Consider the following 57,671-nt stretch of genomic DNA (forward strand, 5'->3'; position numbering starts at 1 on the left):
TGAAAGCAAATTGGTTATTGTTTTTCAGGTTTTAAAATCTATTGAAGATTTTGAGACTCAAATCAATGAAAACCTTCCGGAAATGGCTGTTAATTATTATAAAAACATGGTTCAGCCTCATGGAGAAGAATACATTAAAAACTGGATGGCCAAGCAGGTTTACATTTCATTGGGAATTCTTCTTTCAGCCTGCGCAGAAATGGGAATCGACTGTACGCCGATGGAAGGTATTAAATCTGCTGAATATGATGAAATTCTGCAAAATGAAAAATACCAAAGTCTTTTTGCTGTAGCTATTGGCGAAAAATCTGAAGCAGATACCAATCAGCCGCATCAAACACCAAAACGAAGGCTGGAAATGAGTAAGATTATTCTGGAAAAATAATTGAAAAACTACTTATATTAAAGAAATATTTTTAACAATTGATTTTATGGAAAATTTAATAAAAAACCTGAGAATAATCGCAATTATAGCACTCTGCTTATTTCTACTATTCAAATTTTTTGCAACAAATTCAAATTTAGAAAATATCTTAGGAATAGTTGCTTTGAGCTGTTTTACAACATTGCTGATTGCTTTTACCTCAAAACTGATCAGAAAATATTACCTAAATAATTTAAGATTTGAATGATTATAAAACTTTCAGCTCAAGATCGATGGTTTTGCCAAAGAATTTTTTAGATATTTTTTCGAAATTTTTGGTAAGATCCGAAAGGTAAAAGTGATAATTCGGTTTTGAATTGTTGTTGTTCAGCAAATGATATTTGTCTAAAATAATCTTCAGATGACTTGCAACAATATTCGGCGAATCTATTACTCTTACGCGGTTTCCGTAATACTGTTTGATCTCGTCAATCAAAAGCGGATAATGTGTACAGCCTAAAATCAGTGTCTCGATATTTTTCAGCTTCGCATTACTGAGATAATTATAAATAATAGAGTGTGTAATCGGATGGTTTTTAAAACCCTCTTCAATCGCCGGAACCAGAAGCGGTGTTGCCAACTCATCAACCTTGATCCATTTGTTGTGTTTCCTGATGCTTTTTCTGTAGAGTCCTGAATTTACGGTTGCTTTGGTAGCAATTACACCGACGTTGGTATGAATTTCATACGAAACTTTTTCTGCCACGGGATTAATCACATCAATTACAGGCACATGATCAGCAACCAGATCAAGAACTTCTTTCAGCGCATTTGCCGTTGCCGAATTACATGCAATGACAATGGCTTTACAGTTTTTCTCAAGCAGAAAATTCGTTATTTTTTCGCAGTAGCCTACAATAGCTTCTTTAGATTTTTCCCCGTACGGAAGGTGTTTGGTATCACCGTAATAAATGAGATCTTCGTTGGGAAGAAGACGTTTGATTTCTTTGGCAACCGTCAAGCCGCCAACTCCACTGTCAAAAATGCCGATGGGCTGCTTCGCGGAAAGATGAGAATAATCGTGTTTTTTAGTTTTCAAAACTGATTAAATTTAGTACAAAAATAAGGAAATTGTTGGATGATGGAAGCTGGATGCGGGAAGTTTTTTACAAACACAATCTTCCATCATCTGACATCCGACATCCGACCTAAATGATAAACAAATCTGAAGCAATTCCATCGGCCATAAACCAATGTTTTTCAGGAATTTTAAGGTGATTGTTTTCGATGAGTAAAATTCCTTCTTCTAATTTCAATTTTGATTCATGTTGAAAATGCTCCAGAATTTCATCATTGAATTTTTCATTTAAAACGGATAGGTCTACACCCCAAGCCGTTCTTAAACCAATCATAATCATTTCATTGAACTGATCTTTTTGAGAAAGAATTTCTTGCTCTTTAGCTAAAGTATTGAAGCTTAATTTTTTAATATATTGTTGATTATTGGCAACATTCCAGCTTCTGATTTCATTTCCGTTGTAGGAATGCGCAGACGGTCCGATGCCAAGATATTCACAGGATTTCCAGTAGGCAGAATTGTGCTTTGAATGAAAATTGGGTTTACCGAAATTTGAAATTTCATAATGATCAAAACCGTGATCTTTCAGAAAATCTTTCATATAGAAAAACTCGCGGTTTTGCTCTGCTTCTTTCGGGGATTTTACTTTTCCATTGGCAATCCAGTTTTCTAAAGCTGTCTTGGGCTCGACCGTTAGAGCATAAGAAGAGATGTGCGGAACTTCGAGAGCAATGGTTTTGTTTAAATTTTCCTTCCAGATTTCCATACTGGAAGTTGGCGAACCGTAAATTAAATCGATACTGATATTTTCAAAACCAAAATCCTGAGCTCTTTTGATCGAACTTTCAGCTTCTGAAGCAGAGTGTGCGCGGTTCATTAATTTTAAATCTTCCTCAAAAAAACTCTGAGTTCCGATGGACAATCTGTTAATCGGCGAATCTGAAATTCCTTTCAAAAAGTTTTTATCTAAATCATCAGGATTGGCTTCAAGCGTAATTTCAATATCAGAATTAAAACTGAAATATTTTAAAACCTCATCAATTAAAGCTTTGATTTCGTCTGAAGAAAGTATTGAAGGTGTTCCGCCACCGAAATAAAGTGAATTTAAATTCTTATTCTGAAGCTCGTCTTTGCGGAGAAAAATTTCCATTTTCATTGCAGAAAGCATTTCATCTTTAAAGTTTAATGAAGTTGAAAAATGAAAATTGCAGTAACTGCACTTCTGTTTGCAAAAAGGAATGTGAATGTAGATCATAAAAAAAGCTCTGAAAAATTTCAGAGCTCAAATTTATTTAAATTAAATCATATTAGTATCTAAATCCTCTATGATTAATAAAGTTATCAAAGTTATAACCAAGACCAATCATAAAGCTGTTTCCACCGTACTCCTGAATATCAGAAAGTCCAAGGTTGTAAGTAGCTCCGATCATCAGTTTGTTTAATCTTACTTTTACTACTGGTGCAATCTGAAGAGTCTGATTGTCAAATCTGTTCTGTACAGTTCTGTAGCTCGCTCCTACTGAGAATGCATTCACTTCATTTGAGAATGTTGCCATTAAGTTCACATCCATCATTCTTGTAGAGTTGGTATTTAAATTTACCAAAACTGATGGCGTTAATGCGATGTTATCTGCAAGATTCCAGTCATATCCTAAGTTTAAGAAGAATTTAATTGGAGAAGGCTCGTAGTTGTTTACGATAGATTCGTCATTACTCAAAGCGATATCGTTTACTGAAATTCCTCCGAATAAACCTCTGTAGGTTGCAGCCATACCAAAGTTAGCATATACCATAAAGATATTACTCTCGTTACCTTGTAGCAAAGGATCGTAACCGTCTTCAGTATTAATTTTGGTATAATCAAAATTCATGTTATAAAAATTAACACTGGTACCGAATGAAAACTGATCTTTTCTCTCTCCTTCACTGCTTAGAGGGATAAAATAAGATGCACCAGCTGTAATACCTCCTGCGGAGATGGGTCCGTTACTGTCTCTGAATACAGAAATACCAGCTCCCACTCTATCAAAGATATTCGCGTTGATCCCTACTGACTGTACATTTGGGGATTCGCTGAACTTTGAAAATTGTTGCTGATAGTTAAGGTTAAGCTGTACATAGTCCGTTTTACCGTATTGAGCAGGGTTGAACAGGAACTCACCATCCAAAAGATATTGTTGATAGTATGGTAGTGATTCTTGTGCTTTGTATGCATTCGACAAAAGAGCTAAACATACGATAGCATATAGTTTTCTCATAACAAATCTTGATTTCAATTCAACAAATATAAAAAAATTCTCAATATATTTTTAGTTTTCTGAATAATTTCTCCATTTTTTTACAGCATCCGTCATATCTTGAGGCATTGGACTCTCAAAATACAATTCCTTTTTGCTAGTGGGATGTATAAACCCAAGGGTGTGGGCGTGAAGAGCATGTCTTGGCAAAACTTCAAAGACATTTTTTATAAACTGCTTATACTTAGGCAGATTCACTCCACGGAGAGGTGTATGACCTTCATATCTTTCGTCATTAAACAAGGTGTGGCCTATATGTTTGAAGTGTGCTCTGATCTGATGGGTTCTTCCGGTTTCCAGTTTGCATTCTACCCACGTCATATATTTAAATCTTTCTAAAACTTTATAATGGGTAACGGCATGCTTCCCCTGACTGCCATCTACATAGGTGTGCATCTGCATTCTATTCTTGGGATGCCTTCCTATATGACCGCTAATCGTGCCCTCATCATCCTTTACATTGCCCCATACAAAAGCCCAGTACAGCCTTTTTGTTTTCCGTTCAAAAAACTGCTTGGCAAGAAAACTCAGGGCATATTCATTTTTAGCAATGACCAAAAGTCCTGAAGTATCTTTATCGATACGGTGAACGAGACCTACCCTGTCGAGGTCAGATTTGGCTCCGTTTTTTTCAAAATGGAAAGCGAGGGCATTGATCAGGGTTTTATCCCAGTTTCCATGACCGGGATGCACTACCATTCCAGGATCTTTATCCACTACTATAACATCTTCATCTTCATAAATGATTTTTATGGGAATATCCTGAGGAATAATTACATTCTGTCTCGGCGGATGAGCCAAAAGTACTGAGATCTGATCGCCAGGCTTTACTCTGTAATTCTGCTTTACAGGAACACCATTTACTACAACATTTCCTGCACGGCAAGTCTGTGAAATTTTATTTCTTGAAGAATTCTGACGGTAGTTTAAAAGAAATTTATCAATTCTTAAAGGTTCCTGCTTCGGGTCTGCAGTAATATTTACGTGCTCATAAAGTCCTTTATTTTCGTCGTCAAGTTCAAGATTCTGCTCATCGGAACTTTCCAGTTCATCATCTAAAAAATCTTCGTTGTCTTCTGTCATTTTTTAAATATATAAAAGGCTCCAACGCAAAAATACCGTTGAAGCCTGATTATTTGTATAATTTTAATTTAAAGAATTACCTGTTTTGCTTTTGGCTTATCTGCAGGCTTGGTTGTAGCAGTTGATTTAGGCTTATCTCCGGATGACTTTGCCGGTGTTCCATTTTGTTTCGGCGGATCATTTTTCGGAATCTCCCTCTTTGGCGGAACTACCGGAGTTGTCTCTATTGGTGGTACATCCTGAAAATTCGGAACTTCTTCATATCTTACAGGAGGCAGCGTGGTATCAATCTTCATTCTGTACATGGAGTTCAGCTCGTTGATTTTATTCATCAGCTCGGCAGGTGTTTTTTTACTTGCCCAAAGGTCAATCTGCATTCCCTGATCCCGCACATCACCGGATGCAGGATCCTGATAATAAACGATATCATTTTCATCACTTCCACCATCTTCATAATCTACAATTCCTACTTCAAAAAGATTTCTTGCAATCAATGCTTTCGCCTCTTTTACCGTAAGACCAACCACATTCGGAATACCAATATTTCTCATCGGTCCACTGCCGATTACCACATCAATAATTGAGAATCTTGGAATTTTAGTTCCAGGTTTAATGCTGTTACCTTTGAATAGAATTCTTAGAATAGCATCTTTCTGAATACTCGGTTCGTAAATAGTATCACCAACCTTTAAACCTACCTGATCTAAACGCTGGAATCCTAGTCCAGAATATTTATTGATAACATCAGGAACAGAAACCGGAGCCCAGTTTCTTGGATTAACTTTTAAAGTAACTGATCTTCCGTTTTTCACACGCGATCCCGGTGCAGGATAAATCTGCAACACCTGAAAAGGTCTGTATTTAGGGTCATATTTAAAGCTGTCTACTTCATATTCCAATCCGGAATCATCCAGAATTTTCACGGCATCGTGTACAGATTTGTTGACTACATTGGGAACCTGTATCTCATCACCATGATGGGTATGAATCTCCAGCCAGCGGAATGTAAGGTAAATTAAACCTACAAAAACTCCGGCTGCAAGAATTAAATTCAGGAGAACTCTCCAGTTGAATAGCGATTTGAGCATATTGATAAACTCTTTATTTGTAAGGGCAAATATAATTAATAATTTTAGAATAGAATTTATTTAAGAATTTTTGGCTGTCGTTTAAATTTTACAAAAATCAGCTCCGGCAATATCTAAAATCATTAAATTTGCCTTACTTGAAAGATACATTTAGCTATGAACAAAACAAATGTAGCCGTAGTAATGGGCGGCTATTCCGATGAATATAAGGTTTCTCTGAAAAGCGGACAACTGATTTTCGATTCTTTAGACAGAGATATTTACGACGTATATAAAATCGTAATTCTGAAAGACGAATGGTATTTTTTGGATGAAAACGAAAATAAATACGAAATTAACAAAGGAGATTTTTCAGTAAAGTTATCTGATGAAAAAACTCTGAAATTCGACGTTTGCTTCAATATAATCCACGGAACGCCTGGCGAAAACGGAATTCTGCAGGCTTACTGGGATGCTATCGGACAAAAATATACAGGTTGTGATTTTTATCAGAGTGCTTTAACTTTCAATAAAAAAGATACTTTGGCGGTACTTTCAAAATACGGTATTCCTTCTGCGAAAAGTGTTTATTTAAGAAAAGGAGAAGATATTAATGTAGATGAAATTGTTGAAGATTTAAAACTTCCGGTATTTGTAAAACCCAATCAATCCGGATCTTCCCTTGGAATTTCCAAAGTAAAAGAAAAGTCTGAACTTTTAGCTGCTACTGAAATTGCATTTAAAGAGGATGATGAAATTTTAATTGAAAGTTTCCTTGATGGAATGGAAGTTTCTGTCGGAGTAATTGATTACAAAGGAGAAACCATTGTTTTAGGCATTACAGAAATCGTTCCTCAAAACGAGTTTTTCGATTATGAAGCCAAATATGAAGGTGCTTCCGAAGAAATTACACCCGCAAGAATTGATGATGAGACAAGAATCAGAGTTGAAGAAATTTCAAAAAGAGCCTACAATTCATTAGGAATGAGCGGTTTTTCAAGAAGTGAATTTATTCTGATGAATGGGACACCATATATGCTGGAAATGAATACCAATCCAGGTTTTTCTCCGGCGAGTATTCTTCCACAACAGGCAAAAATCTATGGAATTTCCATTAAAGATCTGTGCGGAAATGAAGTGGAGAAGGCTTTGAAAAAGTAGGAAGATGGATGTTGGAAGACGGAAATTTGTACTTTGCTTTCAACATTTATTTTTACTAAAAATAAAATATAGTTTAGTAGGTAAAGTTTAACATAATAAAGCCTTAAACTCAAACCTGAAACCCAAAACTGTTTACGCATGAAAATTGCTGTTTTTCCGGGCTCTTTTGACCCGATTACTTTAGGACATTATGATATTATTGAAAGAGCAGCGGCACTTTTCGACAAGGTGATTATTGCGATCGGACAAAATTCTTCAAAAAAATATATGTTTCCGCTTGAAAAAAGAATGGAATTCATCCAAAACTCCGTTGCGGAATTTCCCAACGTGGAAGTTGATCATTTTGAAGGCTTAACCGTCGATTACTGTTTCGAAAAAAACGCTCAGTTCATTCTCAGAGGACTCAGAAATCCTGCTGATTTTGAATTTGAAAAAGCAATTGCCCATACCAACAGAACACTTGCTCACAAAAAACTGGAAACGGTTTTCCTTTTAACCTCATCAGGAAAATCCTTTATCAGCAGCAGTATCGTGAGAGAAATCATCAACCACGGCGGGGAGTATGAATTGTTGGTTCCGGAAGCAGTCAGAGTAGAAAAATAAATGATTAGTGATGATTGATCAGTGATGTTCAAGACAAATATTTTATCAATCATCATTTATCAAACATCAATCATAAAACATGCACGAGCAGCTAAATTTCATTATAGAAATTCTCGGAACGATCTCTTTTTCGATGTCGGGGAGTTTTGCTGCGATGCAGAAAAGGCTGGATCCGTTTGGAGTTCTTATTATTGCCTTTGTAACATCTGTTGGTGGCGGAACGGTGAGAGATTTATTGCTTGACACTCCCGTTTTCTGGATGCACGATCTTTTGATGTGTGGACTGATTCTGGCGACGAGTATTTTCTCTATGGTTTTTAAATCAATCGAGAAAAACTTCAAGGTTACTCTTTTTATATTTGACAGTTTTGGGTTGGGATTATTTACCATTATCGGTGTTCAGAAAGGTTTAAATTTAGACATTCATCCTTTAATTTGTATCGGTTTAGGAACGATCACCGGCTGTTTTGGGGGAATTATCCGCGATATTTTACTGAACAGAATTCCACTAATTTTCAGAAAAGAAATCTATGCAAGCGCCTGTATCGTTGGAGGTTCTACTTTTTTGCTGCTGACTCATTTTACAACACTTTCTTATACTTTTATCCAGATTTTTACGATTTTAATGATCGTTGCCGTTAGAACTTTAGCCGTAAAATACCATTGGCAGATCCCGAAATTTTATGGGTATGAAAGTAATTCTGAAATGTAAATTAAATGAATCAGATTGAAATTAATATAACCTCTTTTTCAGAATCTACCAGCTTTTTAATTAAAGAACTAAATGATTCATTTAATATCAAAATAAAAGTTCTGGACGAAGTAATTGACAGTGATTCTTTTGCCAATGAACAACACGAGATATTTGAAATAATGTATCAAAAAATTCAAAATAATGAGAGCAGTCAATTAGGCAAACTTGTTGAAAAATTAAATCAACTCAGTGAAAAACATTTTAGATATAAAACATTTTCATTGGAATTTAAAAAAAATGACAATCCAAACTACAATTCACTGTTTCAATCTATTGCTACATATCAAACTGAAAGTTCTGACGAGCAGGAAAAAGAGAGAACTAGAGCTATTTTAGACGGATATTCTGTAATCTTAAAAACTGAATTAGATTCTTTCAAAATACACTCACCCGACGAAAACTCAAATCCTATTTTAATCAGCTTCATCAGATTAACCTCAAATTTACTATCAACAAAATATCCAGCAGATTTTCAAAATATAAAAATCATCAATATTTAATAAAAAAATGCACTTGATTTCTCAGGTGCATTTCTATTTTATTTAAATTTAGTTTCTTAAAACTTCCCTCTCTGTCTCATGTGAGGATTGTGAACGTGTTTTTGCATCGTTGGCATTTTCAGCTGAGCCTTCATTGTTTTAATGTGCTCGGTCATCATTCCTGCCGTGTCTAATCTTTTAGCTTCTTCCAAAAGTTTCTGTCCTTCCTGCTTTCTTCCTTTTGAAAGTGCTGCTGCAGCCAGATTCAAGGTTGCCATTGCACGGTCGTGTTTCATATTCAAACCATAATCCAAAGCTTTTTTCATGTAAGGCTCAATTTTCATCGGATTGTCCTGAGCTAATGTCAGCCCCTGTAAATAATGAAAATATCCGTATTGGTTTTTATCTAACTGAGAAGTGTAGTTGGTAATTTTTGTAAGCCAAACTCCTGCTTTCTCCATGTTTTGTTTTCTCAACTGCCAGAAAGCCAAAAGTATATATTCGTTTTTAAAGTAAAGGAAAACCGGTACTGCCGCAAGAATCACCAAAACGATTCCCCAGCCGATGTTTCTGTTCATCATCAGATAAACTGCAGCTGCGATGATCAGTGCAGAGATAACAAATTTTATGTATTTGTTCATGTTTAAATTTTAGAAATGCAAAGGTAATAATTTAAGGTTTAAGGTTCAATGTTTAAAGTTTAAAGTTTCGACACATCAACATTCTTATGTATAAACCCTCAAACGTTAAACTCAAAACATTAAACTCTTTCATAGGTTCGAAAGCTGAAATCATATTCATTTTTCTCATCTTTTTCGTGATGAATTTCTTCTGAAAGTTTCCAGATTTTGGTATCGATTTTTGGGAAAAATGTATCTGCTTCCAATTGAGCTTTTACTAAGGTTACTTCAAGTTTATCAGCAAGTTCCATTGTTTGTTCATAAATATTTCCACCTCCGATGATGAATACATTTTCGTCTATTTTTTTTGCGAATTTTAGAGCTTCTTTAATGCTTCCTACAATCAAAATCCCTTCCTGAAACCAGTTCTTTTTTCTTGAAACAACAATATTGGTGCGGTTCGGAAGCGGTTTACCAATACTTTCGTAGGTTTTTCTGCCCATAATAATCGGATGTCCAGAAGTAAGATCTTTGAAGTGTTTTAAATCTTTCGGAAGATGCCACAGGAGTTTGTTGTCTGCCCCGATTTCGTTCTTCTCGCCCATCGCCACCACAATTGTTGTCATTCTTAATATTTTTTACAAAAATAGCACATAATTTGTATATTTGGAAAACGCAAAAATTAAAAAAAACATACAGACTATGAAAAACAAAGGCTGCCTTAGCGCAGGAACTATCGGAATTGCTCTTCTTGTAATCGTTGCAATCGCCTTCTTTTGGGGGAAAAACGGCTACAATAACTTCGTTGCCAAAGAAGCAATCGTAGACAACAAATGGTCGAACGTGGAAACGGTGTATCAAAAAAGAGCCAACCTGATCCCAAATCTTGAAAGAACTGTAAAAGCTTATTCTAAATTTGAGCAGGAAACTTTAACGAAAGTAATCGAAGCAAGATCTAAAGCGACGTCTATCAACATTGATCCAACCAATATGACCGAGCAGGATCTGGCTAAATTTCAGGCTGCACAGGGAGAATTATCCGGTGCTTTAAGCCGATTGATGGCGGTTGTGGAATCTTATCCTAACTTAAAGGCAGATCAGCAGTACATTAATTTCCAGAGCGAATATATTGCGATTGAAAACAGCATCAGATCAGAAACCGTGTATTACAACGAGGCAGTGAGAGATTACAACACTTCAATCAAGCAATTTCCTTCAAATATCATTGCCAACTTTACCAACTTTAAAGAAAAACCTTCTTTCAAAGCAGCTGCAGGAGCAGAAAAAGCACCGGATGTATTTTCTGAATAATTAAAAAATAAACGTGAGCAATTTCCTTACAGATCAACAGATCGCATTGCTTGTAGATGCGATACAGTCCGCGGAAGATCATTCTACGGGCGAGATCAGGGTGCACATCGACTCCAATACAGAAAACAAAAATGCCGACAGAGCTTATGATGTTTTCAAAGAACTTTGCATGAACAAGACCGCAGAATTGAATGCGGTTCTTTTTCATGTCAATTTTGAACAAAAATATCTGACTATCATTGGCGACAGAGGGATACACGAAAGAGTACATCAGTCTTACTGGGATGCTTTGCATGATGAAATCACTGACGGTTTTGCTCAGAGAAAATTTTTCGAATCGCTGCGGGATGCTATTTTAAAAACAGGTTTTGAACTCAAAAAACATTTTCCGGTGACGGGAGAAAACACCAACGAACTTTCCAATGAAATTACATTTTCATAAAACCGTATTTTCATTCCTTTTTCTATGCTTTTACGCTTTCGTATCGGCACAATACAGCATTCCCGAAAAACCGAAATTGCTTTATCCTGTTTATGACGAAGCCAAACTGTTATCGAAACAGGAAACCGATGAATTAAACAAAAAGCTGATTGCATTTTCAGATTCTACATCTACAGAAATTGAAGTTGTAATTATCCCTTCCACAAAAGGTGAAGACATCAATTTTGTTGCTACGATGATCGGTGAAAAATGGGGAATCGGACAAAAAGGAATCGATAACGGTGTTGTTTTTCTGATTGCGACTGAAGACCGGAAACTGGCCATTCAACAAGGGAGAGCAGTTGAACAGTACCTTACAGCTTCTACCTCAAAACAGATCATCGATTACATCGTGACTCCACATTTCCGTGAAGGAAACTGGTATGAAGGCATTAATCGTGGAACATCTGCGATTATGGAAGCCGTTCAGGGAAAATTCAAACCTATTGAACGAAAGAAAGAGAACGATTTTGATCTTGGTCAGCTACTTTTGGTTGCCTTTGTCATTATCATTATCCTCATCATTATTTTTAAAAACCGTGGTGGCGGAAACGACGATGACGACGATGTGATCATCACGCGACGCGGCAGAAGAAATTATCCTGGAGGATTTTTCCCGTTCCCTTTTCCTGGCAGTTTTGGTGGCGGTGGCCTCGGTGGCGGCGGTTCATCAAGTGGCGGCGGAGGTTTTGGTGGCTTTGGAGGTGGCGGAAGTTTTGGAGGCGGTGGTGCTTCGGGAGGATGGTAATACATTTGAAAAAATGAAATTTTCAATTATATCGATTTTTTTCAACCTGATAACTTTAGTTCTTTGTTTTAAAGTTAATTTTGATATTGTAAATGATTATTTATCTGCAGATGCAAAAACACAAGCTCTGTTTGGTCTTAAAGAAATAAAATATTCGTACAAATATTATTTTTTAATCATCTCGCTGATTTCATTATTATTTCTAATTCTCTCTTTTAAAAATAAAGAATTTAATTCATTTAAATATTCTGCAGTTTTTATTTCAGTACTTGGTATAAGTTCAATTTTTCTTAGCTTTTGGAAATGGTTTATTTAAATGCATAAAATGAAAGTAGTTTTAAACGTAGTGTTGACTTTATTTTCTGTTATTTCTTGTACAGAATCTGAGACGATGCACATTTTTAGTGAAAATACTAATACTAATTATGCAAAATCAGAATTAGAAAGTGCTCTGACAGAAAACAAAATTCTTCCCGATAAAGTAATTTCAGATTCTGAAACTGCCGTTGAAGTTGCTGAAATTATTCTATTTAAAATTTACAGAAAAGAAAATATTATAAAGCAGAGACCTTACGATGTCAATTATATTGATAATTATTACATAATTAATGGAACACTCCCCAATGATAAAATGGGCGGAACTTTTTTAATTGTCATCAATTCCAAAGATGGAAAAGTAATTAAACTAACACATGGAAAATAGATCTTAGCATTTAATTTCCCAGGATTAAAATTTCCTTAAAGCTTCTGAATTTTTTCATTTTTTCACTCATTTTTCATTATATTTACTGAAAACGGGTTTATGAAGAAAACACTGGTGGTTTTTGCCCATCCCTACCTCGAGCATTCTACCTCAAACGTGGAACTGATTAATTTCTACGTTCGTCATCAGCATTTTACACTTCGTGATTTGTACGAAGAATATCCCGATTTTCACATTGCCGCTTTCAGAGAAAGAAAAAGACTGCAGCAGTACGACCGTTTTATTTTTCAGTTTCCGATTATCTGGTTTGGAATTCCGCCTCTACTTAAGTTGTGGATTGACGAAGTTTTCGACAGAAACTGGGTCAAGGAAGGTGAAAATAATCCCCTGAAAGACAAAGAAGTTTACATCGTGGTGACAACGGGTGGCAAAGAAAGATCTTTCACAAAAGAAGGCACTTATAAATACACCATCGATGAAATCATCAGTACGCTGATTGTTTCTCTCAACGTTTTTGGCGCCAATATTAAAGACATAACGATTGTTTACGAAGCGAATAAACTGTCTAAAAAAGAAATCATTTTACATAAAAAGAAATTTGTCGAAATCCTAAATCAATAATATGGAATCCAGTATAGCAATGAACACCTTGATTTTTTTGGGCGTTGCCATTATTATGGTTCCGCTGGCAAGAAAATTGGGTCTGAGCTCAGTAATCGGCTATATTCTGGGTGGAATTATCATCGGACCGTATCTCCTGAAACTTACAGGAAACGACGTCAATGATATTATGCATGCCAGTGAATTTGGAGTAATCATGCTTTTGTTTTTGGTAGGACTGGAACTTGAACCGAGAAAATTCTGGGAGATGCGGAAGAAAATCGTCGGGCTCGGGCTCACCCAGATGGCTCTGACAATTTTAATTTTATTCAGCATTTTCATGGTTGCAGGTTGGAGTACCAACAAAGCCATCGCCGTCGCCATGTGTTTTGCTTTATCTTCAACAGCAATCGTTCTCCAGACTTTACAGGAAAAAAACAACCTGAAAACTCTGGCAGGAGAAGCATCTTTTTCCACACTTTTGTTTCAGGATATTGCAGTAATTCCGATTTTGGCAATCTTACCGGTTTTGGCTCATACCAAAGCTAAAAACAGTGAAAATGAAGTTCAGGTCTTAATTCAGAAACTTCCAGACTGGCTTCAGGCCGGAACTGTGATTTTTGGCGTTGTCGCCTTGATTTTACTGGGAAGATATGTTTTTGTCCCATTCTTAAGATACGTTTCCAAAGCGGGAATGACCGAATTACTCACAGCCACTTCCCTCTTTCTGGTGATTGGCGTTTCAGAACTGATGGTTGCCATAGGATTATCTCCGGCTTTAGGAGCGTTTTTAGCGGGTGTAATGTTAGCAAACAGTGAATTCCGTCATGAACTGGAAGCACACATAGATCCGTTCAAAGGACTCTTGCTCGCCGTCTTTTTCGTCAGCGTGGGTTCAACAATGAATTTCAATGTTATTGCTGCAGATCCAACATTTATCTTCAGTACTGTATTTGTGGTTTTGGCCGTAAAGTTCGCTGTTCTTTTTGCCATCGGAAAATTCTTCAAAATAGATTCTCCGCAAAGTCTGTTTTACGCTTTTGCGCTTTCTCAGGTGGGTGAATTTGCCTTCGTATTAATCAATTACGCATCAGACTTATCACTTTTCAGTGCAGAAATGAATGCTCAGATGATGGCAGTTACTGCGATTACAATGTGCATTACGCCGATTCTTTTAATTATCAATGATAAAATAATCACTCCGAAATTCATCAGAGAAGTTCCCGAAACAAAATCGGATTTTAATATTCTCGAAAGCGATATTTCGCAGAAAAAAATCATCATCGTTGGTTTCGGTCATTTTGGAAGTACCGTCGGAAGGCTTCTGAAAGCCAATAAAATCACTGCAACCGTTCTCGACAGAGATTCTGACCGTGTGAAATTGTTGAGAAGTTACGGCTTTAAAGTCTATTACGGAGATGCCACAAGAATTCCCGTTCTACGAGCTGCCGGAATTGGAGATGCTGAAATTTTAGTTCTCTGTCTTGATGATCCGGATGACAACCGGTTTGTTGCTGAACTGGTTCGTGAGCAATATCCCGACGTGAAGATATTTGTCCGTGCAAAAAACAGAATTGATGCCTATGCTTATCTCGACAATGGAATTGACAATATTTACCGTGAAACTTTGGGAACTGCCGTTGATATGGCTGTAGATGTTCTGCAGGAAACAGGGATGAGAAAATATGCTGCCAGACGTTTAGGACAAAGATTTATGGCGATTGATAAAGCCTCCATCCGCAAGCTGGCAAAATCAAAAGATGATGAAGATATCCGCCTTTTCACCACAAAAGAAATCCTCCAGCGTGAGGAGGATTTACTGGCTTATGATAATTTAAATCTTGAAAATAAAGACTGGGAAACTTCATCTACAGAAGGTGAAGAGGAAGGCGATAAATAGTTACTGCAAACTTACGCTTCCGCCACTGCTTTCTTCTTTTGAAACGGTTGTCACATTTCCTTTTTTGAATCCATTGATTGATCCGCCTGAGGATGCATGAGCTTCAAATTTAGAAGAAACACCAATTTCAACGTTTGAACCGCTTGAAGATTCTGCTTTTACGTTTTCTGCAACCACTTCTTTTGCTGAAATCGTACTGCCTGAAGAGGCATTTAAATCGGCACCTTTAGTTTTTCCTGAAATATTCACTTCTCCAGCTGAAGAAGCTTCTACATTAAGATTTACAGCCCAGATTTGTCCTTTAAAAGTTCCGCTGCTGCCTGCATCAATATCCATTTCATTGGCTTCGAGTTTGCCCGAAATATGACCTGAACTGGAAACTTCTACATCGGTTTTATCCTGCGTAAACTGATCTCTTACCACGATAATTCCCGCAGAATTGGCTTCCAGTTTTTTGAAATCTTTCGCATAAATTTTAGCCTTCACATTATTTGTATTCATTACGCGGAAACCGTTTTTGTAATGAATATGCAATTCGCCGCCGCTGTTATCCACCAAAACCTCATCAATAATATTTGCCGGAGCAGAAATCACCACTCTTTCAACATCAGATTTAATTATTTCAGCTTCGATGGCTTGCGAAACTTCGATTTCGTCAAAATCTCCACTGAATTCCTTCTGTTTTAATGGCCCGTGATCTTTGTTGGTAACGTCCGGAAGCCATTTTGACTTTCCGTTTCTGCTCTCGCTTTCTTTGCAGGAAGCGAGCGTAACCAATCCTGATAAAAGTAAAATTGATGTGTATTTCATATATAAATTTTTATTTGATTAATAATGATGTCTTTTAATTCCGTCTGAATTTAAGAGCCTGTTTAAATTTCATCAAAATTAATTTCCCCCGACCCTAAAGGGAGTTAATTCTGATGAAATTTTCAAGGCATTTTTCCACCCTTTAGGGTTGGGGAAAAGAAAATGACTTGAAAATCTATTTTTAATCATTTTGAAACAGGCTCTAAATCTTAAAATCATGGCGGTTTGATTTTTTGATGTTTAAAAGTTTAGTTTTTAATATCTTTATATTTTAATAACAACTAAATTATGAAATCTCTTACAATTGACAATAAAAACCAATTTTAAAATCAAAAAAGAGACTTTATAATCTTTAAAACAATAAGTTTACATGAAAAATATTTCATCCGTATTGTTAGTTTCTGCTTTGGCATTTAACCATTCTTGTACCACCACAATGAAAACAACCGATGTAAAACAGGAAGTTCCTGTGCCCGATGCTTCGCTTTCGTCAAATCCTTTTATGAAGAAAAGCAAACTTCAGTACGAAGCTCCGGAATTTGATAAAATTAAAGATGAGCATTTCAAACCCGCTTTTGAATTTGGTCTGAAACAGCACGACGCTGAAATCCTGAAAATTGCCAATAATTCTGAAGCGGCAACTTTTGAAAACACCCTTGTAGCCTTGGAAAAAAGCGGCGAAGTTCTGAAAAGAGCAATGATTACATTTTCAAATCTGACGAGTGCCAATACCAACCCCACGCTTCAGGCTTTGGACGAAGAATTTGCTCCTGTTTTTGCAGCGCATTCCGATAAAATGTATCTGAATGAAAATCTTTATAAAAGAATTAAATCTATTTCAGACAGCGGTTTAGATTCTGAAAGAAAAAGACTTCTTCAGTTTTACAAACAGAATTTTGAAATCGCCGGAGCCAATCTTTCTGCGGCTGATAAAGAGAAATTGAAACAGGTCAATCAGGAAATGGCTTCTCTTTCCACTCAGTATTCAAATAAATTATTGGAAGCAAGAAAAGAAGGCGGAATCATCATTGACAATGTGAAAGAACTGGACGGACTTTCTCCTGACGAAATTGCTGCGGCTGCTGCCGATGCAAAAACTGCAGGGAAAGAAGGAAAATATCTTTTAGCCCTTCAAAACACAACGCAACAGCCCGTTTTACAAAACCTTACCAACCGTGCTACCCGTGAAAAAGTGTTCAAAGCTTCATGGATGAGAGCCGAAAAAGGCGGGAACAGCGACACGAGAGAAACCATTGAAAAACTGGCAAAATTAAGACTGAAAAAAGCCCAGATCTTAGGCAAAAAAAGCTTTTCAGAATGGAAACTGCAGGATCAGATGGCGAAAAATCCTGATGCTGCGGTAAAATTGATGAATCAATTGGTAACTCCCGCTGTGGAAACCGCAAGACGTGAAGCAAAAGATATTCAGGATTTGATTGACCAGCAGAAAGGTGGTTTCAAACTGGAACCTTGGGATTGGAATTTCTACGCTGAGCAGGTGAGAAAAGCGAAATTTGATTTAGATGAAAACCAAATCAAACCTTATTTTGAAATCACAACCGTTCTTGAGAGAGGCGTTTTCTTTGCCGCTGAAAAGTTCTATGGACTGACATTTAAAAAGAGAACCGATCTTCCGGTGTATCATCCAGATGTAGTAACGTATGAAGTTTTCGACCACGACGGAAAATCTTTGGCCATTTATTATTTAGATTTCTACACCAGAGATTCTAAAAATGGCGGAGCTTGGATGAGCAATTTTGTTGAGCAGTCTTATTTGTTAGGGACAAAACCTGTGATTGTAAATTGCTATAATTATCAGAAACCAGCAGCAGGAAAGCCTTCGCTAATCAGTTATGATGATGTGACAACGATTTTCCATGAGTTCGGACACTCTATACACGGGATGTTTGCGAGTCAGAAATATCCTTCACTTTCAGGAACCAATGTACCGAGAGATTTTGTAGAATTTCCTTCGCAGATTAATGAACATTGGGCATTAGATCCTGTCGTTTTAAAAAATTATGCACTTCATTACGAAACAAAGCAGCCGATTCCGCAGGCTTTAGTTGATAAAATTAAAAAAGCAGCCACTTTTAATCAAGGTTACATGACGACCGAACTGGTTTCTGCCGCTGCTCTGGATATGGATTGGCATTCTGTAACCAACGAAAGTCAGTTGCTTCCGGTTTTGGACTTTGAAAAACAATCTTTAAATAATCACGGATTTAATTTATCCACGGTTCCGCCAAGATATCACACACCTTATTTTGCACATATTTGGGGCGGTGGATATTCAGCAGGATATTATGCTTATTTATGGTCTGAAACTTTAGACAGCGACGCATGGGAATGGATTGAAAAAAATGGTGGACTGACCCGAGAAAACGGCGACCGTTTCAGAAAATTCATTCTATCTGTCGGAAATTCTGTTGATTTGAATCAGGCATTCAGAAACTTTACAGGACACGATCCGGATATTAAGCCGTTGTTGAGAAACAGAGGTTTTATTAAATAAAATTTGAAAGCATTCATTGATTTGGATGCTTTTTTTTATTGACACGAATGGCTCGAATTTCATACGAATAGTCCCAAATTTAGCTCTCGCAGATTTTGCTGATTGAGCTGATTTTTTGAGCATAAAATCTGTGTACATCTGTGACATCTGTGCGCTATTTGATTCTCACAGATTTACATAGTTGCGTGCTTAATATTCTTCGTTTAATTTAGAAAGAAGGGATAAGTTTCGGCTAAAGCCAATCGGATCAATTTAAATTACAGACGGGCTAAAGCCCGTCCCTATTGAACAATGCTTTGTGTAATTAGTGAAAAAATATTCGTGTACATTTGTGTTTTAAAAAGAAAATCAAAGAAAATGAACTGTCCATGTTGTTCCGGAAAAATCTATGAAGAATGTTGTAAACCTTTTCACAACGGAGAAAAATTTTCTCCGACCGCTGAAGCTTTGATGCGTTCAAGATTTTCGGCTTTTGCGATTCCGAATGGGAAATATTTAATGGAAACCACCTCGCCCAGCAAAAGACAGTTCCACAACACCAAAGATTTGCAGGAATGGGGAGAAATGAATGAATGGACAAAGCTGGAAATCGTCAGTAAACCATCGATGAATAAGGTAGAATTCAAAGCATATTACACCGATGAAGATGGCGAAAAAAATATCCATCACGAGTTATCGACATTTAAAATGATTCAAAACCGCTGGTACTACGTTTCAGGAGAATTTTTGGACTGATTATTTAACCACAAACTTCTAACACATAAGTCACAGAGATTTTTCTTGGTTTGAAAACATTTTTAGAACACATTAGAGAAAAAATCAAAGATTTTTAAAGTGAGTGTAAGTATTATCCTACATTCTTATATTGTGCATACAATGAAAATCTTTGATTTTCAAATCTCATGTGTTCTAAAATATTTTCAAAGTTTTAAAACTAAAACTAATGTGACTTATGTGTCAAAAAAAAATGTCCGCCATTTCTGCCGGACATTTCAATTTTATGTAGAAAACTCTTAGTGAGCCTCGTTTCCGTCGATACCATGAGCATGACCGTGAGATAATTCCTCTTCGGTTGCAGGACGCGTATTTAAAATCTCAACCTGAAAATCCAAAACTTTCCCAGCCATTGGGTGGTTAAGATCAGCAATTACAGCTTCAGGTGTCACTTCCACTACGAAAGCCTGGAAACTATTTCCTTCGTTATCAGACAAAGGCAAGATCGCTCCCACTGGTGGAATTCCAGCTTCTGCAAACATATCGATTGGCAACTGTGCGATTGCGTCTTCCTGCTTTTCGCCGTAAGCTTCCTCAGGCTGAATCACGAAAGCAGCAGTATCACCAGCCGTCAAACCGTGGATATTTTGCTCAAATTTAGGAATCATCATTCCCACACCATATAAAAATGTAAGCGGATTTTCTGCAGTTGTTTCTTCTACAAGGATTTTGCTCCCATCCTCTTCGATAGTGTGAAGAACATACTTTACAGCTACCACATGATTGTTGTCAATTGTCATATTTCTTTTTTTGCGTGAATTTTTTTTCACGATTAAACGGCACAAATATACTGTTTTTGAAAGAATTGAATCATTAAATATCTGTAAAGAATCATCCTCAACATACTACTTCTTATTTTTCGATTCTTCTCTTTTTTTCTGTCTCAAAACATAGAGATACAGACTTTCAACTTTCGCTCTTGCCCAGTCTGTTTTTCTCAAAAACTTCAGTGATGAGTTGATACTCGGGTTATCTGTAAAGCATTTGATATTGATCTGTTTCCCCAATTCCTCAAAACCCTGATAATATTCTACCAGTTCTTCAAGAATGGTATCGAGGCGTTTTCCGTGTAAAGGATCTTTTGATTGTTGTTCCATAATTTTGTAAAGTTAAATATTTCAATTTTAAACCTTATCTAAACCTTATAGGTTTTCAAAACCTATAAGGTTTCATGCTACAAATTCACTTGTAAGAAATGCACAGTTTTAAACCTAACGGGTTTTAGAAACCCGTTAGGCTTGATAGGGCAAAATTGTATTTGGTTATAAACGACTTGAAGCAAACCAACTGCAACTGCATTTTATTACAAACAAACTTGTTTTAAACAAAAGTATTCTGCATTTGGTTACAAACAACATTGAAACAAACCAACTGCAACTGCATTTGGTTACAAACAGGGTTGTTTTAAATAAAATGCAAACTCCGGAAGTCGCAAACAGGATTGTTTTAAACCTACGGAGGTTTATTTTAATTCTAAGTTGAGTTTTTTTTAATAATTATGTTTTCGAATTGAGCAAAAGCGTAAATGGATTGGTAATGTTTGATGTAAATTTGAACGAAGAAACCCAATCAATAAATAAAATCAAACATCTAAATTCAATCTGAAATAAAGTTTTCTCTGAAGAATAGATTAATTTAGCTAAATCAATTTCCAAAAAATTTATCTAAATTAAAATTGAGATGAGTAGAAATACAGATGCCAATAAAAAAATTCATAATAAGAAAATTGCCAACAAGAAGCGCAAGATTCAGGAGGCTGAAGCGAAAAGAAAAAACCGCTTGAAGGAAATGCGCGAAAATACTAAAGCAAAATTGGCTGCCGAACAGGAAAACGAATCTCAAATATTATGAAAATTCTTCACACCGCCGATTGGCATTTGGGTAAACGTCTCGACCGTTTTTCACGTCTGGAAGAACAGGTTTTAGTCATGAATGAAATCGTCCAGATTGCCGATGAACAAAATGTTGATTTAGTTTTAATCGCCGGAGATTTATTTGATACTTTCAATCCGTCAACTGAGGCTGTCGAGCTTTTTTACAAAACCTTAAAACGTTTATCTTTAAATGGAAAACGGCCCGTCATCGCCATTTCCGGAAATCATGATTCGCCCAATCTGATCGATGCGCCAGATCCGTTAGCGAGAGAATGCGGGATTATTTTAATTGGTCATCCAAAAGCAACGGTTCACCCTTTTGAGCTGGAGCATTTTAAAATTTCAAAATCTGCCGCCGGTTTTTTGGAACTGGAATTTAAAAATCATCCTATTCCTGTCAGAATTTTGCATACACCTTATGCGAATGAAGTTCGTCTGAAAGAATATTTCGGAGAAAATAAAGAAATTGAACTCAACAATGTTTTAAGAGAAAACTGGAAACAAATTGCCGATGAATTCTGTGATGAAAATGGAGTCAATCTTTTGATGACGCATTTGTACATGAACAAAAAAGGTGCACCACTTTTAGACGAACCGGAAGGCGAAAAACCTATTAAAATTGGAAATGCAGACCTCGTTTTTTCAGATATTATTCCGCCACAAATTCAATATACGGCTTTAGGGCATCTGCATCGTTTTCAGAATATCGGTACAGAAGAAAAACCTGTTGTTTATTCGTCTTCACCATTGTGTTACAGTTTTAGCGAGGCTGGACAGACGAAATTTGTTTCCATCATCAATTCTGAACCCAATAAAAATGTTTCATTTGAGAAAATTGCTTTACAAAATGGCAAAAAGCTTGTCAGAAAAACGTTTGATTCGGTTGAAAATACGGTGGAATGGCTTCAGGAAAACCCGAATACTCTGGTAGAATTAACTTTAGAAAGCGAAACTTTTTTAAAAGCCGAAGAAAGAAAACTGATTTACCAGTCACATGGCGGCATCGTCCATCTGATTCCAAAAGTCCGAAATCAGGATTTTAATGAAAATCAGCTGAGCGAAATCAATCTTAATCAGGATATTCAGGCGTTGTTTAAGGATTATTTTAAATCTAAAAACGGCGGACAGGAAGCCAATGAAGATTTGATTCATCTGTTTAATGAAATCGTTTCCGAAAAATAATTTTTTACAAAATATTTTTAAACCATTAAGATTTATAAGTTGTTTAGATGTATTAAGGAAAATAAATTTCTTAAGATGCACCGCTTAATTTTGCCTGCAAAACCTTAACCCCAACTTAAACTCTTCAATCACTTAATGGTTCAAATTTTAATACCATCATTATGATTCCAATTCAATTGACTTTAGAAGGTCTTTATTCTTATCAGGAACGTCAGATAATCTACTTTGAAAATCTGACGGAGGCGGGGCTCTTCGGAATTTTCGGAGCGGTTGGCTCGGGGAAATCTTCTATTCTCGAAGCTATCTCTTTTGCTTTGTACGGCGAAACTGAACGTTTAAATTCGAGAGACAAACGTGCTTACAATATGATGAATCTGAAATCAAATAAATCTTTAATTGAGTTTGATTTTATTAATTACGAAAACAAAAAATTCCGTGCAAAGAGAGAATTTAAACGGAATTCAAAGAATTTTGAGGATGTAAAAACTCCGGAAGTTACTTTCTACGAATGGAAAAATGAAGCATGGATTCCTTTGGAACATTCGAGTGCGGAAACAATTATTGGTTTAAGTTATGCCAATTTTAAGCGGACGATTATCATTCCGCAAGGACAGTTCAAGGAATTTCTGGAATTGGGAGCGACAGAACGAACGAATATGATGAAGGAAATTTTCGGACTTCACCGTTTTGATTTGCAGGGAAATATTTCGGCTTTAAATGCTAAAAATAAATCAGAGCTCGATCAGTTAGAAGGTCAGTTGAAAGGTTTTGAGGAAGTGAATGATGAGCAGATTTCGGTTCAGAAAGAATATTTAAAACTGGAGCAGCAAAAGTTTGAAGAAGTAAAGATTAAGTTTAAAAATATTGATGAAAAATACCAGCGGCTCAACAGTTTAAAAACAGATTTTGAGTCACTCAAACAGAGAAAGTCTGATTTTGAAAAACTAAATTTTCAAAAAATAGAAATTGATGAATTAGAAATTAAAACTGAACTTTTCGATAAAGTTTTCAGGATTTTCACACCGATTCTTGCTGAAAAAAATAAGCTTCAGAAAGAAATTTCAGAACAACAGAAAAATAGAGAAACACAATTCAAAAACCTGCAGGAAACCGAAGTACAATCTGAAAATATTAAGAATAAACTTTTGGCAATTCAGCCGAAATATGAAGCTTTAAATCAATCTAAAATTCAGGAAAATGATCTGAATCTTATTATTCAAATGCTCAGGTTTTCAAGTGAAATTGAAACTTTAAAGGAGCGTTCGAAAAAAGGTTCGGAAAAAGTGAAAGAAGTTGAATCGAGTCAGAAATTAATTCAAAGTAAAATTGAGGAACTATCTAACAATTCAGAACTTTTAAAACCGAAAAAATTAGATTCCCATTTACTTTTAAATGTCGGAAATTGGTTTTCAGAAAAGAAAAAACTTTCAGAAAGCTTACACAATCAGACTGAAAAAATAAACATAAAAAAACTTGAAATCGGAAAAATTTCGGATGAATTAAAAACTTTTGAAATTAATCCTGAAACTTTTAAAAATGATTTTAAAACTCAGACTGAAACCTTAGAAAATCAGAAGAAAATACTTTCTGAAAAGCGAAATCACCTGGAAGTCCAGCAGAAATTGACGCATTTTGCGAGTGAATTGCATGACGGAGAATCGTGTCCGCTTTGTGGTGCCTTGGAGCATCCGAATATTGTGGAGTTTGATGATGTAAATACAGAATTAAATGAAATTCAGAAACAAATCGAGCAACTTGATATTCAAAAAGAAAAGATTCAAAAAAAATCTTTAGAAATTGAAAAAATACTTGACAGAAAAACCATTTTTGAGGCGCAGCTAAAATCTGAAGAAGAAAATTTCAAGCAGATTCAAACGCAAACTGATGAGCATTTAAAAAACTTTATCTGGACAGAATTTAATGCTGAAAACCTAAATGATTTTGAGGAAAAACGTCAGCAATCTTTCTCGATTGAAAAACAAATCGAAGAACTGAATCAGCAAATTGGTTTAGAGCAAAAAAATCTTGAAAAGGAAAGAGAAAATCTTGAAAAGTTCAGGAATGCTTTAGATAAAATTAATAGTGATGAAGCAGGATTCAACGGGCAGTTAAAAACAAATGAAAGCAATCTGAAACTTTTGCAATGGCTTGATTTTAAAGAAAAAACAGCCGTTGAAGTAGAAGACATTTACACAAAACTTTCAAAATCAAATATTGAAACTGAACAAAATTATCAGCAGTTAATTGTAGCTGAAAAAGAAATTTCGCCAAAATTGGCTGAACAAAAAACAATTGTCATTCAATTAGAAAAAAGAATTTCTGACTTGAAAAAAGAAATCTCTGAGAACGAAAATATTTTAACGAAATCCTTAGTTGAGAATGATTTCATTGACGAGAATGCTGTTCAAAATATTCTTTTGCAGGAAATCAACGTTCAGGAAGCGAGAAACAGAATTCAGCAATTCAGAATTCAGTTTGAAATTATAAAAAGTGACATTCGTAATCTGGAAGCCAAACTGAAAGATTTTTCATTTGATGAAGCGCAGTTTGCAGAAACAGAAAATCAGTTTAAAATTCTTGAAAATGATTTAAAAACTGCCAATGATTCTGTGGTGAAAATTTCTGCAGAGATCGAGCGTTTGGAAAAAGAATTTAAGAAAAAAGAAGATCTTTTAAAGCAATATTTACAACTCGAAAAGCGTGCAGAAAATCTGAAAATCATGACCAATCTCTTTAAAGGAGCCGGTTTTGTACAGTATGTTTCATCAATCTATCTTCGACAGTTGTGTGATCACGCCAACGTACGTTTCCATCGTATGACGAGAAATCAACTGAGCTTACAACTGAATGAAAATAACGATTTTGAAATCATCGATTACCTCAACGAAGGCCGCAGCCGAAGTGTGAAAACGCTTTCCGGCGGACAGTCTTTTCAGGTTTCTTTAAGTCTGGCTTTGGCTTTGGCAGAAAGTGTACAGACGAATGCACAGTCGGAGAAAAATTTCTTTTTTATTGATGAAGGTTTCGGAACGCAGGATGTGGAATCTGTAAATATTGTCTTTGAAACACTGATGAATCTTCAGAAAGAGAACAGAATTGTGGGAATTATTTCGCACGTGGAAGAACTTAAGGAAAAAATTCCGATTTCTCTAAACATCGTGAAAGATGAGGAAAGAGGCAGTTTGATTGAGGTTGTATAAATAAAATGACTTTTTACGGTTACCGCAAAGCATTTTTAATATTTATGAAGAAAATTTAAAAATTTTTAGAAATTATTGTAAAATAATTTTATATTTAACAAGACATTCATTTTCATGATTTGTGTTTTGGTTTAGGTACAGAGCGGTTGAAAAAACCGCTCTGTTTTATTTTATACAATCTGTTTACAAGACTATTTTCGCAGTAAAATAATCCTTATTCCGGGAATTCCGGAGATGAATATCAGACGATTAATCTCTTTTCACAGAAAAAAACTCCACAGAAATATATCCTGCAGAGTCTTCATTTTATCTTACCTGTTTTGAAATTTCATTTCCAAAAAGCTCAATCGATTTTCTCATTACTTCATCAGCAGGGTCGCCAACATCCATGTGACCGATAAATCTGGTGATTCCGAAGATATCTTTAATGTAATTGATTTTATCGGCAACCTGCTCTGCACTTCCAATAAACAAAGCTCCATCTTCACTTCTACCACCCTCGTACTGCATCTTTGTGTAAGGAGCCCATCCTCTGGACGATCCAATTCTGTCCATCTGAGATTTGTAAGTGTAAAAATATTCATCGATCACCTTCTGATCTTCACTTACAAAAGTGTGCGAATGAATAGCAATCTGCATATCAGCTTCAGGATGACCGGCTTTCAGGTATTCCTGTTTGTAAAATTCAATGAGGCTTTTAAACTGAATCGGCATTCCTCCAATGATGGCAACCACTAAAGGCATTCCCAACTGAGCAGCATTCAAAACCGATTGCGGAGTTCCACCAACAGCTCTCCATATTGGAAGTCTGCCATTATTTTTTGCTCTCGGATAAACGGTTTGATTCTGCATCGGGGCACGAAGTTTCCCTGACCAAGAAACATTCTCTTCTGAATTAATTTTTAACAACAATTCTAATTTCTCGTCGAAAAGCTGCTCATAATCATTCAAGGAATAGCCGTACAGTGGAAAAGATTCAATGAAACTTCCACGACCTACGAAAATCTCGGCTCTACCGTCTGAAATGAGATCTAAAGTTGCAAAATCTTCATATACTTTTACAGGTTCAGATGAACTTAAAACCGTAACACCGCTTGCGAGCTTAATATTTTTGGTGACACTTGCTGCAGCTGCCAAAACCATTTCGGGCGAAGAAACGGCATAATCCGCACGGTGATGCTCTCCCATTGCGAAAACATCTATTCCTACCTCATCCATCAGTTTTACCTGACCGATGATTTCTCTGATTTTGATGCCAGCATCTCTGTATTTTCCTGTTTTTTGGTCGAAGGCGACATCGCCGAACATTCCTATTCCTAATTCCATATTATTGATATTTATAGAGCAAAATTAGTTGAATGAATGTTTAAAAACGTTGATGTTTGATAAGAATGGAATGATTACGAATTCCACGAATATTTTTACGAATGACACGAATTATTATGAATTATAAAAAAATTCCAGCCTTTTTAAGACTGGAATTAATATTTAATGAAATTTTAATAGCAATAGGCAAAAAGCCACTTGCCAAAAGCCGGAAGCCATCTACTTCTTCAGATTCTGATCAAAATAATCAGTCACTTTCTGCATCAAATGCACCCGGTCCTTTCCAATCACGTTATGCGGATGCCCCGGATAAACAAAATAATCAATCTGAACACCATTATCCACCGCCGCTTTGATGAATTTCATTGAATGTTGCCAAACCACAACATCATCCTGCGCGCCATGAATCATTAATAATTTGCCGTTCAGATTTTGAGTTTTATCTAAAAGGTTTGCTGTAGCATAACCTTGCGGATTTTCCTGTGGAGAATCCATATATCTTTCGCCATACATGATTTCGTACATGCTCCAGTCGATTACCGGACCTCCTGCAACTCCTACTTTGAAAACATCCGGCTGACGAAGCATAAAACTTGTCGTCATAAAACCACCAAAACTCCAACCGTGAATTCCCAGTTTTTCAGAATCTACATAAGGAAGAGATCTTAAATAATCCACACCTTTCATCTGGTCGTTCATTTCGGTAGTTCCTAAGTTTCTGAAAACAGCCTGCTCAAACTTCAAACCACGGTTGGCAGAGCCTCTTCCGTCCATCGTGAAAATGACGTAATCATTCTGAGCCATATATTCGTACCAAAGATTTCCCGAAGCAGGGAAAGTATTGTTAACCAACTGCAAATGCGGCCCGTTATAAAGGTATACAATAGCCGGATATTTTTTAGCCGGATCAAAATTGGTGGGAAGGATGATTTTTCCATACAAAATTGTTCCGTCGTCTGCTTTTAAATTGATGCTTTTAATTTCCGGTCTTGCGTAATTCTTCAAAGGATTTTCAGCAGTCAACAGGTTTTGAATTTTCAAAGTCGTGGTGTTGATTACGTTTACCTTTCTTGGAGTATTGGCGTTTGAGTAAGTATCATAAAGATAATTTCCATCGGCGCTCAAAACTCCGGCATGTGTTCCTTCAGCATCGTCGAGTCTCTGTTTTTTGTAGGAATTCCAGTTGATTCTATATAAATGTCTTTCTGTGGGGCTGACTTCTGTCGAGGTGTAATAAATATCTTTTTTCTTTTCGTTGAAACCCAAAACATCAGTTACCAGCCAGTCCCCTTTCGTAATCTGGGCAATCAAACCTTTCTCTAAATTGTAATGAAACAAATGATTGTATCCCGATCTCTGACTCTGCCAGATGAAATCTGTATTTGAATTTGGGAAAAACAAAAGCGGATGCTGTGGCTCCACATATTTATCGCTTTTCTCTTCGAATAAAGTTTTAACTAAATTTCCCGTTGCCGCATCGTACTGATTCATCTGTAAATGATTCTGGCCACGGTTAAGCACGCCCACAAAAATATATTTCGAATCCGGACTCCATGTCACTGCCGTTAAATACTGATCTTTTTCGCCATCAATTTTTAAGTAGCTTGTGGATTCAGTTTTAATATTAAAAATACCTAACGTTACTTCATGCGAAGTTTTCCCAGCCATCGGATATTTGATGTTCGTATTGACAGCGGGAGTCACAGACCAATTGATGATAGGATAATCTGCAACCATGGTCTGATCCATTTTGTAGAACGCTACCGACTCTGAATTGGGTGCGGGAAAAATTCCGGTATCAATCCCGAATTCGTTTCTGTGAACATTGCTTGCTCCAAAAAGAATATTTTCGTTGGCTTCATTGCTCACAGCAATCGTTCTTCCATTTTTATTAACGAAAAGATTATTCTTATCCGTAAATGCAAAGGTTTGATTGTCATTAAATACTTTGAAATTCTCAGCAGTTTTCGGCATTTCGGCAGATTTTTTAGCCTTCCATTCGCTGCCGGATTTTTCTACCCAGACCATTTTACTACCGGACATATAATAACCTTTGGAGGCATCTGTAAATTTTACCTGTGGAAAACCTTTCAGCTTATTTTCTGCCAAGCCTTTATTTAATTGGTTTAATGAAACCAGAGTATCCTGTTTTCCGGTTTTGATATCTGTAATCAGATAACCATTCTTTACTGCATTGATGTAGGATTTTCCATCTGCAGACCATGAGAACTGAGAAATATTTTTCACAGCCAGATTGGTTCGTAAACCGTTGACAGCTTCTGCCATCGTGAATTTTTGGGTTTGAGCGAAAGCCGTCCCTCCCAAAAGAATCATCATTAAAGATAATTTATGTAGTTTCATAAGTAAAATTTCATTTTTGTATCAATAATATGTCGTCCGGCAGCAGGATAATTATACATAAAACCATATTTCTGATGCCATTTTCATAAAATTAAATAGAATCTGCCAAAAATAAGAAATAAATATCAGCCATTAAACAGTTGGAAATGAAATGAGATTTTAGCGACTAAAATGTTTATCAAAAAAATTTGTAATTCTCTTTTAATTCAAAACAAAACATACACTCAGCATCTGAGCACCTTTTTTCAGGCAATACTGATTGTGATGGAGAGATTTAATTTAGCCAAAATTCAGGCTTAATTAAAGTCATCAATTATAAATTTTCGTAAGTAATATTTCACTGAAATAATGGATTAAAAATAAAAAGTGCTTGTTTTCAATATATTATGCGTACATTTGTGCCATAATCAGGCTCCTGCCAACGCTACTTCTGAAACTTTGAGTTCGCTCTTCTATCAGTTTTCGCTTTTACAGTCGCTAATTTTTGTCGTCACAGAACAGGTGCAGTACCTTTTTTCAACCTGAATAGCTTCAGGATCTAAAAATTTCCAACATCATTTTTTTGCTTACAAATCGATTTATTATGGTTTTGACCTGCTGATCAGAACGATAATGGCAACAGCCAACCAATTTATCAGCAAATACAATAATTTTTTTAATACAATACAATGCAACAAGGAACAGTAAAATTCTTTAACGACACCAAAGGATTTGGTTTTATTACACCATCAACAGGAGGTCAGGATGTTTTCGTACACACTTCAGGATTAGTAGACACTATCCGTGAAAATGATGTAGTAACATTTGATTTACAAAACGGAGCAAAAGGCGTTAACGCAGTTAACGTGAAAAAAGCGTAATCTCAGAAGACTAAACATCTTCAATCGTAATACAGGCAGATAATTTATTTTATCTGCTTTTTTTTGTGCTTAAAATTCCTCATTTCAGATCTAATTTCTGAGATAAATGTTACAAATGTTTTTATTCGTTAGCTTGCAGATTTTCACAGTTTCCTTTCATTCCGCAGGGATCTGAACTATTACATTTAATTTTTTTTGGATTTCGTACTTGTGGGAAAATTCCATGCACGGGTACAAGAAACTTTCTCATTTTCCGGCAAGTTTGCTGCAGGGGTGCAACAAGCTTGCCGATTACCGGCAGGCTTGTAGCTAGGGTGCGACAGGCTTTTATGCTTACCGGCAAACCTGTTGCTAGGGTGCAGGGACATCTATTGATGGGCTTTTGAGGTTTTTTTATCTATTTTCATTAAAAGGATGTTCATTATAAAAATTATGAAAGAGAACTATACCTTGAGAATCCCCTTGCTTTAGATATCAAGGAAAGAGATTCGCCGCATCAATTAACCTAAAACTAACGCATAAGAATTCCCCTCCTTTGGAAATCGAGGAAGTAGATTCGCCGCATCAATTAAACTAAAACTGACGCATGAGAATTCCCCTCCTTTGGAGGGGTGGCGAAAATTCGACAGAATTTTTGACGGGGTGGTTTCTTAAAATACATTCTTCTGTACTAAAGCAAATCCATTTCAAAAAAAGCACCTAGCCGTGATAGCAGCGGTTACCCCACAGCAAGGGAGGGCATCAGCGGTGGCGCGAGGAGTATGAGCGGATAGCACGAAATAGCTCCCAAAAAAAATGAGCAATGGGTGATGATTGATGATTGATGGATGATGGATGATAGGTGATTGTATTGAGTGAGGTTGTAGATTTTGAGGTTAAATTTTTATTAAAATTTAGATTTCTTATCCTAAATCAATGGATGAAAAACTAGTCTTGCCCTAAATTTGCTTCATTAAATAACAATTAAAAATCAAAATATTATGTCTACAAAATGGAATCTTGATCCTACACACAGCGAAGTTACTTTTAAAGTAAAACACATGATGATCTCTAATATTAAAGGTCAGTTCAAAAGTTTCAATGCAGATATTGAAGCTGATGACGACACTTTTAAAAGCGCAAAAGTGAATGCTACTATTGATGTAGATTCAATCTTTACCAACAATACAGACAGAGACAATCACTTGAAATCTGCCGAATTTTTCAACGCTGAAGCCAACCCAACGATCACTTTCGAATCTACATCTTTGAACGACGAAGTGGAAGGAAATCTTACCGTAAACGGAATTACAAAACCTGTTGTTTTGACTGTTGAATTCGGGGGTGTGAACGTTGATCCTTGGGGAAATACCAAAGCAGGTTTTTCTTTTGAAACAAAAATCAACAGAAAAGATTTTGGTCTGAACTGGAACGCAGCTCTTGAAGCAGGTGGTGTAATGGTGAGCGAAGAAGTAAAAATAGCAGGCGAATTGCAGTTTGTTAAGCAAGCTTAATTTTGTTTCTAACCACAAAAGTCACAAAAGCTTTTGAAGTTTCTAAGTTTTACAAAAGTTCAAAAAAGAGAGCGTTACTGAACATTGATCTTTTTTGAACTTTTAAAAGTAATTTTTAAAAACTTCTGTTTTGTGACTTTTGTGGTTTAAATTTTTTAACGTTTCTTTTTTTTAAATATGAATCTCCACGATCTCGAAAACATCAGCAGCGGTTTTAAATCATCTCAAAAAATGCCTGTCCTTTTTCTCGGGCACGGTTCGCCGATGAATGCGATTGAAGAAAACCAGTTTGTACAGGGATTCCGAAAAGCAGCTCAGGAAATCGAAAAACCAAATGCTATTCTCTGTATTTCTGCACATTGGCTGACGAGAGGAACTTTTGTTACCGCTATGGAAATGCCCAAAACTATTCATGATTTCGGAGGTTTTCCGCAGGAACTTTTTGATGTTGAGTATCCAGCTCACGGAAGTCCTGAACTGGCAAGTGAAGTGGTGAATATTTTAAACCCTTTGGTCGAGGAAGATCATAGCTGGGGATTGGATCATGGAGCCTAGTCTGTCATCAAACACATGTATCCCGAAGCTGACATTCCTGTGATTCAGATGAGTATTGATTATAATAAGCCTCCACAATACCATTTTGATTTAGGAAAAAGACTTTCAAAACTTCGAGAAAAAGGAATTTTAATTATCGGAAGCGGAAACATTGTTCACAACCTCAGAATGGTCGACTGGAAAAACATCAATACCGTTGGAGCCGGCTGGGACTGGGCAATCGAAGCAAGAGAAAAAACCAACAACTGGCTGACTGAAGGGAATTTTCAAAATCTGATTGATTACCGCAGCCATGGAACATCGCTGGAATACGCCATTCCTACTCCCGATCATTATTTTCCATTGCTGTATACTTTAGGTTTAAAAGAAAAAACGGAAGATCTGAGACTTTTTAATGATGAGCTTATTGCAGGATCGCTCAGCATGACGAGTGTGAGGATTGGCTAAAAACAAGCTTTAAACATAACTGTTTAGTTTATTTCAAGATAAAACCGATTAAATTTCACATGAAATAGATCTATTCATTGCGGTTATTTTTTTATCACTATATTTTTAGTAATATTGTAAACCATGAAAAAAACAATATTACTTTTATTGATCCTCTTACCGTTCTATCTTGTTATAGCTCAAAAGGTCAAAGGAACGGTGGTCAATGACTTAGGCAAACCAATCCCGCAGGCAAACATCTACGTTGACGGAACAAAAACGGGAACAATATCTGCAGAAGACGGAAGTTTCAGCTTAGATATTCCGAACGTTAAAAATGGAATTCTTGTTTTTTATAAAGATGAGTATGACTCTTATTCTATTAACGTTTCAGAAGTTTTAAACAAAACTTTAAAGGTTGAATTACTGAAGACCACGAAGATTGAAGAAGTAAAGATCATTCCTTACACAGAAGCGACTTATAAGCGCTACATTGGTCATTTTCTGAATGCATTTATTGGAAATGATCATGAAAATGTTAAGATTAAAAACCAAAGAACGCTCAAGTTCTCCTACGACTCAGAAAATAAAATTCTTCGCGTAAAAGCTCCCCAAACTTTAATCATCGAAAATAAAAACCTGGGCTATACCATTAATTATAATCTGGTGGAATTTGTCTCTGAATTTGACAACCAAACCACAAGGTTTTACGGTACCAGTTTTTTTACAGAAACAAAAAGTAATTCAAAAATGAAATTGAACAGAATGAACGCTTTCGACGGAAGTCAGGTTCATTTTTTCAGAAGTGTTTATGCTAAAAAAGTAGAATCAGAAGGTTTCATTGTTAATCAAATCACGAAATTTCCGAATGACAAATACCCAACAGATGCAGAATTACAACGCCTGAAAGATTTTGCTGAAGATTTTAAAGCTAAAAAGAGTTTAAATATTCCACCAGACTTATTAGAGATTGCCAGCAGAAAAAGAAGTGAAGTTCCTTACAAAATTGCAATCACCAAACTTCAAATCCCTGAAACAGATTATACAAAAATAACGGATGGAAAGTTAATTTTGAATTATGATTACATGATGCAGATTAACTTCAAAAAATACTTTTACGAATACAAAAAAGGTCAGTTTGTAAAAACAAAAATTCCAATTGTTCAAACTTCCTATCTTCATCCGGAAGGAGAAACTTTTGAGATAAGCTCTGACGGAAACACGTCCAATCCCGGAATGCTGACCAATCAGGGAGAATTTGCCAACAATAAAATAGAAAATCTGCTGCCTTTAGATTATCAGTTAGGTGACTAAACGAAAAAAGCTTCCAAAAAGGAAGCTTTCATCGTATTAATTTTAAATCTAAATTATTGCACGGCCTGCAAAACATTGATATTTCCATAGCCATAATCTGCATTTTTAGTTGGATAATAAGTCGCAGATTGTCTCATTTTATTCAAAACCTGATCTCTTGACCATGAAGGATTTTTAGACCAAACCAATGCCGCAATTCCTGCTGTAGAAGCTGTTGCGACTGATGAACCGCCTACGTAATCTGTTTGTCCGTTATAATAACTCAAAACAGGAATATTGCTTCCCGAAGCTCTCTCCATCTGATAGGTAAAGTCAATTTCGGATCCTGAATGACAGACATCACACTTTTGATTAGAAGTGTTTTCTTTCACCCCTGTTACAGCCTGTGTTTCCGGCATCCATGCAGGGAAAATCACACCGACGAACGTTGTGAAGCTTGTAGAAGTTCCACCGGCACAGAAGATAAGTTTTCCTTTTGAATAGGCATATTTTACACCGTCCTCAATCTTTCCGACAGAGAAAATATGTCCCATCGACATGGAAATAATTTTGACACTTGATGTATTTCCTAAATTCGTGAAAGCTGTTTTCACACCGTTTTGTTCGTGATAACCATCTAAAACAACGTTTGATGCGGCACGGTAAGAAATTAAATTCGCATTGTAAGCTATACCAACTGGCTGTCCCTGATTATTTCTCGGAGCCGCCATCGCTGAAGCCATGCTCGTTCCATGACCACACTTGTCATCCGAACCATCATATCCTGAACTCCACGGCCAAACTGAATCTACATAAACGCCCTGTTTACTGATAGTTCTTCCCGAAGAATTTCCGTTATTGAAACTGCTTCCCAATAAAGTCTGATTTGAAGAAACTCCTGAATCAATCAGACCAATCGTCACTCCTGCTCCCGTGCTGTAACTCCATGCAGAAGTAATGTTGTGTTTTGCGAATGACCATGGCGCTTTTGCATTGGGCGTTACAGTGCTGTAATCTGATGCATTTAAAACTAAAGATTCATATCCACAACCTGAAGATGAACTTGATTTCGCAGCACCACTGAATTTATTTTCATTTTCAAAATAACGGTAGTCGGCCGGTTCGAGATAACGGATTTGTTTTAATTTTCTTAAAGCAATAACGGTTTCCTGCTTTTCTACAACAACATCGATCTGGTTTAAAAACTCATCTGAGGAAAGCAAAATCCTGTCTTTTTTACCTTCATATTTTTCAATGGTTTGCAGGATCATGTTTTCAATCTCTTTGCTATCGGGCGTTTCGCTGCGGTCGAAAGAATTTCCAAAACCGATTGATGCTAATTTATTTCCCTGAAAAATACCACTCCAGATAAAATGATCTGAGGATTCTTTCCATGAAAAACGTTTTCCGGTTTTGATGGTTTCCTTGATTTTTTCGTTGATTTGTTTTGCAGTAAGCGGGTCGGTTTGGGTCATCTGAATTTCTGCGGGATTGCTCTGCATTTCATCCTGAGTGCATGATGTGAACGCAATAAATGCCACAAGCATGCAAAAAACTTTTGTTTTCATGTTTAAAATTTTAAAATATTTGGTGAAGCCAAGTTATTAATTTATACTGAAAGACAGAAGATTGCAGAATTAATTTAGCTTAAAAATCTTATGCAGGAAATACAATATCTTATTTTAAATATTTTTCTCAAAACAGATACTGCTTTCAATTTCTGCATACTGACCGTAATTCGGAATTACTTTGTAGCCACATTTATGATAAAGCGCAACGGCTTCAACCTGTTTTTTGCCCGTTTCTAAAACAGTTTTTTGGTAGTTTAAATCTTTAGCCCAAAGCTCTAATTCTTCCAAAACTTTTACCGCTAAACCTTGACCGCGATATTCAGTAAGTGTAAACATTCTTTTGACTTCCATTATATTTTCATCTAAAGATTTTATTGCGCCACAGGCTACGGCATTTTATCATCAAAAATAACAACACAGTTTTTTAAAGCATCGATTTTATTAAACCGATCATAGAAAGCATGATCTTCACCATCAATTACAGCAAGATATGCATCCAGCTTTTGTACTAAATTTTGAAATTCCTTATTTTCCGAATTGGTTCTGAGGATTCGCATTCTTTATTTGGAATAAAAATTTCTCCCGCAGATTAAGCGGATTAAGCGGATTAAAATAATCTGCAAAATTTACTTAATCTGCGAGAGAGTATATTAAAAATTATTCAGACACCGTCGTCACTCGGGCATTCTCCAGTTCAGCCATTTTCTGAGCACTTTTTTCAGCCTTTGCCTTTTCAATTTTCGCAATCACTTTTCTGCTGATTGCTTCACCCCAAATCCGGCCCTTTTCCATACTTTCATTCATTACCTCCGGCATGATGGCTACCATCTTTTTCCCCGTTGGCGACCTGTAGAATTTTATCAGCGCATCCAGATCAGATTCAGAATAATACTTGTCGTATATGGGAATGTACATTTTGGTCAATTCATCTTCATTGGCTTCCTTTTTAAATTCTTCCCAAAATTCCTCCGGCAAATCGGTAAATTGTTGTTTGTAAAGATCAACCATCTTATCGATGGACTGTTTCCCCAATTTATCAACAGCTGTAAGCTGAATGAATTCATTGATCTTTTTTTCTTTTGAGGTTTGGGCAAACGTCATGGAAGCTAAAAGAAATGCTGTTACAAATACAATTTTCTTCATCATTTTAAATTAAAAATTGACTACAAATTGTCTCTCATTAATCAGTTCAGCGATTGCCAACATATCTTTTCCAATTAACCTGTCATCTTCCAGTTTGGCAACTTTTGAACGGAGAATGGCGTGGTTTTCTTCAATGATTTTTGAGCATTTCGCTGGTCTTCTGAATTCTAAACCTTGAGCCGCAAACATCAGTTCTACCGCTAAAATATTAACCAAATTTCCTAAAACCTGATTGAATTTTCTACCCGAAATACTTCCCATCGAAACGTGATCTTCCTGTCCTAAACTCGTAGGAATTGAATCTGCCGATGCCGGGAAACAAAGCGTTTTGTTCTCAGTAACCAAAGCCGCAGAAGTATATTGAGGAATCATAAATCCTGAATTTAAACCTGAACTTTCCGTCAACAATCTTGGTAGACCATATTTTCCTTCCAGCAATAAATAACTTCTTCTGTCTGAAATATTCCCCAGCTCTGCAGCTGCCAAAGTCGCGTAATCCAAAGGCATTGCCAATAACTGTCCGTGGAAATTACCTCCGGAAATAGATTCTTCGGCACTCAAAACAATCGGGTTGTCGGTCACAGAATTCAATTCTGTTTCGGTAAGTAATTTTAAATGTTCAAAAGCATTTCTGCTCGCCCCGTGCACCTGAGGAACACATCTCATCGAATATGGATCCTGCACTCTGTCGCAGTATTCATGCGCTTTCAGATTGTCTGAATTCTTTAAAAATTTCAGCATTCTTGCAGCCACTTTTTTGCTTCCTTCAAAAGGTCTGATGTCGTGAAGTTCTTTTTTGAACGGACTTGCAGAACCTCTGTACGCCTCCAGACTCATCGCGGCAGTCATATCAGCAAGATCCAAAAGGTATTCGAATTTTTCCAAACCTTTGATGGCGTGAGCCAGAATAAACTGAGTTCCGTTAATTAATCCCAAACCTTCTTTTGGACCTAAAACCAATGGTTCAAGATTGTTTTTCTCTAAAATTTCAGCCGTTTCGAAGATTTCATTTCCTGCCCAAACCTGTCCGAGTCCTAAAAGCGGTAAAACCAGATGAGAAAGCGGTGCCAAATCGCCGGATGCCCCTACCGAACCCTGCTCAGGAACAACTGGAATAATGTCTTTTTCAAGCATCAGAATAAATCTTTCAATCACCTCCAGAGAAACTCCCGAAAAACCTTTAGACAAGGCATGAACTTTCGCAATCATCATGATTTTTGAAAATTCTTTATCTATGGGCTTCCCCACTCCTACTGCATGAGAAATAATTAAATTATATTGTAACTGAGCCGTTTCATCCGCCGAAATTTTAACATCACAAAGCGGTCCGAAACCTGTATTAATCCCATAAACACATTGGTCTGACTCTACAATCTGCTTTACATTATTCTGAGATTTTATGATCTGATTTTTTGCAGCTTCGTTGAGCATAGCTTTATTTGGGGTCTTACAGATTTCCAGAACATCGTGGAAACTGAAAGTATCTATACCGTATATCATTCTAAAAAAATTTGGCTAAAAATACACATTTTGAGGCGAACTGGAAACGGCATCCTCTGAGTATAAAATTTATTTAGTACAAGTCAAATATTTTATTATTTTTACGCCTTAATATTAAACATACATGTATGAAAATTAAAGCTTTATTATTGGCACTTTCGTTAACAAGTGCATTCTCTTTTGCTCAGGAAAAGGTAAAATACACCAAAGAGCAGATCAAAAACATGGAACAGTATCTCTTCAATGAAGGATTTTCTGCACCCTCTTCTAAGAAAGTTTCAACGGTTATTCTGAAAGACGGAACCGTTCACAAAGGATTTTGTGAGGGAACAGATATGAAGAAAGGGCAGATTTATCAAATCGTATTGAAAGACAGCGCAACCAAGAAGCAATTGAAACTTGATGCTGAAAACGTAAGCGAAATGTACCTTCTACCAAGAAATTTTGAAAAAGGTTTGAAGGCAATGAAATTTGTTTCAAACGTGAACAACATCAACAGAAAAAAAATGAACAAAAATGTTTCTGAAGAAAGGATTCACTTTGTAAATCAAACTGTTTCGTTAAAAAACAAAAAGGATGAAAAGGAATTTCTAATGCAGCTTATCAATCCTGAATTTAACGGGATTATCTCTGTTTATCATGATCCGAGAGCTAAAGAAACCGGCGGAATGAGCTTTGGCGGAATGCAGGTGAGCGGCGGAATTACAAAATCATTTTATGTAAAGAAAGGCGACAAAGTAATCTGGCTTCACAAAGATGATTTCGAAGACAACTACGATTTCCTATTTGGAGACAACGCGGAATTTATGAAAATGTATCCAAAAAAATCTGTAGAATGGGATTACCTGAGTTTCCTGATCAGTGAGTATACTGAGATGAGCAACGGATAAAGATTAATTAAAATAAATACTAAAGCTGTAGAAATTTCTGCAGCTTTTCTTTTACTCTAAAGTCATCATTCTAAATTCTAAGTTTTCCGGAAATGACAGGTAAAATTCATAGCAATTTTATTAATTATCACAACATAATGACAAAAAACTGTTTATTTTTTATATTTTTACGCAAACAATCTGATTAGCAATAGATTTTCAGATAAATTACTTTCACCACCAAATCAAAATTAATCACATGAAAAAGAAATTCCTATTTTTATATATTGTATTAAGCTTTATCCAGCTTAATGCTCAGGAGTTTGCAAGGGCATGGGGAACCTATTACGGCCCGGTAGATACGTTTTTTGGCAATGCTACCTATAATACATTACAGTTTGACTCGAACAACAATCTGAACTTTCTGGGAAGTACACAGACCATCAGTGGCTATCAGGCTTCTTATTATAATCAGTTTGCAACATCCGGTAGTGGATATGATATCACAAAAGCAAATAATATTCTGAGTGGAGTAATCAATCCTTCCGGAACAATTGTATCTACAGGCTATGTAGGCAGTTCTGTTTCATTTGAACTGCCGAATATGTCTTTTAATAATGCAGGAGACAGATTTGCTTACCAGTACTCTACTACAGGAATTACAGGAGCATCGGGAACTGCCGGAACCTGGTTTCCAACAGCGGCTGCTGCAGGAGCGGATAAGGTTTTATTATCAAAATACAGCAATACCGGAGTTCTGCAATGGAAAACTTTTTTACCCTCACTCAATATTTATATTAACGAAATAACCCATGACGGTGCTGGTAATACGTATGTTACTGGCAAAACTCTTCATCAGAATATCGGTACTTCCGGATCTTTTGAACCCTCGTTTGTGATCAGATATGACAACAACGGAAATATACTGTCAAATTCCTATATCGCAAAACTCAACCCGTCCGGACAATTGGTTTGGGCAACCTACTTTCCTGCAGAAATCCAGAGAATAAAATATTTCAATGGAAATCTTTACCTTACAGGAAGCGATGATGTTGATCCCGCTTTAACGCAGATGGCAACTGCCAATGCTTTTCAAAGCCAAAAAACAAATTTATCAATTACCAAACTGAGTACTTCTGACGGAAGCCGAGTATGGGGAACCTATTACGGACCTGCCGGCAACACTTTCGTGAATTTAAATTCAGGTCTTGATGTTAATGAAACAGGGCTGTATGTGGCTGGAGACATCTATGATTTCACCAGCAGCAACAATACTTACTTCAGCACACCCGGAAGTTTCCAAAACACACCGTCCGGAGGCAGTGATATCTATCTTACAAAATTCAATCACGATGGCGGAAGAGAATGGAGCACGTATTTTGGGAGCAGTTCTGAAGACATATCTTCATTCAACAACAACAGCCTTTCGGTATTTGGAAATGACATCTATCTTACGGGAGTTCAAACCGTTTCACCCAACAGTGGCACACCAGACAATCTGGCAACACCCGGAACACATCTTTCCAGCCCACCACCCTATTCGGGGCCAACCCATGTGGGACACAACTATATGTTTTTTGCTAAATTCAACAGCACAGGAACAAGAGAATGGTCGTCTTACTATGGATCGGCAGGATCACAACCCGGCTTCCCTCCCAGTTTAAGCATTTCTGTATTCAATACAGATACTTTCTATGTATACGGAAGCACAAGAGCTACCACAGGGATTTCCACTCCGGGATCAGTGCAGCCAACCGGTGTACCGAATGTTCTGAACGGCTACATTGCAAGGTTCAACAGAAAAACACTTTCTACCTCTGAAACAACATCTTTGCTGAAAGATTTAAATCTCTACGACAATCCCAACAACGGTATTTTCACTTTGGAAGGTGATGTTTTAAAGAAGAAAGATTTCACTTTAAACCTTTACGATTTCTCAGGAAGATTGTTGTACAGCGAAAAAATGAAAAAAGAAACAAAACAGACTTTCAACTATCAGGGAAGACTGCAAACCGGCACCTATTCACTTCAGGTTTCTGTCGGTAAAGAATTTTCTAAAAACTTTAAAATGATTGTGAAGTAATTAAGTGTTAGAATAATTGTAAAAACGCTGTCAGGGTTTTGAACCCTGACAGCGTTGATAAATTTTCTTTTTTTTTAAACGATTAATGTCTAGAATTCTAATCTCAAACAAAATTCATATCAATAATACTTTGTTTAATTAGTCATTGACATCATAATCAACTTTATAATTAAGCTCTAAAGGATTATATTCTTCCTTAATCTGCTTTTGCATTCTGATTTCCATCATTTTCATTTCACTGTCATTTAATCTCTTAGTATTTCCCGTACCATCATCCTTGCCCATAGGAATATTTCTACTTCTTAATTCTGAAAATGGCTGACTATAGTAATTTTTCTGAAGTTTTTTTAAATCATCCCACGAAATTTCCTTTCCATTTTTTTTGACATAAGCTAAATCTGTATTATTCTGTTTTACTTTTATTAAATCAAAAACAAAATTTTCATTTGTATCTGAAATTTTCACAATCAAACCAGGCAACTGACCGAAAACGTATGGTCCATCCGACAACGGAATACTTGAAGTAAACCAAGCTGTCCATTTTCTTCCTCCATATTCTGTCTCTGCTTTTTGGCATTCTATATTTCCAATTTTCATTTTTTCAGCAGAAATATTCCATGTATATAAATCCGGTTTTATGTAATATACATCACTAAACATGGGAGCAGTTACCATCTTCAAAACTGTATTTCTGCTAACATCTTTCAACACATCAAATTGATTATTATATGTTGGTTTAGATCCATAACCAAAGCCTGTTTTATTAACTAAAGAATCTGATTCCCTATGGTACTCAGATCTGAATACAGATTTTTTTCTGTCTATATCTAAATAAAAATTTTCAACAATAAAATCTTTATTGATTTGAGGTTTATATTTCAACTCATAAATAACTGTAAAGTTTTGACCTGACACAAATACCATTTGAAATAGCAAAAACAAAATTATTTTCATTCTAAATATTTAAATTGAATTATTAAAACTAACTCTTTTTGAAAAACTAATCAAAAGAAGCATAAAAAATATAAAAAATAAGCAGTTTTACAAACAAAACAATCTTTTTATTGACTATTACAAAATATATTGTTGATGAAACAATCCATTTAGAAAAACTCTTCATGGTTTTACAGATTACCATTACTTGGCACAATGACATTACTTTAATTTCTGTAATTTTGTCTCATGAATCCTTCTTTAGAATTACAGCTTAAAACTTTACCATCAGACCCCGGCGTTTACCGTTATTACGATAAAAACGAGAATCTTCTGTATGTAGGAAAAGCCAAAAATCTGAAGAAAAGAGTACTTTCTTATTTCAACAAAACACTTTCAGGCTACCGCACCAGGATTATGGTCGGGAAAATCAACCGTCTGGAAACCACGATTGTCAACAGCGAATATGATGCACTTTTACTGGAAAATAATCTGATAAAGGAGCATAAGCCGTTTTACAACATTATGTTGAAAGACGACAAAACCTACCCTTGGATTTGCATTAAAAATGAAAATTTCCCAAGGATTTTTCTTACCAGAACCAAAATTAAAGACGGCTCAGAATATTATGGACCTTACGCCAAAGTACGTCCTGCTAAGATTCTTTTAGATACGATTAAGCATATTTATAAATTAAGAACCTGCAATTTAAATTTAGCTCCAAATAAAATTGAGGAGGGAAAATATAAAGTCTGTCTTGAATATCACATCAAAAACTGCGAAGGCCCGTGTGAGGGATTGGAAAGCAAGGAAGATTACGACGAAAAAGTAGATGCCATCCGCGGAATTGTAAAAGGAGATTTCCGGAAAGCCAAAGAATATTTGGTGCAGCAAATGATGAAATATGCTTCAAATCTTCAGTTTGAAAACGCACAGATAATTAAGGAAAGACTGGACGTATTAGACGATTACCAGGCGAAACACACAGTTGTAAATCCAAACATTGATGATGTGGATGTTTTTGCGATGACAAGTGACGAAACGGCAGCTTACGTCAATTATTTTAAGATCAGAAACGGAAATATTATCCAGAGTTTTACCACCGAGATCAGGAAAATGCTTGAGGAAACCGATGAAGAAATTATGGAAGAAGCGTTGATTGAAATCCGCCAAAAATTTGATTCGGATTCTAAAGAAGTTTTGTTACCCTTCCATTTATCTGTTGAAATCCCGAATGTAAAACTGATTGTTCCGAAGGTTGGTGATAAAAAAAGAATCGTGGAACTTTCAGAAAAAAATGCAAAGGAATACAGAATTGAAAAATTAAAACAGGTTCAGATTGTCGATCCTGAGAGACATTCCAACAGAATTATGGCAGAAATGCAGAAGCTGCTGAGAATGCCCGTTGAGCCGCGACATATTGAAGGTTTCGACAACTCCAATATTCAGGGAACCAATCCGGTTTCGGCGTGTGTGGTTTTTAAAAATGGCAAAGCCAGCAAGGCAGATTACAGAATTTTTCATCCCAAAACGGTAGTCGGTCCGGATGATTTCAAAACGATGGAAGAAGTGATTTTCCGCCGTTACAAAAGAATGTTGGATGAAGGCGAAACTTTACCTCAATTAATCCTGATTGACGGTGGAAAAGGTCAGCTATCTTCCGCTGTGAAAAGCTTAAAACTACTCGGACTTTACGGTAAAATTACCATCGTGGGGATTGCAAAAAGACTCGAAGAAATTTTCTTCCCGGAAGATCCCATTCCTTTATATTTAGATAAAAAATCTGAGACGCTGAAAATTTTACAGCAGGTGCGTGACGAAGCTCACCGATTTGGCGTGAGACATCACCGTACAAGACGCACCAATTCTACGATAAAATCTGAGCTGGAAGAAATCCCGGGTGTTGGAGAAAAAACGATTGAACTGCTTTTGTCTAAACTCAAATCAGTCAAAAGAATTAAAGAATCCAATCTGGAAACTTTAGAGGAAATTTTAGGAAAAACTAAAGCGAAGATAATTTGGGAGTTTTTTAATTCTTAAAATTTGTAATTTACTATACAGGCAATTCAAAAATTTCAAACGATTAAATATTAAGTTGTTAAGTTTTGTTAAGGAAATATCTTTAGATATTTATATAAGATGGATGTATAATTTTATATGATTTTTTGTTAAGCTTTAACCTCAAATTTCGACAAAAAAAGGTCAGCTTTGATTAAAAACTGACCTTTTTTTATATACTTTTTGTATTAATTTTTCTGAAAAACCTGCTTTAAATAACTGTCTTCAGACAAAGGCATTTCAAGGATTAGATTTCCATTTTCAAAATAGGCGATACTGGATTGCCCGTTTCTAAATTTCACTCTGAAAACGTCCTTCTTTGTAGTCTCAGTAAATGTTGCGAATGGTGACGAACTTTCATCTGTTAAAATAAACTGTTTAGAACTCAGCTGTATTTTTTTGAATTTAATACCTTGATTCGAAAACATTTCAGCTCCTGAAGCAGTTTTAGTATCTTCAATTACCATTTCTTTGGTCATCGTTTGCGGTGAATGATTTTCAACCGGAGGAAGAGGAACAGCATTTTGAATCGGATTTGATGCAGGAACTGTAGTCATAGCCTGTTTCAAAGCATCCTGAAAACCTGCTTCAAATTCTTTGATGGATGATGCCCCTTTTTGGGTGGCAATTTCTTTATTGTTACAGTCTTTAAACTTTACAATAACTTTATTTCTGAGCATCCCGCTGTCATTCACCACTTCTGCAAGAAGAATATTACACTGGTTTTGCATTGCCGCAGCAGGCCAATCATTTCTGTTGGTAGGCAATACAGTGTATTTTTTTGAGTTTAAAGATTTGGTTAAAGCTTTATCCAAACCATAATTACTGTCTTTGAAGCCTTCAAATTTATCGGCAATCATGATATATTGATAATCTGAAACTTTTTGTGCGAAGATTGCAGTAAAGCTCAGAATTGAAAAGGCAATTGCTAGTTTTTTCATTTTTTAAATTTAAACAAGAGTCTGTTTAAAATTTCTCCAAATTATTTCCCCCGACCCTAAAAGGGAGTAATTTTGTTACATTTTCAGAGAATTTTACCCCTGAAACTTCAGGAAAAAATCTACTAAAAACCTAGATGGGTATTTATTAAATATGAATTAGGAAATTTTCCCAAACCACTATTAATCATTTCTAAACTCTCCGATGTCAAGCTTTAAAGAAAAGAAATTTGAGTAAAAATTGGATGCTCCAATACCTGAGTTGCTGATGGCATAATCCAACGTTAAACCTCTGTAACGGATACCAATACCCGCACTCGGTTGGAAAGAAACTTTTCTGCTTAAATCTTCAATATCTGTAATCGACTGGAATCTGTTGACCCCAAGACGCACAAAAATCATTTTTTGGTACCCGAATTCTGCTCCTGCATAAGGCGTGATACTTGCAAAATCAGTTGAAAGCAAAGCTGCCGTTTTCGCAAAATCTACATTGATTCCCGCTTCCGGAAGAATGTACATGGTATTGTTGATGGCAAAATTTTTGCTGACACCCATGTTTAATTTAGGCATCGTTAATTCCATTTTATCGGTAGGTGCAGGGTTAAATTCTTCCCCGTTCACCACGGTTGACAATTCTTTTTGATTTACATTCCAGAAGTTGACAGTAGTTGTCGCATCTCTCAGCATTGCACCGATTTTGTAACCGCTGTCCAATTTATAGATTGCTCCGACATCAAAACCGAAACCATAACCGCTGGCAAATTTCCCTACATTTCTGTAAACAATTTTGGCATTAACCCCTACGTCAAGATTTTCACTTCCACCCGGACGGAATGCGTAAGATAAAATTCCTGCGTAATCTGATTGCGAAAACTGGGTGATTTTGTCGTAATCAATATTTCCTTCAGCATCGATTAACTGGGTTGTATTTAAAATATTATCAACCCCCAATCTTACTACTGAAACTCCGAAAACACCGTTTTCCAAAACTTTAGCGTAAGCCAGATAATCGTATTTCGCAATCGATTCGAAATATTCTGCGTGCATCGCTGCGCCTTGCCAGTCTTTTTGAATACCCAAAAGACCTGCAGGGTTCCACATTGGCGAGTACACGTCGTCTTGGTTGGAAATTACAGCTCCACCCATCCCTAAACCTCTTGCGCCTGCACCGATATTAAGGAATTCGTTGGAATATTTTCTTACAATCTGTGCCTGAGAAATCCCAAAAGCCAATGAGAAAACCAGTAAAAAATATTTTTTCATCATATAAATTGATGCTTATTTGAGTTGTTTTTGTTTTTTTGCTTTTATAAAACCGTTGACTACAATAGCCAAAATCATTACCAATGAAGCGATGTAAAATACCGGGCTCATGTGTTCTGATTCCCCAAAGATAAAAAAAGCTAATATAATTCCGTAGACTGGTTCTAAATTTACTGTTAAAATTAAAGTAAACGGCGAAATATATTTCATCAGATTTACCGATTCCAGCATCGGGAATGCTGTGAAAACACTTGCCAACAAGGCTATTAACGACAAATCTCGGTAATTTATTTCATTCATTTGAAATATTTGCCCTGAAAACAGATAAAATAATGATAAAATAAACCATCCACTGAAAATTTCGTAAAAAATAATATTCCCCGAACTGGTTTTTCCAAACATTTTCCCATTAAATACCGAAAATATCGTCCCGAATACTGCACACAAAATCCCAAAGAAAATACCTTCTTTATATTGGAACTCTGTTTTAAAAATAAGAAGAATGCAAGTTACAATTACAGCTCCCATGACGACTTCCGAAATATCGACTTTACGTTTAAAAACCAAAGGCTCTAAAATCGCTGCAAATAATGTTGATAATGAAAGGCAACTCAACGCAATAGAAACGTTGGAAACTTTAATGGAATAAAAAAAACAGAGCCAATGCAAGGCCATCGCAAAACCAATCGCTGCAAGCTGAAAAAAAAGTTTTTTCGAAATTTTGATGCTTTCTTTTTTGAAAACTCTAATGAAAACAAAAAGGCAAATTGCAGCAAACAGCATCCTGTAAAATACAAGAATATGAGCGTTGGCAGTAATCAGTTTTCCCAAAATTGCAGTAAATCCCCACAAAAAAACAATCAAATGCAATCTGAAAAGTGCTAATTTTTGCATGCTTTTATTTATCAAATTTTTAACGAGCAAATTTACGAATAGGTTTCAGTAAAACTCGCACATATTGCAAAATATATAACTGCAATTCTTTTAAAAATATTATTTTTTTGTTTCATAGAATCAGGCGACTTTTGAATCCCATGAAAATTAAAAACATCTGGAAATGCAAGATTAAAATTTACTTACAGTAACCTTTAAAATCAGTTTACTTCGTAGTACTTTCTCATTAGTTCTAAGTTTTTCTTAAGCTTATTATATTTTTCTGTTCTCTCTTCATTACTAAGAAATCCGTAGTTGTCATACCTAGTTTCTATATTCTGAAGAATCCTCTTCTCTAACGCTTTTCCTTTTGAAAACGATTTCAATTTATAATACATATCCACAAATTGTATTGTTTCAAAACCAAAATAGGCCAGTTCGTTTGGATATAATTTTAAACCTTCATCTAAAATTTGTTCACTTTTCCGAAAATCTTTTTTATTAAAATAATAATCTGCTAATCTGAAGTACATTTCCCGATAGTCAAAAGTTATTCTTCTTTCTTCAACAGGCAGGTTTGTTTTATCAACAAATTGATGCAGGCCTTTCATATTCTGTTCAAGTTTTGCAGGATTTACATATCCTATTTCATCAGAATCACTGCCTTTTTTTGAAGTTAATTTATAAATCAAACCTTCATATTGCAAATATTCAGATAATCCTACATAATTTTCCTGGCTACCGTCCGGAGTGAAATAAACAGGTCTTCTCCAATTGTTAGTAGCAATAATATCTAAAATCAGCAATTGATTTCTGTATAAACTGTTGCTATCTATTTTCCAGTTCAAAAGAGTATTTTCATTTTTAAACGTGAAATCATGGGATGGAATTATTTTGTAAGCATAAGAAACGGAAGAAGCCTGAAAAACATTATTTTTATCAGAAATAACTGCGTTTAAATTTTTAATTGAAATTTCTTCACTTGTGCCGTCGAGCAACAAAACTTCACTTTGTTTATCTTTAACAAAATTGGTGTTTATGGAAAGTGGAATTCCATCAGCATCTAAAACTTTATCCATCATGACGATGGCATAGCGGCTGTCTTGCAGCATTGTGGAAGATACAACCAAAACATCGGTTCTGTAATTATTTTGTGCCTGATAAATCAATACCGAAAAAGTGTCGGAATCTCCTGCAGTAAACAAAATGGCATTTTTTTCACAAGAATCTAAAATGTTTTTAGCATACATCTTAAAATTTTCCGAATACATATTTTTACCAAGAATCTGTTTCATAGCAGTTTCTTCGTTTTGATAAATTCTAAGATTCAAAAAGCTGAAAGCGATTTCATTAAAATATTTAATCCCGATTTGACCGGGAATGGCTTTAAAATCAGGATTTCTTTTATACAATTCAAAAAAAGAATTTATTGCTTTGTTTTGATAGAATAAATAAGTTTTCAACTGATTATCTGTAAGTGAATTTTTTGAAAACCCCAGATTAAACCCAACTTTTTTATCAGAAAAGTCATAATTGTTATTCATCAAATCGTTTGCATAATTTGAATATGCGTAACCCAGAGAATATAATTCGTTATCAGACAATGGTTTTTTATTTTCGTACAACTTGATGATATCACTGCTCCAACCAACATATCCGTAAAATGGAAGCTGATTAAAATTCTGATCATCATTAGACCTTGTATTTATAAAATTTTTAATGCGTTCAGGAGTTTCCGTGTTGTTATCTTTTAAAGGAAATTGAATTTTATTGAATTTCTGTAGCTTACTGTCCCAAAAAAGTTGTCTGATTGTGTCATTAGAAGTATGATCAATAGCCAGAACGTTCCAGCCCACTACTCTTTTTTCAAAAGATATCCTTGCTTTATCTTCGACAGATTCTATATCGTAACCATTAAAAAATTTCGAAACAACTTCCCTGTAACTTGGATTTGAATTTTGCGAATAGCCCGAAACAGCAATTAAAGAAAAAATGAACAGTTTGATTTTCATGATTGATTTTTTTTCACCAATCCACGAATATACTAAATAGAACTGTATTTTTAGCGAAAATCTGCCCTGCAAAGCAGCAATAGGAAGTCAATAGAATTATAAGTAATTACTCATTTTAAAAAATTAATAACTGAACTAATAATTATAAAACATTACCTACAACAGAGAAATTTATATACAAAAAACCCTGAAAATCTATGAAACTTTCAGGGCCTTCAAATAATAAACTATTAAAAAAATAAACTAGGAACTTAGAGCGTAAACTGAGATGCTATCCCGTTTATCTCTACTGTAAAATTAGCAAAAGTATTGCCAAAATAAAAGTACCGCATAGTTAAATCTTTCATAAATTTCTGAATACCACATATTTGACCTCAAAAACAACCCTGTTTATTTCATTTATCTAAAAGTAGTATATTTAAAAACGCAATAAAATAAAATTTAATGGATTTAGAATTCAATAAAAGAGAAGATCAAAATAAACTCAAACTTTCTGAAATCAACAGAATTTTTAAAGAAATAAAGAAAGGCGGTGGCGAAAAACGACTGCAGAAGCTACGTGACGAAGGAAAAATGACCGCCAGAGAAAGAATTGAATATCTTCTGGATAAAGATTCAGATTCTATAGAAATAGGAGGTTTTGCAGGCTACGAAATGTATGAAGAGCACGGTGGATGCCCGAGTGGTGGCGTAGTTGTAGTGATGGGTTACGTTTCGGGGAAACAATGCTTGGTTGTTGCCAATGATGCATCTGTAAAAGCCGGAGCTTGGTTCCCAATTACGGGAAAGAAAAACCTCAGAGCTCAGGAAATCGCCATGGAAAACAGACTTCCAATCATTTATTTAGTAGATTCTGCTGGAGTTTATCTTCCGATGCAGGACGAGATTTTCCCTGATAAAGAAATGTTCGGAAGAATTTTCAGAAATAATGCTAAAATGAGTGCTGCCGGAATTATTCAGATTTCTGCGGTGATGGGAAGTTGTGTTGCCGGTGGAGCTTACCTTCCGATTATGAGCGACGAAGCGATGATTGTGGACAAAACAGGTTCGATTTTCTTAGCCGGAAGTTATCTGGTAAAAGCGGCGATTGGTGAAACTATTGATAACGAAACTTTGGGCGGAGCAACAACTCACTGCTCTATTTCAGGAGTGACCGATTACAAAGCGAAAGACGATAAAGATGCTTTAAACAGAATTAAAAATATTATGAAATCTGTCGGAAGTTACGATAAAGCAGGTTTTGACAGAATAGAAAGTGCTCCACCAAAAGAAAATCCAGAGAATATTTTCGGAATTATGCCTGTTTCGAGAGCTGAACAATACGATACTTTAGAAATCATCAAATGTATTGTTGACAATTCTGAATTTGAAGAATACAAACCCGATTACGGTAAAAGCATTATCTGCGCAACGGCTCGAGTTGATGGCTGGTCTGTAGGGATTGTTGCCAACCAGAGAAAACTGGTAAAAAGCGGTAAAGGCGAAATGCAGTTTGGTGGTGTAATTTATTCTGATTCTGCCGATAAAGCAACGAGATTTATTGCTAACTGTAATCAAAGAAAAATTCCTTTGATCTTCCTTCAGGATGTAACCGGATTTATGGTCGGTTCAAAGTCTGAACATGGCGGAATCATTAAAGACGGAGCTAAAATGGTGAACGCTGTTTCCAATTCCGTAGTTCCAAAATTCACAATTATCACTGGAAATTCTTATGGTGCCGGAAATTACGCCATGTGTGGAAAAGCGTACGATCCGAGATTAATTGTGGCTTGGCCATGGGCAGATCTGGCAGTGATGGGCGGTTCTCAGGCGGCAAAAGTTCTAGCGCAAATTCAGGAATCGACTCTGAAAAAACAGGGTAAGGAAATTACTCCAGAAGAGCACAAAGAAATTCTTGATTCTATTACAAAAAAATATCAGAAACAAACTGAAGCGACTTATGCAGCTTCAAGATTGTGGACAGACGCGATTATCAATCCTGTAGATACCAGAAAATGGATTTCGATGGGAATTGAAGCGGCAGATCATTCTCCAATTACTGAAAAATTTAATTTGGGAGTAATACAGGTCTGATTTCATTTAATTGTTTCTAAAATTTCATCAAAAGCCTTGCGGATTGCAGGGCTTTCTTGTTTTTAAAATTGTAAATTAATTTTAAAGTATGGTTTTTGCAATGTATTTGATAAAATACCCGATGAAGAATTTTTTTTAATTTTACATAAACTAAAAACTATGAAAACTTTACTAACTCTAACTCTCACTGTAACGAGTCTCTTTCTTTCGGCACAATGCCAGATTTTGGGCTCACCAACTGTAAAAGTGGGCGACAGTTTCCAGCTCATGTCAGACACCGCCGCAAAATGTTCAGATTGCTATTTATGGAAAATTTCTTCTGAAGATTTTCTTTCTGTACAGTCTTCAGCGGAGGGACAAATTTCGTTAAAAGCCCTGAAAGCGGGAACAGCAAGAATAAGTTTAACGGTAGAAACCGCTGACGGAAATTTGACTTGCGAAAGAGATATTGAAATCCAAAATCCGTCGCAAGTGAAAGAAAAAAAGTGTGATGTGGAAATTACAGATTTTAAAGATGTAAAAGTAGACGAAAATACAATGTCTTTTTTCCCGAATGTAAGCTCACAAAAATATACTTATCAATGGAAAGCGTTTTATGCAGACGGTTCTGCGAAAGAGTCCGAAGAAAAAATTCCTCAATTTACCAATAATCCAAATTCGGTCATTAATTCTGTGGAAGTAAAAATTATCAACAAAATATCACTTTGCACATCAATTATCACGAGAACTTTTGGAGAAAAAGTCTGGTTTCCTAAGGTCGAAAAAATCGAACAGCGAAAATACATTCAGGGAAGCTACCAGCAAAACCAAGGAAAAAAATAATTATTTTTAAGCTTGATTTACTTCAAAATATTTTATGTTAAGTTTTACAAAATCTTAATATAAAATTAGTAAAACCTTTATCCATCAGCAAAATTTGAAATTTATAACACTCAAAATTTCATATATTATGTTAAATAATTCTAAAGAATCATAAAAAACTGTTTCAAAAAGAAAAAAGGAAAGATTATTGTTAAGTAATAATTACCCCTTAATAACCACTTTAGAATAGTTAATATGATGCGATTGAGTTATGAGAAGATATTTTGTGGTTTTTATCAGCCTTTATACAATTTTTTTACTTTATATGATGTTTTTTGCTTCCGGAAGAGAAGCCTCAGAAATATCGTATTTACAGATGCGACCGTTTATTACGATTGAACATTTTTTCACAGATGACGTAGATGGCGAAGCGTTTTTAGTCAACATTATCGGGAATGTTTTTGTGTTCAGCCCTTTTGGCTGGCTGGGTTTGTGTATCAGAAAATTTAATTCGCTGGTGCCCATCACAGCATTTTTCCTGGTTACAATAACGATTATTGAATCTACGCAATACATTTCAGGACGAGGAGTTGCAGACATTGATGATGTATTTCTTAATACATTAGGAATGTGTTTCGGTTTTATTTTATTTAAATATGCGACCTGGAAAAACATTGCCAACATCAGGTTTCACTTCGAACTTCTTGATGACAGAAAAACGCTGGAAACAGCCTAATTACAACCCTTAAGATTATTTTTTACTATAAAAAAAGCTTGAAATACAATATTTCAAGCTTTTTTATTATGTTAAATTGATGATTATTACGAAAAGAAAACTCCGGTTTTAAATCTTTCTTTATTTAATTTTTTATTGACAGCCAATCCCCAAAGAACAAATTCCTTCAGAAACAACTGATCTTCTGCTTTAGTCTCAGGTTGATACTTTTTAATCAAATCATGCAAAGGTTCAATTTTGTTGAGTTGGTTCACATAATTTTCGTCTGAAGCATCGTCAGTAATTTCCAGAAAGCCTTTATCATCTAAAAACCATTCGATTATGGAATCATAAGCCGTTGGAGCATCTTTGCGGTGCAACTTTTCTATCTTCGGAAAATTCAATGCGAAAAGTGTTCTTACAGCATTATCAATCAACATTTCAGCGACAAACTCGGCACCTTCCTGCTCACCTTCGTACACCAATTCAACTTTCCCTGTGATAGCAGGAATAATTCCCACAAAATCGCTCAATCTCACATTTGTTTTTTCAGCTCCTATAATCAAAGCACGTCTCTCCGCTGTACTCAGAAGATTTTCAAAAGCAGTGATGCTCATTCTTGCACTCACACCGCTTTTAGCGTCTACATATTCACTTTCACGAGCTTCAAAACCGATTTGCTCTAAAAGATCTTTTGCGAGTTCGGGAACATAAATTGTTTCGTTCTGTCTTTCATCAAGCGAAGATTCATACTTGGTAATTTCTTTGGCAGTATTGATATTTTCAGGATAGTGCGTTAAAATCTGAGAACCGATACGGTCTTTTAAAGGAGTCACAATGCTTCCTCTGTTGGTATAATCTTCCGGATTCGCAGTAAATACAAACTGAAGATCCAAAGGCATTCTCACTTTAAAACCTCTGATCTGGACATCGCCTTCCTGCAAAATATTAAACAGGGAAACCTGAATTCTCGCCTGTAAATCTGGTAATTCATTAATTACAAAAATACATCTATTGGCTCTTGGGATCATCCCAAAATGAATAACACGGTCGTCTGCGTAAGAAAGTTTAAGATTCGCGGCTTTGATGGGATCTATATCTCCAATCAAATCGGCAACCGTCACGTCCGGAGTTGCCAGTTTTTCAAAAAATCTGTCATCACGGTGAAGCCATTCTATTGGCGTGTTGTCGCCTTCGGTTTCAATTAATTCTTTCGCAAATCTTGAAATTGGTTTTAAAGGGTCATCGTTGATTTCACTTCCTGCTACGAAAGGAATCCATTCATCCAGAAGCGTTGTCATCATTCTCGCCAATCTTGTTTTTGCCTGACCTCTCAAACCAAGTAGATTGATATTATGACGGCTTAAAATTGCCTGCTCTAATTGCGGAATTACGGTATCTTCATACCCAAAAATCCCTTCGAAAACTGTTTCTTTATTGCGGATTTTGATTATTAAATTTTCTCTTAATTCATCTTTAATGCTCTTTACTTTATAGCCTGATGCCTTTAGCGAACCTAGTGTTTTGATATCTGGTTTTGCTGTCATTGTATTTAAAATCTGATTTAATATTATTATGAAAATGCCTGTTTCAGCATTAAAAATTTAAATTTTAGCGAATTCTTTTTTTACGGTTTGCCTCGTAATCATGAAAAATCATTTCTCCCAAACCGTTCAATCCGGTATAGAAAGCTTTCCCTTGGTTGGCTTGTGTGAATTCATTGACGAACTGCTGAAGGTAAGAATCCTGAGCAATCATAAATGTAGTGATTGGAATATGTAATCTACGAGCCTGTGCCGCCATATTGTAACATTTCTGAACTACATATTCATCTAAACCATAAGAATTTTTGTAGTAAGTGCCGTCTGGTTCACGCACACAACTTGGTTTACCATCAGTAATCATGAAAATCTGCTTGTTGGTATTTCGTTTTCTACGCAAAATATCCATCGCAAGTTGAAGTCCTGCAACGGTATTGGTATGGAAAGGGCCTACCTGCAAGTACGGTAATTCCTGAATTTTAACAGGCCAGGCATCATTTCCAAAAACGATGATGTCTAAAGTATCTTTCGGATATCGGGTCGTGATTAATTCGGCAAGAGCCATCGCCACTTTTTTGGCAGGTGTTATTCGGTCTTCACCATAGAGAATCATGCTGTGGCTGATATCTATCATTAAAACAGTACTCATTTGTGACTGATGAATGCTGTCTTCCACAATCAAATCGTCTTCGGTTAAATGAAAATCTCCGACACCATTGTTGATTTGGGCATTTTTCAGACTTTCCGTCATTGAGATTTTCTCCAGAGAATCGCCAAAATTGTAGTTTCGAAATTCTCCTGTGCTGTCTTCGCCCGTTCCGCTTTTATTGGTTTTGTGATTTCCAATTCCGCTTTTGGCTATGTTTCCGAAGATTTGTTTAAGTGCCTGCTTTCGGATATTCTGTTCCATTTTGGCGCTCAAAGTCACACCATCTCCAGATCCGTCGGGTCTTATCTCTTCACGAATAAAACCTTTCTTTTTTAAATCTTCAATAAAATCATCGATAGAATATTCGGGAGTGGTCAGTTTATATTCCTCATCCAGCATTCTCAGCCATTCTATAGCTTCATCAAAATCTCCTGAAGTATGGGTTAAAAGATCAGTGAAAATCTCCAGCAGCCTGTCGAAAACTGAGAGTTCCGGTGCTTTATAATTTTCAAATCTGAAACCGCTTACAATTCTTTCTTTCATAAGATAAAGTTACGACATAAATTTTGAGAGTGATGAGAGATTTAGTCTATTTTACCATTTGTTAATAGATATGATTTGAGATTTGAAGTTTGATATTTGAAATTTTATAACACAAATCAATCTGGATCAAAATGTAGCAAGTAATCTAAATACTTTCAGAAAACGTCTAAAATACGGTGTTTATAATTATAAAAAACAAAAAATCTTTTATCTACCACAAAATTTACGTTTACTATTCTATTAAATTTTCTATTGTCTCCTATTGAAATGATATTTTTATTGTAATAAAGTGTTAAAATCTAAGTAACAGAGCCTCTTTAAATTTGCAGTCAAATTTAGAAAATGAAAAAAACTTTAGCCACATTTTCGGTATTGTTGCTTCCGCTTTATCTGAGCGCACAGGAAACTCAAATTACCGGAACTGTAAAAACAGAAGAAGGAACTGTAGTTTCGGGAGTAAATATTACCGACAAAAATACGGGCAACACTGCAACTTCTGATGAAAACGGAAATTTTACCATTTCTGCCAATCCAAAGGATATCTTAGAATTTTACACTTCAGACTATTCACTTTACACGGTGGAAGTTTCTTCGAGAAGAAATTATTCTATCGTCCTTAAAAAAGCAAGTGAAAAGCAGATTGAAGGCGTAGTAATTACCGCTTTAGGAATCGAAAAAAAGAAAGAAAAACTGGGTTATGCCACTCAGGAAGTCAATACAAAACAATTTGAAACAATCACTACACCTAGTTTAGGAAATTTATTTTCCGGTCAGGTTGCGGGTTTAAATGTTTCGAATCCTACGGGAATGCAGCAGAAACCTGTCTTTTCTTTGAGAGGAAATACCAATTTGGTGTATGTAATCGATGGAGTGATTGTAGAAGCTGAAGTTTTTCAAAATTTAGACCCTAATAATATCTTAAATATCAACGTGCTGAAAGGAGCAACTGCTTCTGCACTTTACGGTTCCAGAGGTCGTTACGGCGCTGTATTAATCACAACAAAAAATGCTAAGAAACAAGGTTTCTCTGTTGATTTTTCGCAAAACACGATGATTACGGCAGGATTTACCAATCTTCCGGAAACTCAGACTGAATACGGAAACGGTTCACAGGGAAAATATGAATTCTGGGACGGAGCCGATGGCGGTGTGAATGACGGTGATATGATTTGGGGACCAAAATTTACTCCGGGATTAAAAATAGCGCAGTGGAACAGCCCGATTCGTGATAAACAGACCGGACAAATCATCGAATGGTACGGAACTGTAGCAGGAAGCATGTACAACGACAAATCAAGGTACGAAAGAGTCCCAATCGACTGGACGTATCATGACAACTTAAACACGTTTATGAAACCTGCGGTCATCAACAACAATAATTTTGCAATCAGTTATAAGCACAATAAAGATTCTTACCGTCTTTCCGGGAACTTTATGAATTATGATGACAGAATTCCTGAAGCGTATTTGCAGCGATACGGGATTAACTTTGCATCTCAAAACTATTTTGGAAAGAAGTTGATTTTCGATACTAAATTAAGTTTCAACCAAACTTTCACTCCAAATATTCCTAATTATGATTACAACCCGAGTGGTCACATGTACACCATTTTAATCTGGATGGGAGGTGACGTTGACGGAAATGCACTAAGAAACAATCTTTGGGTTCCCGGTCAGGAAGGGAAAACGCAGGCCAACTGGAACTACGCCTGGTACAACAACCCTTGGTTTGGAGCTGAAAAATATAAAAATAAAAACCGTACGAATATCCTTAATGCTCAAACGAGTTTAGAATATAAAGCGACAGAAGATTTATCAATCAAAGGAAGAGCTTCTATTGTTGAAAATCACAACAAACAGGAGATTTTGAGTCCTTATTCTTATTTCAATTACAGTGCCCCCAGGAATGGAGGTTACCTTTTGAATGACAGAAAGACATGGAATATGAACTCCGATGTTCTCGCAACTTATAAAAAGAAGATTTCTGATAATTTTGATTTCAGTATAAATGCAGGTGCGTCGACTTTTTACTATAAAAATAATCAGGATGATGCTTCTACAGATGGTTTGAAAATCCCTGAAGTATATTCATTAGAAAATTCAACCGGAGCTGTGAAATACTATGATTATTTAAAAGAAAAATTAATCTACTCAACATACGGAACGATTGATATCAGCTTGTACAATG

At 35.9% G+C, this 57,671-nt stretch carries 50 protein-coding genes and 1 pseudogene (2 of these 51 running past the window's edge); 27 read left to right on the forward strand and 24 right to left on the reverse strand.

From position 1 onward, the window contains the following. Window positions 1-385, forward strand: partial view of a nitroreductase family protein gene (locus AC2A1G_RS18470; protein ID WP_484048359.1) — the 3' portion only. Its footprint begins 215 nt before the window's first position; only the last 385 of its 600 coding nucleotides appear in the window; its start codon lies beyond the left edge, outside the window; it ends in the stop codon at window positions 383-385. A 247-nt stretch (window positions 386-632) separates the two neighbouring features. Here the strand turns inward: AC2A1G_RS18470 and murI are convergent, their stop codons facing one another. The 5 genes from murI to AC2A1G_RS18495 all read right to left on the reverse strand — a co-directional run bounded on the left by murI (window position 633) and on the right by AC2A1G_RS18495 (window position 5,910). Continuing rightward, a complete protein-coding gene (gene murI, locus AC2A1G_RS18475) occupies window positions 633-1,463 on the reverse strand; it encodes a glutamate racemase (RefSeq protein WP_484048360.1) in 831 nt (276 codons plus the stop codon). A gap of 109 nt (window positions 1,464-1,572) precedes the next feature. Then, window positions 1,573-2,697: a radical SAM family heme chaperone HemW gene (gene hemW, locus AC2A1G_RS18480; RefSeq protein WP_484048361.1), complete on the reverse strand. Its 1,125-nt coding sequence runs from the start codon at window positions 2,695-2,697 to the stop codon at window positions 1,573-1,575. A 52-nt stretch (window positions 2,698-2,749) separates the two neighbouring features. Continuing rightward, window positions 2,750-3,700 carry a PorP/SprF family type IX secretion system membrane protein gene (locus AC2A1G_RS18485; protein WP_484048362.1) on the reverse strand — a complete coding sequence of 317 codons (951 nt, stop codon included), beginning with the start codon at window positions 3,698-3,700 and terminating at the stop codon, window positions 2,750-2,752. 51 nt (window positions 3,701-3,751) lie between these two features. Continuing rightward, entirely contained in the window at window positions 3,752-4,822 is a 1,071-nt protein-coding gene (locus AC2A1G_RS18490; protein WP_484048363.1) for an RluA family pseudouridine synthase, read from the reverse strand. A 68-nt stretch (window positions 4,823-4,890) separates the two neighbouring features. Next, the gene (locus tag AC2A1G_RS18495) at window positions 4,891-5,910 is read right to left on the reverse strand and encodes a PASTA domain-containing protein (RefSeq protein ID WP_484048364.1); all 1,020 of its coding nucleotides are present in this window, start codon (window positions 5,908-5,910) and stop codon (window positions 4,891-4,893) included. 156 nt (window positions 5,911-6,066) lie between these two features. Between AC2A1G_RS18495 and AC2A1G_RS18500 the strand changes: the two genes are divergently transcribed. From AC2A1G_RS18500 to AC2A1G_RS18515, 4 genes are all read left to right on the forward strand, one after another. Further along, complete coding sequence (locus tag AC2A1G_RS18500; protein ID WP_484048365.1) at window positions 6,067-7,050, forward strand: D-alanine--D-alanine ligase; 984 nt, start codon at window positions 6,067-6,069, stop codon at window positions 7,048-7,050. A 138-nt stretch (window positions 7,051-7,188) separates the two neighbouring features. Then, window positions 7,189-7,653 (forward strand): pantetheine-phosphate adenylyltransferase, encoded by a 465-nt coding sequence (gene coaD, locus AC2A1G_RS18505; protein WP_262151186.1) that lies wholly within the window; start codon window positions 7,189-7,191, stop codon window positions 7,651-7,653. 79 nt (window positions 7,654-7,732) lie between these two features. Then, window positions 7,733-8,365: a trimeric intracellular cation channel family protein gene (locus AC2A1G_RS18510; protein WP_056034856.1), complete on the forward strand. Its 633-nt coding sequence runs from the start codon at window positions 7,733-7,735 to the stop codon at window positions 8,363-8,365. A 5-nt stretch (window positions 8,366-8,370) separates the two neighbouring features. Continuing rightward, on the forward strand, window positions 8,371-8,907 hold the full coding sequence (locus AC2A1G_RS18515; protein ID WP_484048366.1) for a hypothetical protein: 537 nt from the start codon (window positions 8,371-8,373) through the stop codon (window positions 8,905-8,907). Window positions 8,908-8,963: 56 nt separating this feature from the next. Here AC2A1G_RS18515 and AC2A1G_RS18520 read toward each other — a convergent pair whose 3' ends face one another. Together AC2A1G_RS18520 and AC2A1G_RS18525 are read right to left on the reverse strand one after the other, a co-directional pair. Beyond that, entirely contained in the window at window positions 8,964-9,527 is a 564-nt protein-coding gene (locus AC2A1G_RS18520; protein ID WP_484048367.1) for a DUF2892 domain-containing protein, read from the reverse strand. A gap of 119 nt (window positions 9,528-9,646) precedes the next feature. Next, on the reverse strand, window positions 9,647-10,132 hold the full coding sequence (locus AC2A1G_RS18525) for a dihydrofolate reductase (protein ID WP_484048368.1): 486 nt from the start codon (window positions 10,130-10,132) through the stop codon (window positions 9,647-9,649). Between the two features lie 76 nt (window positions 10,133-10,208). On the opposite strand from AC2A1G_RS18525, the gene AC2A1G_RS18530 reads away from it, so the two are divergent. The 6 genes from AC2A1G_RS18530 to AC2A1G_RS18555 all read left to right on the forward strand — a co-directional run bounded on the left by AC2A1G_RS18530 (window position 10,209) and on the right by AC2A1G_RS18555 (window position 15,249). Then, the gene (locus AC2A1G_RS18530) at window positions 10,209-10,817 is read left to right on the forward strand and encodes a LemA family protein (protein WP_262151177.1); all 609 of its coding nucleotides are present in this window, start codon (window positions 10,209-10,211) and stop codon (window positions 10,815-10,817) included. Between the two features lie 13 nt (window positions 10,818-10,830). Continuing rightward, window positions 10,831-11,259, forward strand: coding sequence for a TPM domain-containing protein (locus tag AC2A1G_RS18535; RefSeq protein ID WP_484048369.1), 429 nt, complete (start codon window positions 10,831-10,833; stop codon window positions 11,257-11,259). After that, window positions 11,240-12,046 carry a TPM domain-containing protein gene (locus tag AC2A1G_RS18540; protein ID WP_484048370.1) on the forward strand — a complete coding sequence of 269 codons (807 nt, stop codon included), beginning with the start codon at window positions 11,240-11,242 and terminating at the stop codon, window positions 12,044-12,046. Before AC2A1G_RS18535 ends, AC2A1G_RS18540 begins: the two co-directional genes overlap by 20 nt. A 325-nt stretch (window positions 12,047-12,371) precedes the next feature. After that, window positions 12,372-12,749: an NTF2 fold immunity protein gene (locus AC2A1G_RS18545; RefSeq protein ID WP_484048371.1), complete on the forward strand. Its 378-nt coding sequence runs from the start codon at window positions 12,372-12,374 to the stop codon at window positions 12,747-12,749. A gap of 99 nt (window positions 12,750-12,848) precedes the next feature. Further along, window positions 12,849-13,370, forward strand: coding sequence for an NAD(P)H-dependent oxidoreductase (locus AC2A1G_RS18550; RefSeq protein WP_262151169.1), 522 nt, complete (start codon window positions 12,849-12,851; stop codon window positions 13,368-13,370). 1 nt (window position 13,371) lies between these two features. Next, window positions 13,372-15,249 (forward strand): monovalent cation:proton antiporter-2 (CPA2) family protein, encoded by a 1,878-nt coding sequence (locus AC2A1G_RS18555; protein ID WP_484048372.1) that lies wholly within the window; start codon window positions 13,372-13,374, stop codon window positions 15,247-15,249. Here the strand turns inward: AC2A1G_RS18555 and AC2A1G_RS18560 are convergent, their stop codons facing one another. Next, window positions 15,250-16,059: a head GIN domain-containing protein gene (locus tag AC2A1G_RS18560; RefSeq protein ID WP_484048373.1), complete on the reverse strand. Its 810-nt coding sequence runs from the start codon at window positions 16,057-16,059 to the stop codon at window positions 15,250-15,252. Between the two features lie 370 nt (window positions 16,060-16,429). On the opposite strand from AC2A1G_RS18560, the gene AC2A1G_RS18565 reads away from it, so the two are divergent. Beyond that, complete coding sequence (locus tag AC2A1G_RS18565; RefSeq protein ID WP_484048374.1) at window positions 16,430-18,574, forward strand: M3 family metallopeptidase; 2,145 nt, start codon at window positions 16,430-16,432, stop codon at window positions 18,572-18,574. 357 nt (window positions 18,575-18,931) lie between these two features. Next, window positions 18,932-19,309 (forward strand): YchJ family protein, encoded by a 378-nt coding sequence (locus AC2A1G_RS18570; RefSeq protein WP_484048375.1) that lies wholly within the window; start codon window positions 18,932-18,934, stop codon window positions 19,307-19,309. 278 nt (window positions 19,310-19,587) lie between these two features. On the opposite strand, the gene AC2A1G_RS18575 is transcribed toward AC2A1G_RS18570, so the two are convergent. Continuing rightward, complete coding sequence (locus AC2A1G_RS18575; protein WP_484048376.1) at window positions 19,588-20,088, reverse strand: FKBP-type peptidyl-prolyl cis-trans isomerase; 501 nt, start codon at window positions 20,086-20,088, stop codon at window positions 19,588-19,590. A gap of 105 nt (window positions 20,089-20,193) precedes the next feature. Beyond that, a complete protein-coding gene (locus AC2A1G_RS18580; protein WP_484048377.1) occupies window positions 20,194-20,445 on the reverse strand; it encodes a VF530 family protein in 252 nt (83 codons plus the stop codon). A gap of 583 nt (window positions 20,446-21,028) precedes the next feature. Here AC2A1G_RS18580 and AC2A1G_RS18585 point away from each other — a divergent pair. From AC2A1G_RS18585 to AC2A1G_RS18595, 3 genes are all read left to right on the forward strand, one after another. Further along, window positions 21,029-21,199, forward strand: a complete 171-nt coding sequence (locus tag AC2A1G_RS18585; RefSeq protein WP_262151157.1) for a hypothetical protein — start codon at window positions 21,029-21,031, stop codon at window positions 21,197-21,199. Next, a complete protein-coding gene (locus tag AC2A1G_RS18590; RefSeq protein WP_484048378.1) occupies window positions 21,196-22,404 on the forward strand; it encodes a metallophosphoesterase family protein in 1,209 nt (402 codons plus the stop codon). Before AC2A1G_RS18585 ends, AC2A1G_RS18590 begins: the two co-directional genes overlap by 4 nt. Before the next feature lie 161 nt (window positions 22,405-22,565). Continuing rightward, a complete protein-coding gene (locus AC2A1G_RS18595) occupies window positions 22,566-25,604 on the forward strand; it encodes an AAA family ATPase (RefSeq protein ID WP_484048379.1) in 3,039 nt (1,012 codons plus the stop codon). 306 nt (window positions 25,605-25,910) lie between these two features. On the opposite strand, the gene AC2A1G_RS18600 is transcribed toward AC2A1G_RS18595, so the two are convergent. Together AC2A1G_RS18600 and AC2A1G_RS18605 are read right to left on the reverse strand one after the other, a co-directional pair. Continuing rightward, entirely contained in the window at window positions 25,911-26,930 is a 1,020-nt protein-coding gene (locus tag AC2A1G_RS18600) for an LLM class flavin-dependent oxidoreductase (RefSeq protein ID WP_484048380.1), read from the reverse strand. A gap of 219 nt (window positions 26,931-27,149) precedes the next feature. Then, window positions 27,150-29,291 (reverse strand): S9 family peptidase, encoded by a 2,142-nt coding sequence (locus tag AC2A1G_RS18605; protein ID WP_484048381.1) that lies wholly within the window; start codon window positions 29,289-29,291, stop codon window positions 27,150-27,152. 668 nt (window positions 29,292-29,959) lie between these two features. Between AC2A1G_RS18605 and AC2A1G_RS18610 the strand changes: the two genes are divergently transcribed. The 4 genes and pseudogenes from AC2A1G_RS18610 to AC2A1G_RS18625 all read left to right on the forward strand — a co-directional run bounded on the left by AC2A1G_RS18610 (window position 29,960) and on the right by AC2A1G_RS18625 (window position 33,939). Beyond that, window positions 29,960-30,151 carry a cold-shock protein gene (locus AC2A1G_RS18610; protein ID WP_056034800.1) on the forward strand — a complete coding sequence of 64 codons (192 nt, stop codon included), beginning with the start codon at window positions 29,960-29,962 and terminating at the stop codon, window positions 30,149-30,151. A 980-nt stretch (window positions 30,152-31,131) separates the two neighbouring features. Continuing rightward, complete coding sequence (locus AC2A1G_RS18615; RefSeq protein WP_484048382.1) at window positions 31,132-31,644, forward strand: YceI family protein; 513 nt, start codon at window positions 31,132-31,134, stop codon at window positions 31,642-31,644. Window positions 31,645-31,821: 177 nt separating this feature from the next. After that, window positions 31,822-32,646 (forward strand): annotated as a pseudogene (ygiD, locus tag AC2A1G_RS18620) (4,5-DOPA-extradiol-dioxygenase). A 123-nt stretch (window positions 32,647-32,769) separates the two neighbouring features. Next, on the forward strand, window positions 32,770-33,939 hold the full coding sequence (locus tag AC2A1G_RS18625) for a carboxypeptidase-like regulatory domain-containing protein (protein WP_484048383.1): 1,170 nt from the start codon (window positions 32,770-32,772) through the stop codon (window positions 33,937-33,939). A 53-nt stretch (window positions 33,940-33,992) separates the two neighbouring features. Here AC2A1G_RS18625 and AC2A1G_RS18630 read toward each other — a convergent pair whose 3' ends face one another. From AC2A1G_RS18630 to hutH, 5 genes are all read right to left on the reverse strand, one after another. After that, window positions 33,993-35,486, reverse strand: coding sequence for a S8 family peptidase (locus AC2A1G_RS18630; protein WP_484048384.1), 1,494 nt, complete (start codon window positions 35,484-35,486; stop codon window positions 33,993-33,995). Window positions 35,487-35,600: 114 nt separating this feature from the next. Then, window positions 35,601-35,840 (reverse strand): GNAT family N-acetyltransferase, encoded by a 240-nt coding sequence (locus AC2A1G_RS18635; RefSeq protein WP_484048385.1) that lies wholly within the window; start codon window positions 35,838-35,840, stop codon window positions 35,601-35,603. Between the two features lie 35 nt (window positions 35,841-35,875). After that, complete coding sequence (locus AC2A1G_RS18640) at window positions 35,876-36,046, reverse strand: hypothetical protein (protein WP_484048386.1); 171 nt, start codon at window positions 36,044-36,046, stop codon at window positions 35,876-35,878. 100 nt (window positions 36,047-36,146) lie between these two features. Continuing rightward, window positions 36,147-36,632: a DUF2059 domain-containing protein gene (locus AC2A1G_RS18645; protein ID WP_484048387.1), complete on the reverse strand. Its 486-nt coding sequence runs from the start codon at window positions 36,630-36,632 to the stop codon at window positions 36,147-36,149. A 9-nt stretch (window positions 36,633-36,641) separates the two neighbouring features. Beyond that, window positions 36,642-38,132: a histidine ammonia-lyase gene (gene hutH / locus AC2A1G_RS18650; RefSeq protein WP_484048388.1), complete on the reverse strand. Its 1,491-nt coding sequence runs from the start codon at window positions 38,130-38,132 to the stop codon at window positions 36,642-36,644. 128 nt (window positions 38,133-38,260) lie between these two features. Between hutH and AC2A1G_RS18655 the strand changes: the two genes are divergently transcribed. After that, complete coding sequence (locus AC2A1G_RS18655) at window positions 38,261-39,022, forward strand: hypothetical protein (protein ID WP_484048389.1); 762 nt, start codon at window positions 38,261-38,263, stop codon at window positions 39,020-39,022. Window positions 39,023-39,260: 238 nt separating this feature from the next. Next, entirely contained in the window at window positions 39,261-41,084 is a 1,824-nt protein-coding gene (locus AC2A1G_RS18660) for a T9SS type A sorting domain-containing protein (RefSeq protein WP_484048390.1), read from the forward strand. Window positions 41,085-41,222: 138 nt separating this feature from the next. Here AC2A1G_RS18660 and AC2A1G_RS18665 read toward each other — a convergent pair whose 3' ends face one another. Beyond that, window positions 41,223-42,038 carry a GLPGLI family protein gene (locus AC2A1G_RS18665; RefSeq protein WP_484048391.1) on the reverse strand — a complete coding sequence of 272 codons (816 nt, stop codon included), beginning with the start codon at window positions 42,036-42,038 and terminating at the stop codon, window positions 41,223-41,225. Between the two features lie 228 nt (window positions 42,039-42,266). Between AC2A1G_RS18665 and uvrC the strand changes: the two genes are divergently transcribed. After that, window positions 42,267-44,057, forward strand: a complete 1,791-nt coding sequence (gene uvrC, locus AC2A1G_RS18670) for an excinuclease ABC subunit UvrC (protein ID WP_484048392.1) — start codon at window positions 42,267-42,269, stop codon at window positions 44,055-44,057. A 206-nt stretch (window positions 44,058-44,263) separates the two neighbouring features. Here uvrC and AC2A1G_RS18675 read toward each other — a convergent pair whose 3' ends face one another. The 4 genes from AC2A1G_RS18675 to AC2A1G_RS18690 form a co-directional block, all read right to left on the reverse strand. Next, the gene (locus AC2A1G_RS18675; RefSeq protein WP_484048393.1) at window positions 44,264-45,016 is read right to left on the reverse strand and encodes a hypothetical protein; all 753 of its coding nucleotides are present in this window, start codon (window positions 45,014-45,016) and stop codon (window positions 44,264-44,266) included. Between the two features lie 180 nt (window positions 45,017-45,196). After that, window positions 45,197-46,279 carry a putative type IX sorting system protein PorV2 gene (locus AC2A1G_RS18680; RefSeq protein WP_056083956.1) on the reverse strand — a complete coding sequence of 361 codons (1,083 nt, stop codon included), beginning with the start codon at window positions 46,277-46,279 and terminating at the stop codon, window positions 45,197-45,199. Window positions 46,280-46,291: 12 nt separating this feature from the next. Then, complete coding sequence (locus AC2A1G_RS18685; protein WP_484048394.1) at window positions 46,292-47,170, reverse strand: DMT family transporter; 879 nt, start codon at window positions 47,168-47,170, stop codon at window positions 46,292-46,294. Window positions 47,171-47,370: 200 nt separating this feature from the next. Continuing rightward, on the reverse strand, window positions 47,371-49,161 hold the full coding sequence (locus tag AC2A1G_RS18690) for a hypothetical protein (RefSeq protein ID WP_484048395.1): 1,791 nt from the start codon (window positions 49,159-49,161) through the stop codon (window positions 47,371-47,373). 444 nt (window positions 49,162-49,605) lie between these two features. Between AC2A1G_RS18690 and AC2A1G_RS18695 the strand changes: the two genes are divergently transcribed. The 3 genes from AC2A1G_RS18695 to AC2A1G_RS18705 all read left to right on the forward strand — a co-directional run bounded on the left by AC2A1G_RS18695 (window position 49,606) and on the right by AC2A1G_RS18705 (window position 52,771). After that, a complete protein-coding gene (locus AC2A1G_RS18695; RefSeq protein WP_484048396.1) occupies window positions 49,606-51,234 on the forward strand; it encodes an acyl-CoA carboxylase subunit beta in 1,629 nt (542 codons plus the stop codon). Window positions 51,235-51,393: 159 nt separating this feature from the next. Then, the gene (locus AC2A1G_RS18700) at window positions 51,394-52,056 is read left to right on the forward strand and encodes a hypothetical protein (protein ID WP_484048397.1); all 663 of its coding nucleotides are present in this window, start codon (window positions 51,394-51,396) and stop codon (window positions 52,054-52,056) included. A 250-nt stretch (window positions 52,057-52,306) separates the two neighbouring features. After that, complete coding sequence (locus AC2A1G_RS18705) at window positions 52,307-52,771, forward strand: VanZ family protein (protein WP_484048398.1); 465 nt, start codon at window positions 52,307-52,309, stop codon at window positions 52,769-52,771. A gap of 86 nt (window positions 52,772-52,857) precedes the next feature. On the opposite strand, the gene AC2A1G_RS18710 is transcribed toward AC2A1G_RS18705, so the two are convergent. Then, window positions 52,858-54,297 carry an AAA family ATPase gene (locus AC2A1G_RS18710; protein ID WP_484048399.1) on the reverse strand — a complete coding sequence of 480 codons (1,440 nt, stop codon included), beginning with the start codon at window positions 54,295-54,297 and terminating at the stop codon, window positions 52,858-52,860. Window positions 54,298-54,361: 64 nt separating this feature from the next. Continuing rightward, entirely contained in the window at window positions 54,362-55,483 is a 1,122-nt protein-coding gene (locus AC2A1G_RS18715; RefSeq protein ID WP_484048400.1) for a vWA domain-containing protein, read from the reverse strand. Between the two features lie 342 nt (window positions 55,484-55,825). On the opposite strand from AC2A1G_RS18715, the gene AC2A1G_RS18720 reads away from it, so the two are divergent. Continuing rightward, window positions 55,826-57,671: the 5' portion of a SusC/RagA family TonB-linked outer membrane protein gene (locus AC2A1G_RS18720; protein WP_484048401.1), read on the forward strand. The gene runs 1,310 nt beyond the window's last position; only the first 1,846 of its 3,156 coding nucleotides appear in the window; the start codon lies at window positions 55,826-55,828; its stop codon lies beyond the right edge, outside the window.

It is taken from the genome of Chryseobacterium sp. HNCC26DJ240 (assembly GCF_057180485.1).

What these genes read in the sequence shown, in the direction of transcription:
- hemW (WP_484048361.1), bottom strand. Translation starts at nt 2,697, where the DNA reads ATGATCTACATTCACATTCCTTTTTGCAAACAGAAGTGCAGTTACTGC.
- AC2A1G_RS18485 (WP_484048362.1), bottom strand. Translation starts at nt 3,700, where the DNA reads ATGAGAAAACTATATGCTATCGTATGTTTAGCTCTTTTGTCGAATGCA.
- AC2A1G_RS18490 (WP_484048363.1), bottom strand. Translation starts at nt 4,822, where the DNA reads ATGACAGAAGACAACGAAGATTTTTTAGATGATGAACTGGAAAGTTCC.
- AC2A1G_RS18495 (WP_484048364.1), bottom strand. Translation starts at nt 5,910, where the DNA reads ATGCTCAAATCGCTATTCAACTGGAGAGTTCTCCTGAATTTAATTCTT.
- AC2A1G_RS18500 (WP_484048365.1), top strand. Translation starts at nt 6,067, where the DNA reads ATGAACAAAACAAATGTAGCCGTAGTAATGGGCGGCTATTCCGATGAA.
- coaD (WP_262151186.1), top strand. Translation starts at nt 7,189, where the DNA reads ATGAAAATTGCTGTTTTTCCGGGCTCTTTTGACCCGATTACTTTAGGA.
- AC2A1G_RS18510 (WP_056034856.1), top strand. Translation starts at nt 7,733, where the DNA reads ATGCACGAGCAGCTAAATTTCATTATAGAAATTCTCGGAACGATCTCT.
- AC2A1G_RS18515 (WP_484048366.1), top strand. Translation starts at nt 8,371, where the DNA reads ATGAATCAGATTGAAATTAATATAACCTCTTTTTCAGAATCTACCAGC.
- AC2A1G_RS18520 (WP_484048367.1), bottom strand. Translation starts at nt 9,527, where the DNA reads ATGAACAAATACATAAAATTTGTTATCTCTGCACTGATCATCGCAGCT.
- AC2A1G_RS18525 (WP_484048368.1), bottom strand. Translation starts at nt 10,132, where the DNA reads ATGACAACAATTGTGGTGGCGATGGGCGAGAAGAACGAAATCGGGGCA.
- AC2A1G_RS18530 (WP_262151177.1), top strand. Translation starts at nt 10,209, where the DNA reads ATGAAAAACAAAGGCTGCCTTAGCGCAGGAACTATCGGAATTGCTCTT.
- AC2A1G_RS18540 (WP_484048370.1), top strand. Translation starts at nt 11,240, where the DNA reads ATGAAATTACATTTTCATAAAACCGTATTTTCATTCCTTTTTCTATGC.
- AC2A1G_RS18545 (WP_484048371.1), top strand. Translation starts at nt 12,372, where the DNA reads ATGAAAGTAGTTTTAAACGTAGTGTTGACTTTATTTTCTGTTATTTCT.
- AC2A1G_RS18550 (WP_262151169.1), top strand. Translation starts at nt 12,849, where the DNA reads ATGAAGAAAACACTGGTGGTTTTTGCCCATCCCTACCTCGAGCATTCT.
- AC2A1G_RS18555 (WP_484048372.1), top strand. Translation starts at nt 13,372, where the DNA reads ATGGAATCCAGTATAGCAATGAACACCTTGATTTTTTTGGGCGTTGCC.
- AC2A1G_RS18560 (WP_484048373.1), bottom strand. Translation starts at nt 16,059, where the DNA reads ATGAAATACACATCAATTTTACTTTTATCAGGATTGGTTACGCTCGCT.
- AC2A1G_RS18565 (WP_484048374.1), top strand. Translation starts at nt 16,430, where the DNA reads ATGAAAAATATTTCATCCGTATTGTTAGTTTCTGCTTTGGCATTTAAC.
- AC2A1G_RS18570 (WP_484048375.1), top strand. Translation starts at nt 18,932, where the DNA reads ATGAACTGTCCATGTTGTTCCGGAAAAATCTATGAAGAATGTTGTAAA.
- AC2A1G_RS18575 (WP_484048376.1), bottom strand. Translation starts at nt 20,088, where the DNA reads ATGACAATTGACAACAATCATGTGGTAGCTGTAAAGTATGTTCTTCAC.
- AC2A1G_RS18580 (WP_484048377.1), bottom strand. Translation starts at nt 20,445, where the DNA reads ATGGAACAACAATCAAAAGATCCTTTACACGGAAAACGCCTCGATACC.
- AC2A1G_RS18585 (WP_262151157.1), top strand. Translation starts at nt 21,029, where the DNA reads ATGAGTAGAAATACAGATGCCAATAAAAAAATTCATAATAAGAAAATT.
- AC2A1G_RS18590 (WP_484048378.1), top strand. Translation starts at nt 21,196, where the DNA reads ATGAAAATTCTTCACACCGCCGATTGGCATTTGGGTAAACGTCTCGAC.
- AC2A1G_RS18595 (WP_484048379.1), top strand. Translation starts at nt 22,566, where the DNA reads ATGATTCCAATTCAATTGACTTTAGAAGGTCTTTATTCTTATCAGGAA.
- AC2A1G_RS18600 (WP_484048380.1), bottom strand. Translation starts at nt 26,930, where the DNA reads ATGGAATTAGGAATAGGAATGTTCGGCGATGTCGCCTTCGACCAAAAA.
- AC2A1G_RS18605 (WP_484048381.1), bottom strand. Translation starts at nt 29,291, where the DNA reads ATGAAACTACATAAATTATCTTTAATGATGATTCTTTTGGGAGGGACG.
- AC2A1G_RS18610 (WP_056034800.1), top strand. Translation starts at nt 29,960, where the DNA reads ATGCAACAAGGAACAGTAAAATTCTTTAACGACACCAAAGGATTTGGT.
- AC2A1G_RS18615 (WP_484048382.1), top strand. Translation starts at nt 31,132, where the DNA reads ATGTCTACAAAATGGAATCTTGATCCTACACACAGCGAAGTTACTTTT.
- AC2A1G_RS18625 (WP_484048383.1), top strand. Translation starts at nt 32,770, where the DNA reads ATGAAAAAAACAATATTACTTTTATTGATCCTCTTACCGTTCTATCTT.
- AC2A1G_RS18630 (WP_484048384.1), bottom strand. Translation starts at nt 35,486, where the DNA reads ATGAAAACAAAAGTTTTTTGCATGCTTGTGGCATTTATTGCGTTCACA.
- AC2A1G_RS18635 (WP_484048385.1), bottom strand. Translation starts at nt 35,840, where the DNA reads ATGGAAGTCAAAAGAATGTTTACACTTACTGAATATCGCGGTCAAGGT.
- AC2A1G_RS18640 (WP_484048386.1), bottom strand. Translation starts at nt 36,046, where the DNA reads ATGCGAATCCTCAGAACCAATTCGGAAAATAAGGAATTTCAAAATTTA.
- AC2A1G_RS18645 (WP_484048387.1), bottom strand. Translation starts at nt 36,632, where the DNA reads ATGAAGAAAATTGTATTTGTAACAGCATTTCTTTTAGCTTCCATGACG.
- hutH (WP_484048388.1), bottom strand. Translation starts at nt 38,132, where the DNA reads ATGATATACGGTATAGATACTTTCAGTTTCCACGATGTTCTGGAAATC.
- AC2A1G_RS18655 (WP_484048389.1), top strand. Translation starts at nt 38,261, where the DNA reads ATGAAAATTAAAGCTTTATTATTGGCACTTTCGTTAACAAGTGCATTC.
- AC2A1G_RS18660 (WP_484048390.1), top strand. Translation starts at nt 39,261, where the DNA reads ATGAAAAAGAAATTCCTATTTTTATATATTGTATTAAGCTTTATCCAG.
- AC2A1G_RS18665 (WP_484048391.1), bottom strand. Translation starts at nt 42,038, where the DNA reads ATGAAAATAATTTTGTTTTTGCTATTTCAAATGGTATTTGTGTCAGGT.
- uvrC (WP_484048392.1), top strand. Translation starts at nt 42,267, where the DNA reads ATGAATCCTTCTTTAGAATTACAGCTTAAAACTTTACCATCAGACCCC.
- AC2A1G_RS18675 (WP_484048393.1), bottom strand. Translation starts at nt 45,016, where the DNA reads ATGAAAAAACTAGCAATTGCCTTTTCAATTCTGAGCTTTACTGCAATC.
- AC2A1G_RS18680 (WP_056083956.1), bottom strand. Translation starts at nt 46,279, where the DNA reads ATGATGAAAAAATATTTTTTACTGGTTTTCTCATTGGCTTTTGGGATT.
- AC2A1G_RS18685 (WP_484048394.1), bottom strand. Translation starts at nt 47,170, where the DNA reads ATGCAAAAATTAGCACTTTTCAGATTGCATTTGATTGTTTTTTTGTGG.
- AC2A1G_RS18690 (WP_484048395.1), bottom strand. Translation starts at nt 49,161, where the DNA reads ATGAAAATCAAACTGTTCATTTTTTCTTTAATTGCTGTTTCGGGCTAT.
- AC2A1G_RS18695 (WP_484048396.1), top strand. Translation starts at nt 49,606, where the DNA reads ATGGATTTAGAATTCAATAAAAGAGAAGATCAAAATAAACTCAAACTT.
- AC2A1G_RS18700 (WP_484048397.1), top strand. Translation starts at nt 51,394, where the DNA reads ATGAAAACTTTACTAACTCTAACTCTCACTGTAACGAGTCTCTTTCTT.
- AC2A1G_RS18705 (WP_484048398.1), top strand. Translation starts at nt 52,307, where the DNA reads ATGAGAAGATATTTTGTGGTTTTTATCAGCCTTTATACAATTTTTTTA.
- AC2A1G_RS18710 (WP_484048399.1), bottom strand. Translation starts at nt 54,297, where the DNA reads ATGACAGCAAAACCAGATATCAAAACACTAGGTTCGCTAAAGGCATCA.
- AC2A1G_RS18715 (WP_484048400.1), bottom strand. Translation starts at nt 55,483, where the DNA reads ATGAAAGAAAGAATTGTAAGCGGTTTCAGATTTGAAAATTATAAAGCA.